Genomic DNA, 57,671 nt, shown 5'->3' with positions numbered 1-57,671 from the left:
GAGGGCGGTGACCACCAGATCTCGGCCGGTCTGTTCGAAATGGCCGTGGACGGCGGCGGGATGCTGCAGACGTACTGCGTCGACATCCACAACCCCACGCAGAAGGACGCCAAGTACTACGAGACGCCCTGGAACGGCACCTCGCTCGGCGCGAACAGGAACGCCGGGAAGATCCGCTGGATCCTGAAGCACTCCTACCCGCAGGTGAACGACCTGGCGGCACTCGCCCGCAAGGCGGGGGTCAAGAACCTCACCGAGCAGGACGCCGCGGCCGGCACCCAGGTGGCCATCTGGCGCTACTCCGACGGCGCGCACGTCGACGCCGCCGACGCCCGGGCCGAGAAGCTCGCGGACTACCTGCACAGGAGCGCGCGCGACCTGGCGGAGCCGAAGGCCTCGCTCAGCCTCGATCCGCCGGCGGTCTCCGGCCGCCCCGGTCACCGGCTGGGCCCGGTGACGGTCCACACCGACGCGAGCAGTGTGACGGTGGCCTCTCCGGCGGACACCGGCGGCGTGCGGATCGTCGGGAAGGACGGCAAGCCGGTCACCTCCGCCAAGAACGGCAGCAGGCTGTACTTCGACGTACCCAGGACCGCCGCCGACCCCGACGGCAACTCCACGGCACCGGGCGACGCGGCGGGCTCGGCGGACCTGACCGTCCAGGCGTCCACCACCGTGCCGGTCGGCCGCGCCTTCACCTCCGACAGCCGCAGCCAGACGCAGATCCTGGCCGGCTCCAGCGAGTCGACGGTCTCCGCGACCGCCGTCGCCACCTGGGCCGACAAGGGAGCGATACCGGCCCTGTCGGCACAGAAGGACTGCGACAAGGGCGCCCTGGACATCAAGGTGGTCAACAAGGGCGACAAGGCATACACGTTCGAGCTGATGGGCGCCGCCCACAGCGTCCCCGCGGCCGCGACCCGTACGATCGCGATCCCCCTCCAGGAGGACCAGGCCTACGACTTCACGATCACGGGCCCGGACGGCCTGGGACAGCGCTTCGCCGGCGTCCTCGACTGCAAGACCCAGGGCGTCGCGGTCGGCACCAAGACCCAGACGCTCGGCGAACCCGTCCCGGCCCCGGCCAAGGCGGGCGAGGTCCCCGACGGCACGAACCTCGCCGAGACGGGCGGCACCGACACCACCCCCCTGATCGCCGCGATCGGCCTCAGCCTCCTGGTCCTCGGCGCCACGGCCCTGAGCATCGTCCGCAAGAAGAAGACCACCCAGGGCTGACCCGGGCCTCCCGGCCGGGGGCGCGTCCGCGTCGCGGGCCGCGAGCCGGGCTCATCCAGACGCAAGGGCTCCGAGCCAATCGGCGAACGCGCAGAAGTCGGCTTCCACGAGTCCCCGGGCCGGGTCGACGCGGTGCAGCAGTGACGGCCCGGGGTGCTGGGCGGCGACCCAGACATGGTCCATGGCGCCGATCTCGTCGTCGGCCCAGATGAAGGGCCGGCCGCCGGCCCACTCGACCAGGGGGCGGGTCTTCCAGTGCAGACCGAGGGGGCCGTCGTGGACACCGGTGTCCGGCCACTCCACCAGGGGGAGCTTCGGCAGTCCGAGGCGTGGAGCGACGGCCTCGTTCGCATCCCGCATCCACGTCGTCGCCCACACGAGACGGCAGTCCAGGGCCATGAGGCGCGGTCCGGTCCCGGGATCGAGTCGATCGAGCAGCGGGTTCCCCCGGTCGAGGGCCGCCGAGGAGCCGGGAACGGGAGCCAGCGGTGGACCGTGAGACGCCCCGAACGGGATGAGCGGTCCGTCGACGTCGAGGAAGAGGAGGGGGCGCTCCGATGCGCTGGTCATGGCGGCACGGTAGTCCGACGCGGTGAGGACACCCACGGTTCCCGGGCCTTTTCCCTGGCCGTGTGAGGATGCCCGGAGCGAAACCCCAGGTCAGAGCCACCGAACCCTACGGGTTTCCGCCCAGGGGTGGCCGTACGGCGAGCCGAGCCCCCTCACTTGCTGCCGGGCGGGGGGCTCGGCCCTGCTCGGTCAGCAGGATGCGGGTGGGATGGGCTCAACCCTGTTCGGTCAGCAGGATGCGGGTGGGATGCTCTGGTCGTACTGGAAGACGTTGCGAGGGTCGTACTTCGCCTTGATCCTGCGCAGCCGGTCGAAGTTGGATCCCCAGTAGGCGGCCTCCCAGTCCTGCATGCCGATGTTCGGCACGTTGACGTAGGCGCCGTCCACGTAGGGGCGCAGTGCCTGGCTGAATTCGGCGATCCAGGCCTGGGCCTGCGGGGTGAGCGGGTCGCAGGCGCCCGGCTGGTCACTGCGCTTCCCCCAGCCGGCACCGGGCTCGGCGTAGAAGAGCGCGTCGCGGTGCGGGAACGCCGTGCCGCCGCGGGGAGTCTTCCTGACCGCCCCGCCGAACGCCTGGACGAAGTAGTTGCTGTCGTCCGTGGGGGCGTCCTTGACGAACGAGTGGATCACGTCGATCGCCCTGCGCGGGAAGGGCTTCTGGGCGAACTGCGAGGAGAACTTCCAGTTCGCGGGTTCGGCCTCGATCGGGGTCTGGAAGCCCGAGTACACGTCGCCCCAGTTCCCGACCTGCGTCGAGACCTGGGGGCTGCCGATCGACAGGATCGGCGCCAGCAGCTTCCTCGCCTCCGCGGGCGTTCCCTCCGCGAGGACCGCGAACAGCAGGATCTGGTTCCGGTGGACTTCGAGCTGGGTGCCGAGGCGGTCGTCGGTGTACGGCGCCGTGCGCTGGTAGGCCTCGAAGATCCTCCGCAGGTCGCCGATTCCGTCCCACGTGGCCTGCATGTACGTGACGCTCTTCAGCGGGGCCAGTTTGTAGGTGAGCGAGGTGACGATCCCGAAGTTGCCGTTGCCCGCTCCACGCAGCGCCCAGAGCAGGTCGGGGCTGTGGTTCAGATCGGCCTTGATCACCTTGGCGCACCCGTCGCCTTCCGTGACGACGATCTCGGCGCCGATCAGGCTGTCGCAGGCCATGCCGAGCCAGCGGGTGAGAAAGCCGAACCCACCGCCGAGCGTCGCCCCGGACAGACCCACGCTGCCTTCGGTCCCTGTCGTCACCGCGAAGTTCCGCTTCGCGAGGGTGGTCACCGCTTCCAGCTGGTTGAGGCCGGCACCGACCGTCGCGATGCGAGAGGAGCTGTCGATGTGGACCGACTTCAGCTCGCTGATGTCGATCACGAGGCCGCTGTCGACGTTCGACCAGCCTTCGAGGCTGTGGCGGCCGCTCCGGATCCGCAGTGCGACGTCGTTCTGGCGCGCCCACGTCAGGGCGTTGACCACGTCCTGGGTGTTCTGGGCGAAGACGATGACCAGCGGGTAGTGGGAGAAGAGCTGGTCCCAGCCGAGGCGCGCGTCCGTGTACCCGGGGTCGTCGGGGCGGACGATCCGGCCGGTCAACGCCGCCGGCGCGCACTCCTTCCCGTACACCTCGCCCCCGGGCGTCCCGGTCACGGCGGCGGCGCCGGGAGTTGCGGCGGCGACGGGAGCTGCGGCGGCCGACGCGGCGACCGCACCGGCACCGGCGACTGCCGACGCCTTGAGCAGTCCCCGACGGGAAAAGTCGTTCATGGTCCGTGTCCTCCCGACCGCCATTGGGCGTAAATCGGTCAATTGCGGGTTATTTTGGCGAAGTGGACAGTAGCAAGGGCGACGCGGCGGACCGTCTCAACACGCGCACAACCAAGGCCGAGTCGTCTGACGTCGTAGCCGCGGCCTGCCTCGCGTTCCGCCTCGCCGGGGCGCTTCCGCCGTTTCGTCGTCCGCCGGGTGGTCGTCTCCTGGGCCGTCCCCAGGCCGTGCGAGGGCGCCCGAGGCCGGCGGACGGCGACCGGCAGTGACAGGCGAGTCGTAGGCGGCGCCGGTAAAACACCAGCTCAGAGCCCTGCGACCGCACTGGTTTCCATCCAGGGGTGGCGGTCAGGCAAGATGGGGTGTATCTGCCCACTGCCAGATTCAAGCTGCCGGACGGTTTCTCTTGGCTGAGTTCATTTACACCATGCGCAAGGCGCGCAAGGCGCACGGCGACAAGGTGATCCTCGACGACGTCACCCTGAGCTTCCTTCCGGGTGCCAAGATCGGCGTCGTCGGCCCGAACGGTGCCGGTAAGTCGACCGTACTGAAGATCATGGCGGGGCTTGAGCAGCCCTCCAACGGGGACGCGTTCCTGTCGCCCGGTTACAGCGTCGGCATCCTGCTGCAGGAGCCCCCGCTGAACGAGGAGAAGACGGTCCTGGAGAACGTCCAGGAGGGCGTCGCCGAGGTCAAGGGCAAGCTCGACCGGTTCAACGAGATCGCCGAGCAGATGGCGACCGACTACTCGGACGCGCTGCTCGAAGAGATGGGCAAGCTCCAGGAGGAGCTGGACCACGCGAACGCCTGGGACCTCGACGCCCAGCTGGAGCAGGCCATGGACGCCCTGGGCTGCCCGCCCGGCGACTGGCCCGTGGTCAACCTCTCCGGTGGCGAGAAGCGCCGGGTGGCGCTGTGCAAGCTGCTGCTGGAGGCCCCCGACCTGCTGCTCCTCGACGAGCCCACCAACCACCTCGACGCCGAGTCGGTGAACTGGCTGGAGCAGCACCTCGCCAAGTACGAGGGCACCGTCGTCGCCGTCACCCACGACCGGTACTTCCTGGACAACGTCGCCGGGTGGATCTGCGAGGTCGACCGCGGCCGCCTGCACGGCTACGAGGGCAACTACTCCAAGTACCTGGAGACCAAGGCCACCCGCCTGAAGGTCGAGGGCCAGAAGGACGCCAAGCGGCAGAAGCGGCTCAAGGAAGAGCTGGAGTGGGTGCGGTCGAACGCCAAGGGGCGGCAGGCCAAGTCCAAGGCGCGTCTGGCCCGCTACGAGGAGATGGCCGCCGAGGCGGACAAGATGCGCAAGCTGGACTTCGAGGAGATCCAGATCCCGCCGGGCCCGCGCCTGGGCAACGTCGTCGTCGAGGTGAACGACCTGCACAAGGGCTTCGGCGAGAAGATCCTCGTCGACGGCCTGTCCTTCACCCTCCCGCGCAACGGCATCGTCGGCGTCATCGGCCCGAACGGCGCCGGCAAGACCACCCTGTTCAAGATGATCCAGGGCCTGGAGACGCCGGACACCGGTGACATCAAGGTCGGCGAGACCGTCAAGATCTCCTACGTCGACCAGACCCGCGCCAACATCGACCCCAAGAAGACGCTGTGGGAGGTCGTGTCCGACGGGCTCGACTACATCAACGTCGGACAGGTCGAGATGCCCTCGCGCGCGTACGTCTCGGCCTTCGGTTTCAAGGGCCCGGACCAGCAGAAGCCGGCCGGGGTCCTCTCCGGCGGTGAGCGCAACCGCCTCAACCTCGCCCTCACCCTCAAGCAGGGCGGCAACCTGCTGCTCCTCGACGAGCCCACCAACGACCTCGACGTCGAGACCCTCTCCAGCCTGGAGAACGCGCTGCTCGAGTTCCCCGGCTGCGCCGTCGTCGTCTCCCACGACCGCTGGTTCCTCGACCGCGTGGCGACGCACATCCTCGCCTACGAGGGCGACTCCAAGTGGTTCTGGTTCGAGGGCAACTTCGAGTCGTACGAGAAGAACAAGATCGAGCGGCTCGGCCCGGACGCCGCCCGCCCGCACCGGGCCACCTACAAGAAGCTGACCCGGGGCTGATCGGTCTTGCGGCACATCTACCGCTGCCCGCTGCGCTGGGCGGACATGGACGCGTACGGCCACGTCAACAACGTGGTCTTCCTCCGCTACCTGGAGGAGGCCCGTATCGACTTCCTGTTCCGCCCGGACAAGCAGTTCAAGCAGGGGTCCGTGGTGGCGCGCCACGAGATCGACTACAAGAGGCAGCTCGTCCACCGGCACGCGCCGGTGGACATCGAGCTGTGGGTGACCGAGATCAGGGCCGCCTCCTTCACCCTCGGCTACGAGGTGAAGGACGGGGACCAGATCTACGTCCGGGCCTCCACGGTGATCGTGCCGTTCGACTTCGAGGCACAGCGGCCCCGCCGGCTCACCGCGGAGGAGCGCGAGTTCCTGCGCGAGTACCGGGACGCGGACGAGGAGGAGGCCGTCGCCGCATGACGGTGCTCCACCTCGCCGACGAGACGGAGGCGGCCGATCTCGCCGCCTTCCTCTCCCGGCTGCTCCACTACGACCGTGCCGCCGCCGTCCGCCTCCAGGCGGCGGGGACGGCGCTGGCGGTGTTCGGGCGGCCGGCGTCCTTCGAGGTGCTGGCGGTGCGCGCGGTCGCTCTGGCCAAGCCCTACGAGGACGGCCTCGACGCCACCCTCGACGTGACCGTCTCCGCGGGTGAACTCCTGGAGGCCGTCGACGAGAAGGCGGCCACGACCGCCGTCCCGGCCGCGGTGACCGGGCCGCCGTGGGCGGGCGTGCTGCCCCCGCGCGGCGGCTGGCGGGCGCAGGACGGGCTCCCCCCGGCGAACTCCCTGCGCGCGCTGGTCTCCGGGGCCGTCGCCGAGTTCCGCGCCCGCACGGGGGAGCTGGCGCCCGAGCGGCGCACCCGCGGCGAACTCGACCGGATCGGCCGGGAGATCTGGTCCCGGACGGTCGCGGAGACCGGGCTTCCCGTCCGGGCCGTGCACGCGGCGCAGTCCCTCGGCTTCCTGCGGCCCGCACCGGCCGCCGGGCCGGACGGCCTCGCACTGTTCTCGTCGGGCGCCTGGCTCCGGCTGCGCACCCCGTACGGGTCGATAGCCGTACGGCGGGCCGGCCTCGGGACGCTGGGCGTCAGCGTCCGCTGAGCCGCCGCCCGCCCGCCGGCCGGACCCGTCCGCGGCCGGTTCGGACCCGTCCGTCGTAGTCCCGGCTCCCGCCGCCACCGAGCACGCCCGCGCGGACGCCGAGGTCCTCGTGCGGCCGGCTCACTCCGACCCGTTGTCGTCCCGGCGCCGTCTCAGTCCCGATCGCTGTCGTCCGGCCGGACCGCGATGTGGTCGGGTTCCAGTTCCAGGGCCACGCGGTCGCGCATGCCCAGGGCCTGGGTGTAGTCGGCCGGCAGTTGCAGGCGGCCGGCGCGGTCCAGCATCGCGTACTCGCGGCTCACCACCCGCTCGTCGCCCGTCGCCTCGTCGACCTCGCTGCGCCGCAGCACCTCCGTGGAGGTGCGGCCGTCGCGGATGGCGACCGTGCGGCGGACCTCCGTGGCCACCGCCTGATCGTGGGTGACGATGACGATGGTGGTGCCCAGGCGTTCGTTGGCGGTGCGGAAGGCGGCGAAGACCTGCTCGCCGGTCTGCGAGTCGAGTTCACCGGTGGGCTCGTCGGCGAGCAGTACCGCGGGGTTGTTGGCGAGGGCCACCGCGATCGCGACGCGCTGCTGCTGGCCGCCCGACATCTGGTGCGGGCGCCGGTCGCGGCAGTCGCCGACCTCCAGCAGTTCCAGGAGCTCCAGCGCGCGTTCGGCCTTGGCGCGGCGGGCGCGGCCCCGGGAGCCGGACAGCTGCATGGGCAGCGCGACGTTCTGCGCGGCGGTCAGGTAGGGCAGCAGGTTGCGGGAGGTCTGCTGCCAGACGAAACCGACGACCTCACGGCGGTAGCGCAGCCGGTCCTTGGCGGTCATGGCGAGCAGGTCGTGGTCCCCGACCCGGGCGGCGCCCGCCGTGGGCGTGTCCAGACCGGCGAGGATGTTCATGAGGGTGGACTTGCCGCTGCCGGACGCGCCGACCAGAGCCATCAGCTCCCCCTGGCGTACCAGCAGGTCGAGCCCCTGGAGGGCCTGCACCTCCACGCCGTCGGCGGAGAAGATGCGCACCAGCCGGTCGCAGGTGATCAGGGCGTCATGGCCGTAGGCGGGCCGGGTGCGGTCCTCGGTGGCGCGCCGGGCCAGGTCGGCGAGGGTGGGATTCGTCGTCATCGGAGGGCTCCTGCACGGCGGCTACGGCGGCTACGGCTGCTACGGAGGCTAGGGCAGCTATGGCAGCGACGGCAGTCACGGGGACCTGGGCCGCTGCCGCTGCTGCCGCTTCGGGTGCGGCGGCTGCCGGGGCCGCCGCGTTCACGGTGTCCGCGTCGGCGGCCCGGCGGCTCGTACGGGCTCATCGCGCGTCCCCCGCCCGCAGCTCGCGCACCGAGCCCCTGCGGCCCGTCCACCACGCCTGCCCGACGGCGACGGCGACCGCCAGCAGCAGGACCCCCGCGGCCGGCAGGGCCAGGGACAGCGGATCGGTGCGCAGCACGTTCTCGCCGGCCGAGACGGCGCTGGAGGGCAGCGCGATGGTCGTCAGGTCGATGCCGGGGGACAGCAGCCGGATGGTCGCCCAGCCCGTCAGCGCGCCGCCCGCCGCGGCGAGCACCGCCTGGGGGAGGGATTCCAGTACGAGCAGGAGGCGGCCCTGGGCGCGGGTGAGGCCCATGGTGCGCAGCCGGGCGAGCAGCGCGGTGCGTTCGGGCGCGGCCCGCAGCAGGGCCAGGAGCAGGGCGAGCACCGCGTAACCGGTGCCGGCCGCCACCGCCGCCGTGTAGATGTGCTCCGCGCCGGACTGGAGGGGGGAGTCGACGTACCGGGCCCGTTCGGCCGACCGCAGCTGCACGCCCACGGACGCGCCCGCCGCCCGGCGCAGCGCGCCCGCGTCCAGGTGGTCGCCGGTCAGCAGCAGCGTGCTCGTGCGGGCGGCCTGGCTGCTCAGCCCGGACCGGTCCACGACCAGGAAGCGGGTGCCGATCACGGCCGGTGTCCGGTCCCGGACGACGGCGATGCGGACGGTGACCGAGGTGCCGTCGTCGAGCCGGACCGGGAAGGGCCGGGTGCCGTACGTCTCGGCGACCGACGGGGAGGCCAGCGCCGGCAGCGGGTCCCGCCGGTCACCGGCGGGCCGCCGCAGTTCCTCCTGGGAGAACGCGCCGAGTCCGGTACGGCGGGCCAGGGCCGCGTAGTCGGCGGGGACCACGCCCGCCAGGGTCGTCTGGGTGAGGTCGTCACCCGCCTTGGCCTCGTAGTTGACGCCCACCTCGGTCACCGCGCGCACACCGGGCACCTCGCGCACCCGGTCGGGCAGCGCGGCCGGCAGCATCCCGGTGCCCTCGACGCGGCCGTCGGCGCCGACGGCGATGAGCGCGGCGTGGTCGCGGGCGTCGGCCACCCCCGCCAGCACGGAACCGCCGAACGCGGCGGTGGTGAGCGCGGTCAGCAGGGCGAGCAGGGGCAGCACCGCGGAGACGGACGTACGGCCCGCGCGGGCCAGGGAGAGATGGCCGACCGCGCCGCGCAGCCGCCCGGCGGGGCGCATCAGCCAGCGCAGCGGAAGCGGGTACAGGCGGACCAGCACGAGGGCCGCGATCACGCCCACCAGTACGGGCGCCAGCGAGACGAGTCGGTCACCGGAGGCGTCCGAGGAGCCCGAGACCCCGCGCCGCCGCAGTGCCTCCACCGCCGCCGCGGCGATCACCAGCAGCGTCAGCTCGGCGACCGTACGGCGCCGGGAGGGACGTACGGACACCGTGTCCTCGCGCGGGCCGTGCAGGCGGACCACGCGGTGCGCCGCCGCCGCGCGCAGCGGCAGCGCGAGACAGGCGACGGCCGTGACCGCGACGGCCGCGAGCAGCGCGGGCAGGCGGCGGCCCTCGGGCACGGCGAGCAGGGCCGCGCCGAGTCCGAGCGCCCCGGCGGGCACCGCGACCACCGCGGTCTCGGCCAGCAGCCGTCCGGTCAGGCCGCGCAGGGAGGCGCCGCGGGCGCGCAGCAGGGTGAGTTCGGTGCGGCGGCGGTCGGCGGCCAGGCCGCCCGCCATCATCAGGACCACGGCGGCGACGGTCGCGCTGCCGAACGCGGCGACCGCGACGAGCGGGCCGACGCCCGAGGCCAGGCGGTCGTAGGAGGCGAGGACGTCGTCGAGGTCGGTGGCGGCCTGCGCGGCCGGGTCGGTGGCCGCGCGCATCTGCCCGAGACCCGGTCCGGCCTCCAGGGTGGCGACCGCCGACTTCAGCCGGCCGAGTTCGTGGGCGTGCAGGGCGCCGCCGTCGGGGGCCACCTGCCAGTAGCGGACCGGTCTGCCGTTGGTGGCCAGCAGGGCCGGGGCCGCCTCGGGCGGGAGCAGCAGGGTGCCGAGCCAGTAGTACAAGGGGTCGTTGCTGCCCGGTACCCGCATCAGGGCCGGGGAGCGCAGCAGCGGCTCGGTCGCCCAGTAGGCGCCCTCGGGCGCGCGGGGCGTGACGATGCCGGTGACGCGGACGGCGAGCGGAGGGCGGGAGACGGCGGGCACGTGGATGACCGAACCCACCTTGATGTGCAGGCTCCTGGCCGTCTCGGCGGTGACCGCGGCCTCCACCCCGGCCGTCTCGGCGGTGACCCGGCCGGCCGCGCGGGGCAGCCGTCCGGCGGTCAGGGAGGAGTGCGCGGCGAGTCCGTTCTGCGCGGCGAGGCGGATCTGCGGGGGGACGCCGCTGGGCCGTGGGATCCACGGGTCCGGCACCGTCAGGTCGGCGGTGTTCTGCACCCCGTACGAGGACTGGTCGCGGTCGACGACGAGCGGCCGGGGGACGGCGCCGACGACCCTGCCGAACTGGCGGCCCAGCGCCTGCGGCAGCAGCGCCTGTTCCCGCTCGGCCGCCGAGAGCTGGAGGCCGGGCTGGGGGGCGCTCACCGTCAGGGTGGTGCGTTTCGGGGTCGCCTGCTCGACGGCCCGGCCCAGGCCGGCGTCCTCGTAGTGGTCCAGGGCGCGCGGGAACGCGGCTGCCAGGCACGCCGTCAGCGCGACCAGCAGGGCGAGGGCGGCGGCGGCACCCGGCGCGGTGCGCAGCCGTACCCGGACCCAGGCGGGAGCGACGGTGTTCACCTCACTCACCTCCGCGGTCTCGAAGGGACACCGCCGGGTCGGCCCGGCGCAGGGTCAGCACCGCCGTGACGACGAGCGGTGCGGCGGCGACGGCGGCCAGCAGCAGCGCCACCTGGCCGACCGGCAGCCGGACCAGCACCGTCGGCACCGGTTTCGTGGCCTGCCCGGTCAGCACGATCAGCGGGATCACGGCCCGGGTCAGGACCGTGCCCAGGGCCACGCCGACCACCACCGCCAGCGCGACGAGGACGCCCTGTTCGGCGGCGAGCATCCGGGCGAGCTGGCGGCGCGGTGCGCCCAGGGCGCGCAGCACCGCGAACTCGGCGTCCCGTTCGCGCAGCGCCCCGGCCGCGCTCACCGCGAAGCCGAGCGCGGCCAGCGCCGCCGCGACGATCGCGGCGGCGGTGAACGCGGCGGCCGGCCCGGCGCCGAACGGGTCGTCGCGCAGCTGGCCGGCGATCTCCTCGCGCACGACGACCTGCCCCGGATCGACGTCGGGCAGGGAGCGCAGCTCGGCGGCGACGGCGCTCGCGTGCCGGGCGTCGGCGCGCAGCCACCACTCGGTGGGTTCGGCGCTCTCGCCGTAGCGCGTCTGGAGCAGCCGGTTCACCGCCCGCAGGTCCATGAGGAGGCCTCCGCCGTCGTGTGCCGGGTCCGGGGAGGCGCTCTGGCCGGCCCCGGCCGTGGTCGGCAGCTCCCGTACCGCGCGGACGAGCCGCACCGGGAGGTTGCGGCCGGCGAACGTCACGTCCATGCGCTGTCCCGCGTGGGCGCCCGCCGCGGTCAGGAAGCGGTCGGTCGCCACGGCCGCGATCTCCCGCTGCGCGGGCTGCGTGACCTGGAGCCGGACGGTGATGACCGTCCCCACCGCCCACATGTCCTCGTGCGGCACGTAGCCGGTGCCGTAGGTGACCGTCAGCGGGCGGCCGGAGGTCACCTCGGCCGCGGCCGGGGCGTTGCTGCCGTCGGGAAGGGCGTCGGCGCCGCCGGCGGACACCGCCGTCCAGGCGGTGGGCAGCGTCAGTCTCCGGGCCGCCCCGCCGCCGTCGGCCTCGACCGCAAGGAGGGTCAGGCGGTGCTCCGCGGCCCGGTCCACGGGCTGGGGCACGCTCAGGTCGAGACCGGTGAGCGTCAGGGGCCCCGCGGTGGGCGGCAGGTCCACGTCGAGGGGGCGGGCGCGGCCGTCGGCGGGCAGCGCGGGGAGGGCTTTGCGGTACGGGACGCCGTAGCGGTCCTGGAGGGTGACCGCCAGGTCCACCGGCGTGGCCGGGTGTTCCGCCGCAGAGCTGCGCACGGCCGCCGTCAGCCGCAGCCGGGCCGTGCCCGCGGGCACCTGCACGCCCGCCGCCGCGCCCTTCGGGGCGAGTCCCGCCAGCAGCGGGCGCACCGGTTCCGGTGCCAGGTCGCCGCGCAGCAGTACGGAGCCCGCCGCGCTCGTGGTGTCCAGGGCGAGCACGGTCCCGGTGCGGTCGGCGGACATCGGCAGCGAGGTGCGTACGGCGGGGGCGGCGGCCTCGACGTGGGGGACGGCCGCGTACTGCTCGCTGCGGCCCAGGCCGCCCTCCCCGGCGCCCATCACGCGCACCGGCGCACCGGCGAGGAAGTCCGCCTGGTCGTCCTGCGAACGGTTCCAGGATGCGCCCTGCCCGATCGCCAGCATGCCCAGCGCGATGGCCAGGACGAGCAGCAGGACCGGTCCGGCGCCGCGCGTGGGGCGGCGGCTGAACTGCCAGCCGGCCAGCGCCGCGGGCAGCCCGCGCCCACCCGCCGCCCGGCGCTCGGCAAGACGTGCCACCGGCGGCAGCAGGCGTAGCGTCAGCACCGTCCCGGCCAGCAGCGCCAGCGCGGGCGCGGTGACGAGGAGCGGGTCGATGCCGAGGGCGCCGGTGCTGTCGTCGCCGACCGCGCCGGAGGACTGCTGGTTCAGCTGCCAGTACGCGACGGCGGCCACCGCCAGCAGGCCCACGTCCGCGCCCGCCCGCAGCGGCGCGGGCAGCGCGCGGGCCCGCCGGCCGGGCGCGAGGGACGAGGTCAGGGCGGGCAGCGTCACCGCCAGCGCGCAGCCCAGCGCCACGCCGGCCGCGACCAGCCACACCCCGGGGCCGCCCGTCAGCGGGACGTCCGGGTGCAGCCCGATCCGGGCCAGGGCGCCGTGCCCGGCCAGCAGCCGGGTCAGCGGGCCGGCCAGCAGGGGAGCGCAGATCACGGCCGGTACGGCGAGCAGCAGCGCCTCCGTCGCGGCCAGCGCCGCCAGCCGGGCCCGGGAACCGCCGCGGGCCCGCAGCAGCCGGGTCTCACCGGCGCGCTCGCTGCTCAGCAGCCGGGCCACCAGCAGCAGCGCGTACCCGGCGAGCAGCGCCAGCTGGAGCGCGGCGATCAGCAGTGTCGAGCGGGCCACCAGCAGGGAGCGGTCGATCCGGTCGAGGACATCGGGCAGCGAGGTCGTGACGGTCGGCGTGCCGCCGATCGCGGTCGTCTTCTTCAGGGACGCCGCGCCCGCGCGGACCGCGTCGCGCAGCGCGCCGGTCCGGCCGGTGGTCAGCGCGGAGAAGTCCGCCGACGCCTGCCACCCGGTCTGCCCCGCGCTCACCCGGCCGCCGGTGAGGACACCGGCGTCGGCGAGGAGGGGGCCGTACGTCGTGAAGTCGACCTTGCGGATGCCGCGCCCGCCCAGGTCGTCCAGTTGCCAGTACGGCGCGTCGGTCCGGGCGGGCCGGTACAGCCCGGTGATCCGTACGTGGGCCTCGTGGTCGTCGAGCCGGTCGGCGAGTGTCAGCCGGGCGCCCGGCTTCAGGCCCAGGCGCTGGGCCGCCGCCTGGGGCAGCGCGGCCTCCAGGTCCCCGGTCGCCGTCGCGTGCGGCAGGCGGCCGGAGACGAGCCGCACCTGGGCGGCATCGAGGGCGGCGAAGTACGTCAGGTCCGGGTCGCCGGAGCGCGCGGCGGGCGGCTGGAGCGAACGCGGGAGCGCGTAGGGGCCGGAGCGGGCCAGGGAGCGCACGGCCACCGGCAGGCCGTCGAAGGCGGTGCGGGCCTGCCTGCGCACGGCCGCGTCGGCGGCGGCGCGGCCGGCGGGCGGTACGTCGGCCTTGACGACGAGGGTCGTGGCGGCCGCGTTGCGCGGGTCCTTCAGCGAGTGGCGCAGCGAGGCGTCCCCGATCGCGCCGGAGTAGGCGGTGAGCGTCGCCAGCACCGCCGTGGTCAGCAGGACCGAGAGCACAGCGGCGGCCAGGAGCAAGCGGTGTGCGCGCGCCCGCGACAGGACGAATCCCGTGAATCCCCCCACGCGGCTCCCCCCGCAGTTGTCCAGACCTGCCGGTGATGCTGTCAGAGGAGCCGGGGGCGGGGTAAGCGCTTGTAGAACTAGCTTGATCGGATTGTGACCGGAATACGGCGACGAACGACCGGAATACGGGACTCCGAGCGGTCGAACCGTCCGGTACGGGCGGGCGGACCGGGCGAAGCGGGCAACCCGGGCGACGTCATCGGGCCTGCCCTGACCGGGTCTGCCCTCACCGGGCCGGGCCGGACGGGAGCGGGGCCGTACGGCCGGACGGGACGGGGCCGGGCGGGGCCCCGGCGGCTCAGTCCGGGGTGTTGACCATCGACGCCGCCGCGTACGTCAGGTAGTTCCACAGCGTGCGCTCGTGCTCCTCGGACAGGCCAAGCTCGTCCACGGCGGCGCGCATGTGCCGCAGCCACGCGTCGTGCGCCGCCCGGTCCACCGTGAAGGGCGCGTGCCGCATGCGCAGCCGCGGGTGGCCGCGCCGCTCGCTGTACGTCGTCGGGCCGCCCCAGTACTGGATCAGGAACAGCCGCAGCCGCTCCTCCGCCGGACCGAGGTCCTCCTCCGGGTACATGGCCCGCAGCTCGGGATCGCCTGCGACCCCCTCGTAGAAACGGTGGACGAGCCGGCGGAAGGTCTCCTCCCCACCGACCTGCTCGTAGAAGGTCTGCTCCTGAAGCGTGCCGCGCCGAATCTCATTCACCCGTTCATCGTCTCAGACGGCCGGACGCAGGACCGAGGACTTAGGTCCCCCCACGCCCTGACGTGGAGGCTCGCCCCGCGGCCGATCGCGCCGCACAGTGGAGCCATGGGCGCGCACCCCGTCGACACCGACGACAAGGACCGGGCCGGGCAGGCCGCCGCGGAGCGGGCCGCGCTGGTCCGGGAGATCGAGGCGAGCGGGGCCTGGGCCCGCGACCCGGTGTGGCGGGAGGCGTTCGCCGCGGTGCCAAGGCACCTGTTCGTGCCGTACTACTACGTCGCCGGCCCCGGCGGCTACGAACGGCGCTGGGGCGAGGACCCGGACCCCGCCGCGCGGGAGCGGTGGCTGCGCGGCGCCTACGAGGACGTGCCGCTGGCCACCCGGCTGCGCGACGGCGAACTCGTCTCCTCCAGCAGCCAGCCCTCGCTGATGGCGCAGATGCTCGCCGAGCTGCGGGTGCGGGACGGCGACCGGGTCCTGGAGATCGGCGCGGGCACCGGCTACAACGCGGCGCTGCTCGCCCACCGGCTCGGTGACGACGGCCTCGTCACCACCGTCGACCTGGAACCGGAGATCACCGAGTCGGCCCGGCGCCACCTGGCCGCCGCAGGCCACCACCCGGTGGTGGTCACCGCAGACGGCACCCGCGGGGTCCCCCGGCGCGCCCCCTTCGACCGGATCATCGCCACCTGCGCGCTGCCCTCCGTCCCGCCCGCCTGGCCGGCCCAGTGCGTCCCCGGTGGCCGGATCCTGTTGCCGATCGCCACCGGGCTGGTCGCCCTGACGGTGCGGGACGCCGGGCACGCGGAAGGACCGTTCCTCGACACTCCCGCCTACTTCGTGCCGCTGCGCGGCGGCGGCAGCGGACCGGCGGCACCGGTGCCGAGGCTGGAGGGCGTACCCGCGCGGGCCCGTGAGGACGAGTCCTTCCGCTTCCTGCTCGCCCTGGTCCGGGGGCGGACCGACGCACGCGAGGCGTACGACCTGTGGGAACGCGCGGGCCGGCCGGAACGGGAGCGCTACGGGGTCACCGTGAGCGGCGAGCGGGCCCGGGCGTGGCTGGACGACCCGCAGGGGCCGCACAGCTGGCCCCTGCCGGGTTGATCCGTACGCCCTCCGGTCAGCCGCGCCGGACGGTGATCGTCGTCCACGCGCCGACGTGCACCCGGTCCCCGTCCTGCAACGGCACCGGCACGAAGGGCTGGATCGGCTCCTCGGAGCCGTTGACCGTGGTGCCGTTGGTCGAGTTCTGGTCGACCACCGCCCAGTTGCCGTCGGGCTGCTGGACGAGCACCGCGTGCTGGTGCGAGACGCCCGGGTCCTCCGGCGGCACCGCCAGGTCGATGTCGGGGGTGTCCCCGGTGGAGTGCCGGCGGCGGCCGATGGTGATCTGGTCGCCGCTGAGCGTGCGCTGCTGCTCGGGCGAGTACGCGGGCAGGTTCAGGCCCGCGGCCTCGGGGCCGGAGCGGTGCATCATCGCCATGAAGTACTCGCGGTCCGGCCCGATCGTCGCCGTCCAGGTCGCCGGCTGCTGCGGCTGGTGGAGTTGCTGCGGCGGCTGGGTCTGCTGCGGCTGCTGTGCCTGGTGCGGGAACGCGGGGCCGGGCGGGGGTGGCGGCGGGGCCTGCGTGGCGCCGGGCTGCGGGTAGCCGTAGGCACCGGGGCCGCCCTGGGCGCCCGGAGGCTGTCCGGGGCCGGGTTGCGGGTAGCCGTAACCACCGGGGCCGCCCTGAGGGCCGGGGCGCTGTCCGGGGCCGGGCTGCGGGTAGCCGTAACCACCGGGACCACCGGCCGGACCACCCGGAGCGCCGGGACCACCGGCCGGACCACCAGGACCTGGGCCGCCGGGGTTCGTGGACGACGGCGGGGAGATCACCCAGTCGTCGTCGCCACCGCCGAAGGACGGACCGCCGGGCTGTGGCCTGTTCGCCTCCTGCGGGAAGGGCGGCGGCGCGGGCGGGCCGGCCCGGTGGAAGGCCTGCGGGGCGCCGCCGGGTGCGCCGGGGCCACCAGGAGCGCCGAGGCCGGCGTGCGGCGGCGGGCCGGGGGGCGGCGGGAGGGGGCGGGAAGGGTCACCGCCGAAGCCCGAGGGGCCGGGTCCTCCGGGTGCGCCCTGAGCACCGGGACCACCCGGACCACCGGACGGGCCGGTCGGCCGGGGGGCGCCGCCGAAGCCCGAGGAGCCGGGGCCGCCGGGCCCACCGGGGCCGCCCGGGCCGCCGGGACGGCCCGCGGGGTCGCCGAAGGGCGGGTTCGGCGGGATCGGCTCGGCCGGCCGGTTCACCTGGGAGGGCCGGGAGCCCTGGTAGTCGAAGGCGTCGCCGCCGCTGCCGTAGGCCGGGGCGGGCGCCTGCGGGAAGCGCGGGCCGGTACCGCCGCCGGGGCCGCCGACCGGGCCGGGGCCGGGCGCCTGCGGGCGCGGGGCGGCCGGGGTGTACGAGGTGGCGGTGTTCGTCAGGAAGTTCCACCGGCACTCCTCGCAGAACGGCGCACCGCCCTCGCGGGGCGTGCGGCACTGCGGGCAGAGTTCCGGCTGGGAGCCGGGCCCCCCGGGAGGCGGCGGGAAGCCGCCGGCCGGCCCGGGACCGCCAGGGCCGCCGGGTCCGCCCGGTCCCGGCGCGGGCGGGAAGCCGTAGCCGCCGACCGGGGGAGGCGGCGGGGGAGGTGGTGGTACGGCACCGGCCATGCGGTGACCGCAGACCTCGCACCAGTCGTCGGAACCCGACTGGTGTCCGTTCGGGCAGGTCGGCATGTCGGCGCTTCCCCCTCTCCTTTCCGGCCGCATCGGCCGGATTTCTCCCACCCCGAGGGGCCGGGCTCACTGTCTGTCGCTGTGCTGCTGGGTCGTACCGCCGGCTCGTGGAGCCGAGCCGTGCCAGGTCACTTCTTTACACGAACAGTCTTTGTCGACCGGGTCTCGAGAGTCATCTCGTCGGCCTCCTCGACCTTCGCCTTCAGTCGCACAGTACCCGTCGCGGCGTCCACCACGTCCACCACCTTGGCGAGCAGCTTCGCGGTATCGGCGTTCCCGGAGGCGTTCGCGAGCTGAACCGCCCGCCCCAGTTTGGTCGTTGCTCCATCGAAATCGCCCGCTTTGCGAAGATCGAGCCCCTGCTGGATGGCCCGGGCCAGTTCGGCCTGCCCGGTGTAGTGGGCGACCTGAGGGTTGATGGAGGTGGAAGCGGCCATGTCGTCGGTCCACACGGCCCGTACGAGACCCTGGGCGCCGAGGTTCCGGGAGCTTCCGTCCGGCTCCGGCACCACCAGGGAGACCCGTGCCGCCAGCATCTCCTGGCCGATGTTCGCGCTCGGGACCTCGACGCAGAGGTGGTAGTCCCGGGACTCGTCGCCCCAGGAGCCGGTCGGGTAGTCCCCGGCGCGCGGGCCGGCCTCGCTGCGGCGGTCGCCCAGCTCCTCGACGGTGGGGGCGACTTGCTTGACGAACTTGATCGTGGCACCGACCGGTGTCCACACCCGCAGGGCGACGTCGGCGACCTCCTTGCCCATCGCCGTCTCCATCATCCGGGTGAAGTCGGCGGCCAGGCGGGCCGGGTCGGCGACGATGTCGGCGGTGCCCAGCAGCGCGGAGGCGATCCCTGTGACTTCTTTCACTTCCCAGTCGGTGCCCACACCGCGGGCGTCACAGGTGAAGCGCCCGGCGCACGCGTCGAGCGTCGCCCTGAGGTCGTCCGGCGACTCGTGCTCGTTGCGGCCGTCGGTGAGCAGGATGCCGTGCCGGATGGCGACGTCCTGCGAGGCGAGCAGCCGGTCGGCCAGCCGCAGCCAGGTGCCGATGGCGGTGCCGCCGCCCGCGCCGAGCCGGCGCAGCGCGGTCCTGGCCTGGTCGCGGGTGGTGGCGTCGGCGACGGCGAGCCTGCCGCCGCCCGGGTAGACCTCCGTGGCCACGTGCGTCCCGGCGACCACCGCGAACCGCACGCCGTCGCGCAGCGTGTCGATCGCGGCGGCCGTGGCCTCACGGGCGCCCCGCATCTTGGTCGGCGGGTAGTCCATCGAACCTGAGCAGTCGACCATGACGACCACCGCCGCGGACGGCCCCTGGCCGGACGGGTACAGGTGCGGGGCGGTGACCGCGCTCCCGATGGTGCCCCCGCCGGTCGCCGTCACCGTGACGATGGCGTCGACCTCCCGCCCGCCCTCCGGCAGGTACTCGTTCTGGTACACGTCCATCGAGAACCGCGGCACGCTGGACTTCGAGAAATTGGCCATGCCTTCCCAGATCCCCCCTCTGGGCCCCGCGGGCGGGGCTGACGACTGTGCGGCTCTGCCGGACCGGTCCCCCCCGGCCCCCTGACGGTGCCCTCCGGTCCCCGGGAAGTCCCCGTGCGAGGGCACCCGGACCGGGCGCCCCCTCGCGCGCTCCGGCCGTGTCCCTCAGGCCGATCCTGCCCCCTGCGGCGGTGCCGGGAACGGCAGGACGGCCACTGTTACGTTGTCGTGGCCCCCGCCGTCGAGCGCGTGGCCGACCAGGACCCGGGCGCTGTGCAGCGGGCGCACGGCCGCGTCCAGGGGCAGGGCCTCGGCCATCTCCTGCGCCGACTCGGCGTAGTTCCACAGGCCGTCCGTGCAGACCACGACCACTCCGGGCCGGTCCGGCTTGAACGAGGCGGTGTGCGGCTCCAGTTCGTAGGCGTCCGCGCCGAGCCAGCCGGTGATCGCGTGGGCGCGCTCGTCGGCGTAGGCCTGCGCCTCGCTCATCAGGCCCGCCGCGACCATCTGCGCGGCCCACGAGTCGTCCTCGGTGAGCCGGGCCGGCGGCGCCGCGCGGTCCACCGGCACCCAGTAGACGCGGCTGTCGCCGACCCAGCCGACGATCAGCAGCCCGGCGGTGACCACCGCGCCGACGAGCGTGCAGGCGGGGGAGTTCTGCTGGGGGGCGTGCTCACGGGCCCCGGCGGGCTCCTCGGCGAGCGCGTCGACCGCCCGCGCGGCGGCGACGATCGCGTCGTGCATGGCCTGCTGCGGGTGCGTGCCCCGGGGCAGGGCGGCCAGCAGGGACTCGGAGGCGGCCCGGGAGGCGGCGAGGGAGGCCTCGTCGGGGCGGGTCGCGGAGGAGACGCCGTCGCAGACGACGGCCACCGTCGCGGGAGAGCCGTCGGGCAGGACGGCGTTGCCGACGGCGAACGCGTCCTCGTTGCGGTGGTGGCGCAGACCGCGGTCGCTGACCGCCGCGACCGGGCCCGACTGCCGTTCCATGTGGTCGCGTTCGCGGGGCTGGGCGTGACCGCAGTTCTCGCAGTAGCCGTCGCCGTCCACCCGGCCCGCCCGACAGGCCACGCACACCGCGCCGGTCTCACCGGGAACACCGGTCCCGTCCGGAACACCGGTGCTGTCCGCGACACCGGTCCCGCCGGGAACACCGCTGCCGACCGGTGCGCCGGATTCCGGGAGGGCGGCGGTGCCCTCCGTGCCGTCCGGGGCCGTGCGCGGGTCCGGGGCCTGGAGCGGGTACTCCTCGGGCTCCGCGGGACGGTCGAACCGTACGCCCGCCTCCGGCGCCGCCGCTGACGGCTCCCGCCCGTGCTGCCCCTGAGCGGGCAGCGGTGAGCCGCCCGAGTCGGTGCCCGGGAGGTCGGCGGGGCGTTGCATGCGGGCCGCGCCGGAACTGTCCGACTGCGGGGCGAGCGGCCACCCGTCGCCCTCCGTGCCGCCCTCGGGCGGTGCGGACGGGCGCGGCACCGCGCCGCCGTTCATCTGGACCGTCGGCATGTCGTGCCGGGGCGCGGCGGCGGACAGGTCGTATCCGCAGGCGCCGCAGAAACGGTCACCCGCCTCCAGCGGCTCCGCGCAGCTCGGGCAGTTCGTCAGAGCGGCCTGCTGGTGCATCTGGGACATCAACTACACCCACGTCCGGGGGCGGTAACGGTTGGCACGTTCCACCAGGTCGATCCTCTCCTCGCCGCCGGGCGCCAGCCGGGCCAGCGTGCGGTACGTACGCTCCAGGCCGAAGCGGAGTCCCCGCTCGTCCAGGTCGCTGCCGAGCAGCACCCGCCGGGAGGACGGGTCGGTGGCCCGGCCCCCGGAGAGTATCCAGTCCAGCGCGCAGCCGAGTACTTCGGCCGACAGCAGCTCGCGCCGGGCGGGGTCCAGACCGTAGGCCCGCAGCGCCTCCACCTGCCCGGCGGCGGCCGTCAGGTCCGCCAGGAACGGCGTGTCGGAGGCGGGTGCCGTACGGTGCCGCAGCCGCGCCCGTACGGCCGCCACCCGCGCCGCCGTGTAGTGGATGGAGGACTCCGGGACCGACTCCAGGGCCCGTACCGCCCCTTGCCGGTCGCCGCCCGCGAGCCGGACCCGGGCCAGTCCGAAGGCCGCGCTCACGTAACTGGGGTCGCTCGACCAGACCAGGCGGTAGTACTCGGCCGCGTTGTCGAGCTGGCCGAGGACCTCCGCGCACAGGCCGAGCGCCAGCTTCGGCGCGACCTCCCCGGGGAAGGCGTCGTAGATCGCGTCGAAGGCGAGCGCCGCCTCCTCGTGGTCGGCGGTGACCAGGGCGGTCAGGCCCCGGTACCAGACGACCCGCCAGTCGTCGGGGTGCTGCTGCTCCAGGGCGCGCAGCACGCGTACGGCGGTGTCCGCCTCGCCGGTCTCCAGGCGGGCGCGGACCTCGCGCAGCCGGGTCTCGGTCGAGGGCGCGGGCGCGGCGGTCAGGGCGTGGATCAGCTCGGCCGGCGCGGACGCCATCAGACCCGCCAGGAAGCCCGCGTCGGGGTCGCCGGGATCGACGTGCGGGGCGGGCAGGGCGAGCGCCGCCGCCGGGGCACCGGCCGGCTTCACGAGAACCGGGGCGGCGACCGGGGCGCCGGGTGCGGGCACGGCGGCAGCGCCCGGGGCGGGCGGCGCGGGGGCCGGGCCGAGCGCCAGGGCCGCGGCCGGGGCCCGGGGACCGCGCGGGGGCCGGGCGCCCAGCCGGGACACGTCGCCGTCCAGTGCCGGGAACAGCTCCGTGTCCGTGACCCTGGTCTCGGGCCCGAACAGCGTCGACAGCGCCGGACGCGCCCGGCCCGTCTGCAGCGACACGACCTCCCGGAGCACGCCCGTCAGCTGCTCGGCCATCTCCTGCGCGGAGGCGAACCGGCGGGCCGGGTCCGGGTCGGTGGCCCGCACCAGCAGCCGGTAGAAGGACTCGTAGCGCCGGAACACCTCGATGGTGTCCGGGTCGGGCAGGGAGTCCACGAAGACGTTCGTGTAGCCCTGGAAGTCGAAGGTGAGCACCGCGAGCGTGCGGGCCACCGTGTACAGGTCGCTGGCCACCGACGGGCCGGTCTCCGCGACCTCGGGCGCCTGGTAGCCGACGGTGCCGTAGATGGCCGACTCGTCGTCGTCCATGCGGCGCACCGCGCCCATGTCGATGAGCTTCAGCTCGTCCTCGGTCTGGATCGCGTTGTCGACCTTGAAGTCGCAGTACAGCAGGTTGCGGCTGTGCAGGTGGCCGAGCGCCTCCAGGGCCTCGATGCCGTACGCGCACGCCTGCTCCACCGGCAGCGGGTCGCGCCTGCCGTCCGCGGCGCGGCGGGCGTTGGCGATCTCCTTCAGCGACTTGCCGCCGACGTACTCCATCACGATGTAGCCGTCGAGGGAGCCGGTGCGCTGGTCGAGGTGTTCCACGAAGTTGTAGATCCGCACGATGTTGGCGTGCTCGATCTCCGCCAGGAAGCGCCGCTCGGAGATGGCCGCCGCCATCGCGTCCTGGTCGCCGGTGTCGAGCAGGCCCTTGAGCACGACCCACCGGTCGGACACCGCCCGGTCCACGGCGAGGTAGACCCAGCCGAGACCGCCGTGCGCCAGGCAGCCGACGACCTCGTACTGGCCGTGCACGACGTCCCCGGGCTTCAGCTTGGGCACGAACGAGTACGGATGGCCGCACTTGGTGCAGAAGCCCTCCGTGCGGCCCGGCCGCTCACCGCGCGCCCGGCCCACCGGCGCCCCGCAGTCCGAGCGCGAGCAGAACCGCTTCCGCTCGGGCACCTCAGGGTCGTCCAGCACCATCGAACGCGGGTCGGGCCGCGGCACCTGCGGCACCTGCACCAGACCCGCCCCCAGCCGGCTGCGCCCGGAGGAGCCCGCGGCCGAACCGGAACTGCGCACCGACACCGAGCGGCTGGTGGACCGGCCCGACAGGGAACGCGACAGTCGCCCCGACACCGACCGGCGCGACCTCGACGACTGCGACGACGTACCCGCGCCGCGGGCGCCGCCGGCCGTGCCGGAAGACGCGCTCCCGCTGCCCGCCGAGCCGCCCGCGCCGCCGGCGACCCCGGTGGGCGCCGAGGCGACCATGCCGGTCACCGACACCACCGGCGCCAGACCGCACGTGTCGCAGTACAGCTCGCCGCCGCCCACGTCCTCGTACGCGCCGCCGCAGTCCGGCCGCTGGCAGGTCTGCCCCGCCTGGCTCATGACTCCCCCTTACCGTCGTCGTCCCGAGGGCCGCCCTGGCGCGGCACCCGCGCCGTGCCGAGCAGTTCGGCCGCCGCCCGCTGGTAGCGCAGCACGGCCTGCTCGGCCACCCGCAGGTCGCAGGGCGCGCTCCACAGCATGCGGCGGGCCGCGTCGTACCGCTCGACCAGCAGCGGATCCTCCGCCAGACCGTGCCGGGTCACCTTCGCCCGGTACGCGTCCAGCCGGCCGCGCAGCTCGGCGCGGACCGCAAGCGGCGCGGTGACCGCCGTCAACGACTCGCGCGCCCGCAGCAGTTCGTCCTCCGCCTTCTGCTCCAGCGACTCCAGCAGCGGCGACAGGCGGTGCCACTGAGCCTGCCTGCGGTACTCGGCGGCCGTCGCCAACTGCTCCTGGAGGGCGGTCGGCGGCCCGCTGACCACCGGCACCTCCGTGGCGGCGATCTTCGCCAGCACCTCGCCGCGCGCGGTCCGCGCCTCGGCGAGCGTGCGGTCCGCGCGCGAGAGCACGTCCCGGAGCCTGATCAGCCGCTGCTCGGCGTCCTGCCGCACCCCGAGCACGGCGTCGATCTCCCGGCGCACCTCCTCCAGCGCGCGCGCCTCGCGGTCGTACACCGTGGTGTCCGGGCGGCCGCCGCCCGGCGCCGAACTGCCCTGCGCGGGCGTCCAGTAGGCGAGCGGATCGCTGACCACCTGCTCGCGCAGGCCGGTCAGGGTGCGGGTGATGCGCTCCAGGTCGTCGCCCGCCGGATGCTCGCCGGGGCGGACGCCGACCGAGTGCGCGAGCCGCCGGGTGCGCTGCAGTTCGGCGGCGAGCAGGTCGATCCGGGCGGGCAGCGCCGACCAGACCGCGTCGGCGGCGACCACCAGGTCCAGGCTGCTCGCGTACAGCTCGTTCATCCGGTCCACCAGCGCGGCCAGCGAGAAGCTGTGGCTGAGGCGGCCCGCACCGGTGAGGGCCGGGGCGTTCGCCGCGGCCGCGGCAGAACCGGGCACCGTGACGGACTCGCCGCGCAGCAGCCCGGTCAGCTCCACCAGGTCCTCGCGGCTGGACCAGCGGCGCCGGGCACGGATCTCACGGGCGCTGCGCAACGCGGCCGTGTAGGCGTCGAAGTACGCCCACAGCAGCGTGATCGACGCCTCCGCGGCCGCCCAGCGCTCCTGGGTGACGCCGGTGAGGCGGGCGCCTTCGAGGAGCCTGCGGCCCGCGTGGTCCTGGAGGGCCAGGAGCGAGGTCTCGATCGCCTCGTGCTCCGCGCCGAGCCGCGCCAGCGCACGGTCCACCTCGTCCCGGTCCAGCACCGGCCCGGCGGGGTCCGCGCCGCCCATCGATCACCTCTCGCTGCTCTTCGTGTTCCGTCGGTCCTGCGCCGCCCGGCGGCGCCCCGGCCCGCCGCCCGCGCGGGCGACGGTCACCGGGTGCTCACCGGTAGTCCGGTGTCGGCGGGGTCGCCGACTCCGAGTCCTTACCCAGCGTGCGGGACAGCCAGTTGTCGTACGCCCGCTTCCAGCCCCCGTCCTTGCGGTAGTTCTCCAGGCTCCGGTTGACCTGACGTACCAGATCGTCGGCGCCGCGCTTCATCGCCACGCCGTAGTACTCCTTGGTGAAGGTGCCGCCCTTCAGCTCCACCGCCGGGTCCTGCGCGGCCTGGCTGGCGGCGAGGGCGCCGTCGGTCACCACCGCGTCCACCTCGTTCAGTTGCAGCCGCACCAGGCAGTCCAGCTGGTTGGGGACGGTGGTGGAGATGTCGGTGGAGCCGGGCAGGGTGCCGCTCTTCTTGTCGGCGGCCAGGTGGTCGTAGGCCGTCGAACCGGTCGCGGAACAGATCTTCTTCCCGGCGAGGGACTTGTCGTAGCCGGTGATCGACGACGTGCGCGGGGCGAGGACCTGCTGGCCGGTCAGGAAGTACGGCGCGGAGAACGCCACCTTCTCCAGGCGCTTGCAGGTGATCGTCATGGTGCGCACCACGAGGTCCACCCGGTCGTCCGCGATCGCCTTCTCCCGCTCGTTGGTCGGGATGGCCTTGAACGCGACCTTGTCCCGGTCGCCGAGGAGGTCCTGGGCGATCTGGTGGGCGAGGGCGATGTCGAAGCCGTCCAGGTCGTCGGAGGCGCTGTTCGGGTTGCGGTAGCCCCAGCCGTAGCTGTTCTGGTCGACGCCGACCCGGAGGTAGCCGCGCTTCCTGATCGCCGCGACGGCGGGCCCCTCGGCGTCCGCCGGTGCCAGGCTCAGGTTCTGCACGTCGCCGTCCTGGCAGTCGCCGGCCTTGGCCTGCACGCCCTGCGTGGTCCGTGCGCCGGCGGCGACCGGGGTGCGCCCGCCGTGCGAGCGGGTGCCCGGCAGCACCAGGACGAACGCCAGCGCCAGGACGCAGACGACCGCCATCGCGCCCACGCCGCCCCAGCCCCGCAGACCGGACCGCCGCCGCACCCGCATGCGCACGCCTCCTTCCACCCCTGTCACGCTCCCTCTCACCGGTACTCCGACAGCCTGCGCCCGATGCCCAGCAGGGCGCCGGCGGCGCCGAGGAGGGCCAGGGCCGCGGAGCCCTCCGGCAGGTGGCCCATCGCGTCCAGCCCGTCCCGCGTGGCGTCGTCGACCTTTTGCGTGGCGTGGTCGAGCGCCGTCACGAGCGAGGCGTCGACGTCGTCGAAGCACCTGCCCGTCGACTGGTCCTTCGCGCCGGTACCGATGACCCGGTCCCGGGCCGCCTTGTAGTCGCCGAGGTCGTTGGCCTGGCGGGCCAGCGCGTGGCGGGACTTCCACACCTTCACCGACTCGCTCGCGGCCCGCACCGGCGCCCGGCCCGCCGCGTCGCCGGTGAGCGACTCGGCCTCGGCCAGGGTCCGGGCGAGGCCGCCGATCTCCTGGTCGTAGTTCCAGTCGTAGGCGTCCATGTCCGTGCCGTCCGGCAGGCGCTTGGTCTCCGCGCCGCGGCTCACCAGGGTGAGGTTCTCGTCGCCGCGGGCCTTGAGGGAGGCGATCCGCGCGTCGTGCAGCACGTCCAGCGCGTCCACGCCGCGCCGCGAGTCGTGGAGGCCCGCGCGGGCGACGCTGTGGCCGACGACCAGCCACAGCAGGACCACGGTGGTGGCCGCCGCGGCGGCCACCAGGCCGTGGTTCAGCACCCGGTTGGTCCGCCGGTAGTCGCGGTGCTGGGCGAAGGCGAGGGCGGCCAGGGCGAGCACGCCGAGCGCGATCGCGGCCCACGGGTACGGGGTCGCGTCGCCGTAGTCCGCGTCGCGCCGCCCGTTCTCGTTCGTGTACAGCTTCTCGGCCGCCGGGAGCATCCGGTTCTGCATCAGGGTGTTGGCGGCGCGCAGATAGGCGCCGCCCACCGGGAAGCCCTGCCGGTTGTTGGCGCGGGCGGTCTCGACCAGGCCCTTGTAGCGCGGCAGCAGTTCGTTGAGGTCGCTGATGGCCTTGGTGGCCGGGGAACCGGGCGTGGAGTTGGCGGCGGCCGTCACCAGGCTCTCGGCGGCGGCGGCGATGTCCGACTCGTAGCGCGTGCGGGTCGCGCGCGACTCCTGGAGGCCCGCCAGATAGCCGCTGCTCGCCATGGTGTTGGCGTCGGCGAGGGAGCGGAAGATCCCGGCGGCCTCGGAGCTGAGGGGCTGGCTGTGGCGCAGGACGTCGTCGGCGGCCGACTGCCGGTGCCCGCTCTGCCAGGCGGCGACGGCACCGAACGCGACGACGAGCAGCGCCAGGAGCGCACCGATCAGGCGCAGCCGCCCCGGCTCGGTGACGGCGGCGGCGCGCAGCCGGTCGACGCCCTCGGCGAACGCCGTACGGCGCGGCGGCGCGGGGGCCGCCGCCGGGGCCGCGGGCACCGGTGGGCGCGGCGGGGCAGGCGCCCCGGGCTGCGGCGGCACGGCGGGCGGCGCGGGCGCGCCGGGGCCCGGCGGTGCCGCGCTGCTGTTCGGCGAGTGTGTCACTGCTGACCCCCCGTGGTCATCCGTCGCCGCAAGTATCCCTGCCGGAACCGACATCCGCACCGGCCTTCACCGGATCTTGGTCAGGCCGCGACGAGGTCACCAGGGGGCGCACACGGCGCACGCCCCGCACCACCCCCTGCCCATGAATACGCAGGACGGATCGGTTCGGTTCCCCCGCGGGGCGGGCGTGCCCCGTTCGCCGCCGCGCGGGGCACGCGAGGGGCCGTCCACCGCGGGGGCCGCGGCCCGTTCCCGTCAGCGCTCGAAGCGGGTCCGCACCCGGTCCCCGGCCGCCGCGGGTGCCCCCGTGCGGTCCAGTCCCAGCAGCGCCGCGCCGAGGACCGGACGGGCCGTGACCACCTGGGGGACCGCCTTGGGCGCCCGCGCGGACAGGCGTTCGCGCAGGGACGTGTCGAGCTGCGGGTGGCGGGCGGCCAGGACGCTGCCGCCCAGCAGGACCGGAGTCTCCTCGCCGAGCAGGTCGAGACGGGACAGCGCGACCACGGCCATGCACACCACCTCCTCCGCCAGACGTTCCACGATCGAACGTGCGATCGGATCGCCTTCCGTGGCCGTGGCGAACAGCACGGGCGCCAGTTCGTGCCGCCGCTCCGGCTCGATGTGTTCCAGGTGCAGCGCCTCGATGAGGGCGTACATGGAGGCCAGCCCGAAGTGCCCCGGCAGCGTGCGCGCCAGCGCGGTCGGCTCGCCGCGGCCGTCCTCCGCGCGGGCGGCGAACCACAGCGCCTCCTCCGCCAGGCCCGAGCCGCCGCCCCAGTCGCCGGAGATGCGGCCTATCGCGGGGAAGCGGGCCGTGCGGCCGTCCAGGCGCATGCCGACGCAGTTGATGCCCGCGCCGCAGACCACCGCCACCCCGCGCGGCTCGGCCACGCCCGCGCGCAGGACGGCGAACGTGTCGTTGCGGACCTCCACCGTCGTGCCCCACGCGCGCGCGTGCAGGGCCGACGCCAGCCGTTCCTCCTCCACGGGCAGGTCGGCGTTGGCCAGACACGCCGAGACGTGCGCGACCGAGGTCACCCCGGCCTCGGCGTAGGCGCGCGCGACGGCGTCCGCGAGCACGTCCACCGCCGTCTCCACGCCCACGGCCGGCGGCCGGAACCCGCCGCCGCGGGCCGTGGCGAGGACGCTCCCGTCGGCCGCCACGACCGCGACGTCGGTCTTGCTGTTGCCCGCGTCGATGGCGAGGACGCTTGCGGTCAGGCCCACGCGAGGTGCTCCCGGTTGTGCGCGATCAGCTGGTCGGTGAGGGTCTCGGCGTACGCGTACTGGCCGACCAGGGGGTGGGCGAGGAGGGCGCGGAAGACGCGGTCCCGGCCGCCGTGCAGCGCCGCCCGGAGGGCCAGGTCCTCGTACGCCGTCACGTTCGCGACCAGGCCCGCGTACAGCGGGTCCACGGGGGCCACGGGCAGCGGGGTCGCGCCCTTGGGGCCGACCGCCGCCTGCACCTCGATCACCGCGTCGTCCGGCAGGAACGGCAGCGTGCCCCGGTTGTAGGTGTTCACCACCTGGTACGGGCTTCCCGCCCGTCGCCCGCCACCACCCTCGGACGAGGGCCCCGCGGGCCCGCTGCCCTGATCGCCCAGGAGCGCGGCGGCCAGGTCCACCGCGGCCTCCGAGTAGTAGGCGCCGCCGCGCCTGGCGAGCAGGGCCGGCTTCTCGTCCAGGGCCGGGTCGCCGTACATCGCCAGCAGTTCGCGCTCCATGGCGGCCACCTCGGCGGCCCGGGACGGCTTGGTGCGCAGCTCCTCCACCACCTGGTCGTGCGCGTAGTAGTAGCGCAGGTAGTACGAGGGGACCACGCCGAGGCGGTCCAGGAGGGGGCGGGGCAGGCGCAGGTCGGCGGCGACGGCGTCGCCGTGCTCGGCCAGCAGCCGGGGCAGGACGTCCTCGCCCTCCGGGCCGCCCAGACGCACGCCGGTCTCCCAGGTGAGGTGGTTCAGGCCCACGTGGTCCAGGTGGACGTCGTGGGGTGCCACGTCCAGCAGCGCGGCGAACTTCCGCTGGAGGCCGATCGCCACGTTGCACAGGCCGACCGCCCGGTGCCCGGCCTCCAGCAGGGCGCGGGTGACGATCCCGACCGGGTTGGTGAAGTCGATGATCCAGGCGTCCGGGTTCGTGCGCCGCACCCGTTCGGCGATGTCCAGGACCACCGGGACCGTGCGCAGCGCCTTGGCGAGGCCGCCCGCGCCGGTCGTCTCCTGGCCGACGCAGCCGCACTCCAGCGGCCAGGTCTCGTCCTGCTGCCGGGCGGCCTGTCCGCCGACGCGCAGCTGGAGCAGGACGGCGTCGGCGCCGTCCACGCCCGCGTCCAGGTCACAGGTGGTGACGATCCGGCCGGGGTGGCCCTGCTTGGCGAAGATGCGGCGGGCCAGGCCGCCCACCAGCTCAAGGCGGTCGGCCGCCGGGTCGACCAGGACCAGTTCCTCCACCGGGAGGGTGTCCCTGAGCCGGGCGAACCCGTCGATGAGTTCGGGCGTGTAGGTCGAGCCGCCGCCGACCACGGTGAGTTTCATGTCTGTCAACCCTTTACTCCGGTGAGCGTGACACCCTCGACGAACGCCTTCTGGGCGAAGAAGAACACGAGGATCACGGGGGCCATGACCAGCACGGTGGCGGCCATGGTGAGGTTCCAGTCGGTGTGGCGGGCGCCCTTGAAGGACTCCAGGCCGTAGGACAGGGTCCAGGCGGCGGGGTTCTCCGAGGCGTAGATCTGCGGGCCGAAGTAGTCGTTCCAGGCGTAGAAGAACTGGAAGAGGGCCACGGCCGCGATGCCCGGCTTCGCCATGGGCAGCACCACCCGCACCAGGGTGCGCAGGTCTCCGCAGCCGTCGACCTTCGCCGCGTCCAGGTACTCGTTCGGGACGGTCGTCAGGAACTGCCGCAGCAGGAAGACGGAGAACGCGTCGCCGAACGCCATGGGGACGATCAGCGGCCACAGCGTGCCGGACAGGTCCAGCTGCTTCGCCCAGAACAGGTACATCGGGATGATGATCACCTGCGGGGGCAGCATCATCATCGAGATCACCAGCATGAGTGACAGGTCGCGGCCCCGGAAGCGGAACTTGGCCAGCGCGTAGGCCACCGGGATCGAGGACACGACCGTGAGGACGGTGCCGGCGCCGGCGTACAGGAGCGTGTTCTTCCACCAGGTGAGGAAGCCCGGGGTGTCGAAGACCTTCTTGTAGTTGCCCCACTCCCAGGTGTGCGGGATCAGGTCACGGCTGAGGGCCTGGCTGTCGCTCATGAGCGAGGTCAGGAACACGAACACGAAGGGCAGGACGAAGAAGAGGGCGGTGGCCACGCCGAGCGCGTGGACGGCGATCCACTGCAGGAGCGCCTTGCGGCGGGCGGTGCGTTCGGCGGGCGAGGCGGGGGCCCTCAGCGCGGCCGGCTGGTCCAGGACCTGGGTCATCGTCAGTCACCTGCCTGCATGAGACCGCCGCGGCGCCGCATCAGGAGCGCGGTGAACGCCATCGACAGGGCGAACAGCACCAGCGCCACCACGCAGGCCGAGCCGTAGTCGAAACGCTGGAAGCCGAGGTTGTACACGAGCTGGGGGAGGGTCAGCGTGGACTTGTCCGGGTAGCCGGGCTCGAACATCGTGCCCGCGCCCTGGATCACGCCGGAGGCGACCTTTCCGGCGATCAGTGGCTGGGTGTAGTACTGCATCGTCTGGATCACGCCGGTGACCACGGCGAACATCACGATCGGCGAGATGTTCGGCAGAGTGACGTACCGGAAGCGCTGCCAGGGCGAGGCGCCGTCCAGCTCGGCGGCCTCGTACTGCTCGGTGGGCACGTCCAGGAGCGCGGCCATGAAGATGACCATCAGATCGCCCACGCCCCACAGGGCGAGCAGGGTCAGGGCCGGCTTGGACCAGGTGGGGTCGCCGAACCAGCCGGGCGCCGGGATGCCCGTCTTCTCCAGCAGGGAGTCGACCGGGCCCGTACCGGGGTTGAGCAGGAAGGCGAAGGCCATGGTCGCCGCGACCGGCGGGGCCAGGTAGGGCAGGTAGAACAGGGTACGGAAGACGCCCGTGCCCGTCTTGATCCTGGTGATCAGCAGGCCGACGCCCAGGCCGAAGGCGACCCGCAGGGTGACCATGACCACCACCAGCCACAGGGTGTTGCGCAGGGCCGGCCAGAACAGCGGGTAGTTCTCGAAGACGTACGTCCAGTTCTTCGCGCCGCTGAACGTCGGCGCGTTGAACCCGTCGTAGTGCGTGAACGAGAAATAGACGGTGGAGATCAGCGGATACGCGAAGAAGACGGTGAATCCGATCAGCCAGGGCGACATGAAGGCGAGGGTCTTCAGTGCCGCGCGGCGGCGTTTCGACGCCAGGGTGAGGGTGGTCATCGCTCTTCTACTCCGCCTGCGCGATGTCCGTGTCGATCTGGTGCGCCGCCTTCTCCAGGCCGGCCTTCAGGTCCTTCTGCTTGCCGCTCTCGTAGTCGTAGCCGAGCTGCTGGATCGTCACCAGGTACTGACCGCCGTTGATCGAGGCGGGCGTGGTGGTCGAGTCCGTGTCGCCCGCGATGTCCAGGAACGTCTTGAAGCGCGGGTCGTACTTCAGCTTCGGGGACTTCAGGGCGGCGAGCGTGGAGGGCACGTTGTGGATGTCGTTGGCGAATCCGACCACCGCGTCGGTGTCCGTGGAGATGTACTTCACGAATTCCCAGGCCGCGTTCTGCCTGTGGCTGGTGGCGGCGATACCGGTGACGGTGCCGGTGATGTAGCCCTTGCCGTACTGGCCCACCTGGTCGTCCGGGACGGGCAGCGGCGCCACGCCGATCTCGAACTTCGGCTTGGCCTCCTCGGCCATGCCCAGCCGCCACTCGCCGTCGAGCTGCATGGCCACCTGACCGGTGTGGAAGGGGTGCTTGGGGCCCCACTCGTCACCGAGGGTGGCCCGGAATTTCTCCAGCTTCTGGAATCCGCCGAGTTCGTCGACGAGTTTCTTCTGGTACGTGTAACCCTTCGCGAAGGCGGGGTCCTTGGCGACGTTCGACTTGCCGTCCGCGTCGAAGTACCGCGGTGAGAACTGCGCGAAGAGGTGCTCGGTCGTGGATTCCCAGCCGTGGTAGGTCGGCATGAAACCGAGCTGCTTGTAGCCGTCCCCGTCGGGAACCGTCAGCTTCTTGGCGTCCGCCTCGAACTCGGACCAGGTCTTCGGCGCCCGCTCGATCCCCGCCTTCTCGAACGCCGTCTTGTTGTAGTAGAGCCCGTACGCGTCGCCGAGCAGCGGCGCCGCGCACCGCTTCCCGTCGAACTGCGTGTACTCGTTCATCGCCTTCGGGAACGTCTTCTCCGGGTCGATCGCCGCCTTCTCGAAGAAGGGGTCGAGGTCGACCAGCGCGCCCGAGGAGCAGAACTTGCCCACGTTGTTGGTGGTGAAGGAGGAGATCACGTCCGGCGCCTTGGCGCCGCCGGTGCGCAGCGCCTGGTTCATCTTGTCGTCGGTCATGTTGCCGACGACCTTGACGTGGATGTTGGGGTGCGCCTTCTCGAAGCCGGCGATCAGCGACTGGACGGCCTTCACCTCGTTCGGCGCGCTCCAGGCGTGCCAGAAGTTGATCGTCGTGTCTTTCGAGGCGTCATCGTTCGCGCCTGGGTCCGGCTGGCCGGTACAGGCGGTGGCACAGAGCACGACGGAGACGGAGGCGGCGAGCGCGAGAGCCGCTTTCCTGGACACTTCGGGCATGGCGGGATCTCCCTGGGGCGGGCGGTGCGGGAAGGGGAGGGCGGGGAACGACAGGCGACGAAGACGAGGGGTGGTGCGGGCTGCGGGCTCAGCGTGAGGTGTCGAAGACCTCGTCGCGGGTGGCCGCGAGCGCGCTCTCCAGCGCGCCGCGCAGCACGGGCCGCTCCCGTACGCCGCCCATCACCAGGCGCGGCCGGGAGGCGGCCAGTTCCTCCAGTTCGGCCTGGACCAGGGCGCGCAGCACCTCGCCGCCGGCGGTGAGAGCGCTGCCGCTGAGCACCACCAGCTCGGGGTCGAGGACGGACACCAGGGAGGCCAGGCCGGTGGCCAGCCGGGTCGCGTACGCCGTCAGCAGCTCCCGGTGGGGGCCGCCCGCGTGGTCGGCGGCGCGGGCGACGAGCGCGGCGGCGGCCTCGGTGTACGGGCCGGAGGGCAGGTCCTCGATGCCGAGCCGGCGGGCGAGCTTCGGCACCACCTGCGCGCCGGCCAGTTCCTGGAAGCCGCCGCTGTTGGCCCTGGTCACCTGGCGGACCAGGGGGGCGCCGGGCACCGGAAGGAAGCCGACCTCGCCGGCCCCGCCGGTCCAGCCGCGGTGCAGCCGGCCGCCCAGGACCAGGGCGGCGCCGAGGCCCTCCTGGTTCCACAGCAGTACGAAGTCCTGGTGACCGCGGGCCGAGCCGAGGCGCTGCTCGGCGATGGCGACCAGGTTGACGTCGTTCTCGTACTCCACCGGCATCGGCAGGGCCGCGGCCAGCTCGTCGAGAATCGCGGGGGAGTGCCAGCCGGGCAGGTGGGAGGCGTAGCGCAGGCGGCCGGTGTTGGGGTCGAAGGCGCCGGGGGTGCCGATGACGAGGCGGTGGACGTCGGCGCGGGCCAGGCCCGCCGCCTTCACCGCGCCGTCGAGCGCGTCGGTGACCTGCCGTACGACCGGCTGGGAAGGATGCCGGCCGGGGGTCGGCAGGCGGAACTCGCCGACCGTGCGGCCGGTGACGTCGGCGACCGCGGCGCGGATGCGGTACGGGTTGACGTCGAGCCCGGCGGCGTACGCGGCGGCCGGATCGACCGAGTACAGCTGTGCGTTCGGGCCCGGCCGGCCCTCGCTGGTCCCGGTGGCGCGGACCAGCCCGGCGGCCTCCAGCCGGGCCAGCAGCTGGGAGGCGGTCGGCTTGGACAGCCCGGTGAGCTTGCCGATCCGGGTCCGCGACAGCGGCCCGTGCTCCAGCAGCAGATCGAGGGCGGCCCGGTCGTTCATGGCGCGCAGGACCCGCGGGGTGCCCGGTGTGCCCGGCGGACCCGGCGTGCCGTTCGTCCCTGCCATGTCTCTCGCCCCCTGCCCTCGAAGATCACTGTTAGGAAAGTTTCCTGTTCGGGTGGCAGGAACCTAAGCCCGCGACGAAGGGGGCGTCAAGGGTGGACGGACGGGAGGCAACGGAGTCGTTATCTGCGGTGCAGGCGCAGGCGCAGGGCAGTGGCAGGCGCAGGCGCAGGGGCGGGCGGGGGGCGGGAGCGGGGGAGGGGCGGCCCACGGCTTCCGCGCCGCCCGCCCGCAACCCCCGCCCGCGCCCCCTACTTACCGGTCGGCTGCTGCGGCGGTATCGGTGTCGCCGCCCTGGTTTCCGAAGAGCCCGGGTCGGAGTGCACCGACGGGGCGGCGACCGCGGCCATCGGGTCGGCGGCCGACTCCTCCTCCGGCAGGGCCGTCGCGCCGCCCACGATGCGGATGTCGGCCTCGTCGAAGGCGCGCTTGATGCGCCAGCGCAGCTCGCGCTCGACGGCCGTCGACTTGCCCGGCATCGTCTTGGCCGAGACCCGCACCACCATCGAGTCGATCAGCACGCTGTCCAGGCCCAGCACCTCGATCGGGCTCCAGAGCAGCTCGTTCCAGGGCTCCTCCTTGCCCATCTTCTCCGCGACAGCGGTCAGCGTCTCCTTGAGCCGGTCCAGGTCCTCGCCCGCCTTGACGGTCACGTCCACGCCCGCCGTCGCCCAGCCCTGGGACAGGTTGCCGATGCGCTTGACCTCGCCGTTGCGGACGTACCAGATCTCACCGTTGTCGCCGCGCAGCTTGGTCACGCGCAGACCGACCTCGATCACCTCGCCGGAGGCGACGCCCGCGTCGATCGTGTCCCCGACGCCGTACTGGTCCTCCAGGATCATGAAGACACCGGAGAGGAAGTCCGTGACCAGGTTCCGGGCGCCGAAACCGACCGCCACACCGGCCACACCGGCGGACGCCAGCAGCGGGGCCAGGTTGATCTGGAACGCGGACAGCACCATCAGGGCGGCCGTACCCATGATCAGGAAGCTCGCCACCGAACGCAGCACCGAGCCGATCGCCGCTGAACGCTGCCTGCGCCGCTCCGCGTTGACCAGCAGCCCGCCGAGGGTCGTGCCGGCCCCCTGCTGCGCGGTGCGGTTCATCCGTTCGATCAGCTTGGTGATCGCCCGCCGGACCACCACGCGCAGCACACTCGCTATGACGAGGATCAGCACGACCCGCATGCCGATCGCCAGCCACGTGGACCAGTTCTGCTCGACCCAGCTCGCCGCCTGGTTCGCGCTCTCCTGGGCATCCTGGAGCGTGGGGACCGAAACGGACGGCGTCTCCGTGGGCGACGGCGACGGACCGGCGGCGGCCGACAGGACGGCGGACAAGGACACGGCAGGTACCTCCAGGTGCGTCCGCCCGTCGGCGCCGCGATCCGAACGCGGCGGTGGACATCGTCTGGTCGATATCGTCTGGGTCACGAAGAGGTCACCGGACGGGCAGGGCAACCACACTAACGGGGCACGGTGTGCGGGTTCCCGGGAAGTTCCGGGGAGGGCTCCGCGCGCAACGCGCGCATCCCGCTCTGAGCAGGCCGTGTGGGCCGGCCCGGAACCGGGGGATGTATGAGGTGTGGTCGAAAACACTCCCAGCCCGTTACCGGGACATGGTGGCGCGTCCACCAGGCCTGAGGGGAGACTGACTGCAGATCGTCCCGGCGCGAGCCACGCGCCGCCGGCGTACAAGGAGGCCCCCGTGCCGCATGTCCTGGTCCTCAACGCGTCGTACGAGCCCCTCGGCGTCGTACCGCTCCGCCGCGCGCTCGTCCTCGTGCTGGAGAACAAGGCGGTCTGCCTGGAGGAGTCCGGCGCCCATCTGCACAGCGCGACCGTCACCGTCCCCGCACCCAGCGTGGTCCGGCTCAAGCGATTCGTACGGGTTCCCTACCGGGGGCCCGTTCCACTGACCCGAAGGGCGCTGTTCGCGCGGGACGGGGGCCGGTGCATGTACTGCGGCGGCGTCGCCACCAGCGTCGACCACGTCGTCCCGCGCTCCCGCGGCGGCCAGCACGCCTGGGACAACGTGGTGGCCTCCTGCCGCCGCTGCAACCACGTCAAGGCCGACCGGCACCTCGTCGAACTGGGCTGGCGGCTGCACCACAAGCCGGCTCCGCCCACCGGTCTGGCCTGGCGCATCATCGGCACCGGACACAGGGACCCGCGCTGGCTGCCCTACTTGCAGCCGTACGGCGCGGACGACGCCCTGGCCCGGATCGACGGCATCTCCGCCTGACGGTCCGGGCCTTCGCACAGGCGGAGGACGGGTGGGCCGGGGTCCGCCTCGGCGGCCGGTCCCGCCCCGGCCGTCCTCCGAACGGTCGGGGGGTCCCGCCTCGCCGTCCTCCGAATGCCGGGGCGGAAGTGGCCGCCGGTCCCTGCGTAGCGCAACCTGGAGAGAGCGGAAAGTGACCAGGAGCACGTAGTTCGTTCCCGTGCGTCTGCCGTCGCGCGCACTGGGTAGGGCTGCGGTAATCCGCTCGATGCCGCACCCGACAAGGAGACCCCCGTGACCGCACCGGCGCACCTTCTGCTCTCGGCCCTGACCGACACGGCCCTGTCCGACACAGCGCTCTCCGACGCAGCTCTCTCCGACGCAGCGCTCTCCGATACGGAAGGGCCGGAGACCGCCCTGCCCAAACCCGGGGCGGGCCCGGCCCTGGAACACCGGCCGCCCGCCGACCCCCGCCCGGACGCACCCCACCTGGACGACCTCCCCTTCGACGTCCCGCACACGCCCGACGCCGCGCACACCGACGTCTTCACCTCCGAGGCCCCCTACGCGGAGGCGCCGCTGACCAGCGAGCCGCCGCTGCCCGACGCCGAACCGCTGACCAGCGAACCGCCCTTCGCCGAGGCCGCGCCGCTGACCAGCGAGTCCACCGCCGACCCCGACCCCTGCGGCGCGGAGCGGTAGATGACCGCGCCACGGCCGGCCGAGCCCCCCGGGGAAGACGACCTCACCCGGCTCGCGGCGCTGCACGGCGTCGCCACCTCCTACAGCCCCTCACCAGGGCGGACGGTGGCCGCCTCGGCCGCCGCCGTCGTCGCGGCCCTGGCCGCCCTGGACGTCGACGCAGACACCGCCGGGGCGACCCGCGCCGCGCTCACCGCCCGCGAGCGCGAACTGCGGGAACGGCTGCTGCCCCCCACCGTCGTCCACTGGAGCGACGCCGGCCCCCCGCAAGCCCTGGCGGCGCTGCCGCCCGGCACCCGGCTCCGCGTCGAGACCGAGGCGGGCGAGACGCGCGCCACCGCCGAAGGCCTCCCGCCCGGCGTGCACCGCCTGACCGCCACCGCCCCCGACGGCCGCAGCGGCGAAGCCCACCTGATCGTCGCCCCGCCCCGCCTCCCCACCCCGCCCGGACGCTCGTACGGGCTCCTCGTCCAGCTCTACTCCCTGCTCTCCCACCGCTCCTGGGGCATGGGCGACCTGGGCGACCTCACCGAGCTGAGCGGCTGGGCCGGGCGAACCCTGGGAGCCGGGTTCGTGCAGGTCAACCCGTTGCACGCGGCCGTGCCCGGCGCCCCCACCGACCCCTCGCCCTACCGCCCCTCGTCCCGCCGCTTCCCCGACCCCGTGCACCTGCGGGTGGAGGACGTCCCCGAGTTCCCCTACGCCGCCGAAGACGCGGGCCGGGAACGGCTGCGGGCCCTGCGGGAACGGGCCGCGCGGCTGCGCGCCGACGTCCTCGACAAGGGCGCCCTGATCGACCGGGACGCCGTGTGGGACCTCAAACGCCAGGCGCTGGAAGTGCTGCACCGGGTGCCGCTCGGCCCCGGCCGCACCGCCGCCTACGCCGCCTTCCGCGACCGCGAGGGCCAGGCACTGGAGGACCACGCCACCTGGTGCGCGCTGGCCGAGGTGCACGGCCCGGACTGGAGCCGGTGGCCCGAGGGGCTCAGGGACCCGCGTTCGGCCGAGACCGCCCGCGCCCGCGCCGAACTGTCCGACCGCGTCGACTTCCACGCCCGCCTCGCCTGGCTCACCGACGAGCAGCTCACCGCCGCCCAGCGCACCGCCCGCGAGGCGGGCATGCCGGTCGGCATCGTGCACGACCTCGCCGTCGGCGTGCACCCCGGCGGCGCCGACGCCTGGGCCCAGCAGGACCACTTCGCCGCCGGCATGTCCATCGGCGCGCCACCGGACGCCTTCAACGCCCGCGGCCAGGACTGGGGCCTCCCGCCATGGCGCCCCGACCGCCTCGCCGCCTCCGGGTACGCCCCGTTCCGCCGCCTGCTGCGCGCCCTGTTCCGCTCCGCGGGCGCCCTGCGCATCGACCACGTCATGGGCCTGTTCCGGCTGTGGTGGGTTCCGCAGGGCCGCCCGCCCACGGAGGGCACGTACGTCCGCTACGACGCCGAGGCCATGCTCGCGGTCCTGGTGCTGGAGGCCTCCCGGGCGGGCGCCGCGGTGATCGGGGAGGACCTCGGCACCGTCGAGCCCGGGGTGCGCGAGACCCTGGACCGGCGCGGCGTGCTCGGCACGTCGGTGCTCTGGTTCGAACGGGACTGGGACGGTGACGGCCGCCCCCTGCCGCCCGAACGGTGGCGCGCCGACTGCCTGGCCACCGCCACCACCCACGACCTGCCGCCCACCGCGGCCCGCCTCACCGGCGAGCACGTCGCACTGCGCCACCGCCTCGGTCTGCTCACCCGCCCGCTGGCGGAGGAGCGCGCGGAGGCCGCCGCCGACGCGGAGGAGTGGCTGACGCTGCTGGGCACCCTGGGCCTGCTCCAGGAGCCCGGCGAGGACGGGGAGCAGGCCGGGGGCGGGGAGCAGGCCGGTGACGGGGCGGGCGTCCGAGCGGGCGAGGCGGCCGGTGACGGGGCCGGGGACCAGGGCGGTGCCGGCGCCGGTTCGGAGGCCGGTGACGGCGCCGGTGTGGAGGCCGGCGACGGGGTCGGCGCTGAGGCCCGTATCGAGGCCGGGATCCGGGCCGTCCACCGTTTCCTGCTGCGCACACCCGCCCGCATGGTCGGTCTCTGGCTTCCCGACGCCGTCGGCGACCGTCGCCCGCAGAACCTCCCCGGCACCTGGTACGAGTACCCGAACTGGCGACTGCCCGTCGCCGACGCCGCGGGCCGGCCCGTGTCGCTGGAGGACCTGGCCGCCGCGCCCCGCCTGCACGCGCTGACGGACGTGCTGCGCGCCGGGACGACACGCGGGGCAGCGCCCGGTACGGCGGGGACGGAGGGATGAGCGCGGGGGCGTGCGGACGGCGCATGCGCCTCATACGGCACCCCGGACGCGCGCCTCGTTCCGGCGTTCGCTACTTTTGCACCGTGGACAAGAAGAACGCCCTGCGCGCCGGCAGCCTGGCGGCCGGTACGACGCTGATGATGCTGCTCATGTCGTCCCCCGCGCTCGCGGTGACCCGCGACGACGGTGACGACCCCGGCAAGGGTATCGGCGTCGCCGAGACGCTGGGGCTCTTCGTCGGCATCCCGCTCGCCCTGTTCGTGATCATCGCGGGTCTGGTCATGGTCCTGGACAAGTCCCACAAGCAGCAGAGCACCAGCCGGAACGTGGACGTCAAGGCCTGACGCCCCGCCCGGCCACGGTCCGTCCGTCCGGAGAACTCCCCCGGAGGGCGCCCGTCCTGCCCGCGCACGCATCGCCGTACGCGGGCAGGACGGGCGCCCTCCGTGCGTTGTCCGCCGCAGGCCTCGGCGGCTTCGGTGGCTTCGTCGAGCCCAACGGCTTCGTCGGGCTTCGTCGGGCTCGGCGGCCTCGGCGCCCCGGTGGCCGTCAGGGGCTGGGCGCCGTCAGGTACCGCTGCACGGTGGGCGCCAGCCAGGCCAGCACCTCCTCGCGTGCCAGGGCGACGGCCGCCGGAAGCCGCAGGACGTACCGGGTGAGGGCCAGGCCGAGCAACTGCGACGCGCACAGGGCGGCCCGCGCGGGCACCTGTTCCGGGTCCGGGCACACCGCCCGCGCGACCGGCAGCAACTGTTCCCGGAACACCCGCTGCATCCGCTCGGCCCCGGCGGCGTTGGTGACCCCGACCCGCAGGATCGCCGTCAGTTCGCCGTTCTCCTCCCACAACGCCAGGAAGTGGGAGACGAGCGCGCGGCCGACCTCGTCGCGGGGCAGCGCGGAGGCGTCCGGGAGCCGCAGGTCGATGGAGACGGCCGCCGCGAACAGGCTCTCCTTGTTGCCGTAGTAGCGCATGACCATCGACGGGTCGATCCGCGCGTCCTTGGCGATCGCCCGGATGGTCGCCCGTTCGTACCCGTCCGTCGCGAACCGCGTCCGCGCGGCGGTGAGGATGGCGGCGCGGGTGGCGTCGGAACGGCGGCCGGGCGCGGGCGCGGCGGCGGGGGAGCGGGCGGGCGCGCCGGTGGAGGCGCCGACGGGCGCGCCGGTGGTGTCGGGCGAGGCTTGGCGTGGCATGCCAACAAGCGTAGGTCAACGACTGTGGGCCAACAATCATGTGCCTACGGGCGTGGGCCTACGGGCGTGGACGAAACCGGGCTGACGAGGGCCGTGGCGGGCCAACGAACGTGTGCCAACGCACGTGTGCCAACGGGTGTTGGGCCAACGGGTGTGGGCCAACGAGTATGGGCCAACGGCCGTGGGGCGACGGAGGTGCGCCCACAGGTGTTGCCCACGCGCGTTGGCCACGCACGTTGCCCACGCGCGTTGGCCACCGCCTGTGGGCCACCGCCTGTGGGCCACCGCCTGTGGGTCACCGCCTGTGGGTCACCGCCTGTGGGTCACCGCCTGTGGGCTAACGCCCACAGGTCAACGGTGGCGCCCAGCCGCCGCAGCTGCGCCAACAGGTGTATGCCAACGCTCGTGGGCCAACAACCGTTGACGCGCTCCCGCCGTCGGGTCTACGTTGGCAGTGGGGCGTTGGCCAACAACTGTTGGCCCGCGCGCAGCCTTCGAGGAGGCCCTCATGACCACCACCCCCGTGATCGTCGTCGGCGCCGGCCCCACCGGGCTCCTGCTCGCCGGTGACCTCGCCGCCGCCGGTGTCCCCGTCACCCTCGTCGAGAAGCGTCCGCACCGGATCAGCAACCTCTCCCGCGCCTTCGTCCTGCACGCCCGGACCCTCGAACAGTTCGACGCGCGCGGTCTCGCCGACGGCCTGGAGGCCCTCGGCCGCCCCCTGGACCGGCTGGAACTCTTCGGACGGCTCGCCATCGACCTCACCCGCCTGCCCTCCCGCTTCCGGCACGTCCTCGTCCTGCCGCAGTACGAGGTGGAGAAGGTGCTGGAGCGGCGTGCGGCCGACAACGGCGTGGACTTCCGCCACGAGACCGAGGTGACCGGGCTGTCCCAGGACGCGGACGGCGTGACGGTGGACGTGCGGGGCGCCGACGGGCGGGCCGAGGCGCTGCGGGCGGCGTACGTGGTCGGGGCGGACGGGATGCGCAGCGCGGTGCGGGCGGCGGTCGGGCTGCCGTTCCCGGGGCGGTCGGTGATCCGTTCCCTCATCCTGGCGGACGTACGGCTGGCCGAGCCACCCGAGACGCTGCTGACCGTCAACGCGGTCGGGGACGCGTTCGCCTTCCTCGCGCCGTTCGGCGACGGCTACCACCGGGTCATCTGCTGGCGCCGCGACCGTGACGTGCCCGAGGACACACCCGTCGGGCTCGACGAGGTCAAGGAGATCACCCGGCTCGCCCTGGGCCGCGACTTCGGCATGCACGACGCCCGCTGGACGTCCCGCTTCCACAGCGACGAACGCCAGGCGCCCGCCTACCGCGTCGGCCGGGTCCTCCTCGCCGGGGACGCCGCCCACGTGCACAGCCCCGCCGGCGGCCAGGGCATGAACACCGGCCTGCAGGACGCGGCCAACCTGAGCTGGAAGCTCGCCCAGGTCGTCACCGGCCACGCCCCCGAATCGCTCCTGGACACCTACCAGGCCGAACGCCATCCGGTGGGCAGGGCCGTGCTGCGCAGCAGCGGTGGCATCGTGCGCCTCGCCATGGCCGGGCGCCCCTGGACCCTGGCGCTGCGCGCCGCGCTCGTCACCGTTCTCGGTGCCGTCGCCCCCGCCCGCCGCCTGGTCGCGGGTCAGGTCACCGGGATCGCCTTCCGGTACCGCGCGCCGCGCGGCTCCCACCGCCTCGTCGGACTCCGGGTCCCGGACGTGTCGCTCGCCGGGGGCGGCCGGCTCCACGAGGCCCTGCGCGGCGGCCGGTTCGTCCTCCTCACGCCGGACGCCCACCAGGTGGGGGAGGACCGCGCCGGCCGGCTGACCGCCGCCCGCTGGGCGAGCGGACGCCGTACGGCCCTGCTGGTACGGCCCGACGGCTACGTGGCCTGGGCGGCGGACACGGCCGACCCGGCCGCGATCGAGGCGGCGCTCGCCGCCCACGTGGGCTGACCGGCAGAGACCGGCAAGAACCCCCGAGCCTTCTTTCAGCCCTCCCCCTCCTTCCCGACCTCCTTTCAGTCCTCCTTTCAGCCCTCCTTCCCGACCTCCTTTCAGATCTGCTGAAAGGAATGCTCGAAAAGATTCGATGGACCTGACAGGTGGCCGCTGTCACGGTGGGGTCGTCCCTGCCCCCGCACAGCGAGAGGACCCACGTGGCCCGAGCCCTGAGCCAGACCACACCCACACCCACACCCACACCCACACCCACACCTACAGCGGCCCCCGACCTCCGGGCCCCGAGGCCCGCCGTTCTCGGGCTCGCCCTCGCCGCCCTCGCCACCGTGGTCTGGGCGGGCAGCTTCGTCACCTCCCGCGCGCTGCACGACAGCGTGCCGCCGGTGCAGCACGCTTTCTGGCGCTGGGTGGTGGCGCTCGTCGCCGTGGCCCCCTTCGGCGCCCGCGCGGCCTGGCGGCAGCGGGAGCTGATCCGCCGCCACCTGCGCTACGTGCTGCTGGCTTCGCTGCTCGGTGTCGCCGTCTACAACACGCTGGTCAACCAGGCCGGACTGACGACCCCGGCCGCCAACATGGGCATGATCATGGCCGCCTCCCCGGTGCTGATGGCGGTCCTCGAACGGGCGGGCGGCGTACGCCTCGGCGCGCGCCGGGTCACGGGCCTGCTGATCGCCTGCGCGGGCGTGGTGCTGCTCATCGGCGGCGCGGGGGCGGCGTCGTTCTCCTCCGGCGACCTGTGGATGATCGCCGCGGCCTGCTCCTTCGGTTCCTACAGCGCCCTGCTGCGCCGCCGCCCCGCCGAACTGGAGGGCACCGCCTTCCTGTTCACCACGTTCCTGTTCGGCACCGTCATGCTGCTGCCCGCCCAGGGGATCAGCCTCGCCGTCCAGGGCGGCTTCGACCCCAGGCCCGGCACGGTCCTGCCCCTGCTCTACGTCGGTGTGCTGTCCTCCGCCGTCGCCTTCTTCGCCTGGAACAAGGCGATCTCCCTCGTCGGACCGACCCGCGCCGGAGTCGTCTACTACCTCCAGCCGGTCTGCGTCGCCCTGCTCTCCTGGGCGCTGCTCGGCGAGGCGGTCGGCCCGCTGCAGGCGCTGTGCATGGCACTGATCCTGGGCGGGGTGGCGTTCGGCGCCACGGTCCGGCGGTAGTGCGCCGGCGGCGCCGTATAGGTTGCCGCCATGGCCGAGTGGGAGATCCGGAAGCTGCGCATCCTGCGGACGCTGGGGGAGCGGGGGACCGTGACCGCGACGGCCGAGGCGCTGCACATGACCCCGTCCGCCGTCTCCCAGCAGCTGACCAACCTCGCCGCACAGCTCGGGGTCCCGCTGCTGGAGGCGCAGGGGCGGCGGGTGCGGCTCACGGACGCGGCCCGGCTCGTGCTCCGTCACGCGGAGGCGGTCTTCGAACAGTTGGAGCGCGCGGACGCCGAGCTGTCGGCGTACGCGCGCGGCGAGGCCGGCGAGGTGCGCGTCGGGGCCTTCTCGACCGCCGTGCCCGCCCTGGTCGTACCGGCGGCGCGGGCGCTGCGCGCAACGCATCCGGGGGTGACCGTGCGGGTGCGGGAGACGGAGGCGGGCGAGGCGTACGACCTGCTGGCCGCCGGCGAGGTAGACCTCGCGCTGTCGCTGGCCGCGCACGCGCCGACCGCGGTGGACCCGCGCTTCACCCGGGTGCCGCTGCTCGCCGACCCGCTCGACCTCGCCCTCCCGCCGGACCACCGGCTGGCCCCGGCGCGGGAGGTGCGCCTCGCCGACCTCGCGGCGGAGCCGTGGATCTTCGGCGGCAGCGGCCCCTGGTCGGACATCACGCGTACGGCGTGCGAGGCGGCCGGGTTCAGCCCGTACCAGGGGCACTCGGCGGCCGGGTGGACGGCGATCCTGGCGATGGTGGAAGCGGGGATGGGCGTGGCGCTCGTGCCGCGCATGGCGGCCGTGCGCCGGGACGGCGTGGTGATGCGTGCCCTGGGCACGGACCGCCCGCACCGGCACGTGGTCGCGGCCGTACGCAAGGGAGCGCGGGACGCGCCCGCGCCGAAGAGGGTCCTGGCGGCCCTGCGCACGGTGGCCGCCGACCTGTCCCACTTGTCCGACGTGCCCGACCTGTCCGGCCAGGAGCGGTTCACCTGACCACACCCGTACGACCACGGGGGCGCCCAGCCGAAACCAGGCGCCCCCGAGAGGCCGTACCGCGCGTACCGCTCCTGTCGCGCGCAGCGCCCCGACCGCGCTGCCGCTACTTCGCCGCCGCGTCCGCCGCCTGGGCCTTCAGGGAGCGTTCGACGCCCGCCCGCGACTCGGAGACCAGCCGGCGCAGGGCCGCGCCCGGCGCGGCGGAGGCCAGCCACTCGTCGGTGCGGCGCAGCGTGTCCTCGGTGACCTGGACCGCCGGGTACAGGCCGACCGCGATCTGCTGGGCCATCTCGTGGGAGCGGGAGTCCCAGGTGTCCTTGAGCACCTCGAAGTACCGCTCGGTGTACGGCGCCAGCAGCTCGCGCTGGTCGGTCTGGACGAAGCCCGCGATGACCGCCTCCTGGACGGCGTTCGGGAGCTTGTCGGAGTCGACGACCGACGCCCAGGCCTCCGCCTTGGCCTCCTCGGTCGGCCGGGCGGCGCGGGCGGTGGCCGCGTGCCGCTCACCGGCGGCGGTCTTGTCCCGCTCGTACTCGCCGGCGATCTCCGCCTCGTCGAACCGGCCCACCGCCGCGAGCCGCTGCACGAACGCCCAGCGCAGCTCCGTGTCGACAGCCAGGCCCTCGATCGTCTGCGTGCCCTCCAGCAGGGCGTTCAGCAGGTCGAGCTGCTCGGGGGTGCGGGCCGTCGCCGCGAAGGCGCGCGCCCACGCCAGCTGGTGGTCGCTGCCGGCCTCGGCGGCGCGCAGGTGCGCCAGCGTGGCGTCGGTCCACCGGGTGAGCAGGGCGTCGCGGGCGGACGGGTCGGCGTACAGGTCGACGGCGAGCTTCACCTGGCGGTGCAGCGACTGCACCACGCCGATGTCGGACTCCTTGCCGATCCCGGACAGCACCAGCGACAGGTAGTCGCGGGTGGCCAGTTCGCCGTCGCGGGTCATGTCCCAGGCCGACGCCCAGCACAGGGCGCGCGGCAGCGAGGACGCGAAGTCGCCCAGGTGCTCGGTGACGAACGCCAGCGACTGCTCGTCCAGGCGGACCTTGGCGTAGGAGAGGTCGTCGTCGTTGAGCAGCACGACCGCCGGGCGGTGCCGGCCGGCCAGCTGCGGTACGGCGGTCAGCTCGCCGTCCACGTCCAGCTCGATCCGGCCGTCCTCGGCGCGCACCAGCTTGCCGCTCGCCTCGTCGAGGTCGTACAGGCCGATCGCGATGCGGTGCGGGCGCAGCACCGGCTCGCCCTTGGCGCCCGCCGGGAGGGCGGGGGCCTCCTGGCGGACCGCGAAGGAGGTGATGACACCCGCGGCGTCCGTCTCGATCTCGGGCCGCAGGATGTTGATGCCGGCCGTCTCCAGCCACTTCTTCGACCAGGTCTTCAGATCGCGCCCGGAGGTCTCCTCCAGCGCCCCGAGCAGGTCGGACAGGCGCGTGTTGCCGTAGGCGTGCCGCTTGAAGTACGCCTGCACGCCCCGGAAGAACTCGTCCATGCCGACGTAGGCCACCAGCTGCTTGAGGACGCTGGCGCCCTTGGCGTAGGTGATGCCGTCGAAGTTGACGAGGACGTCGTCCAGGTCGTTGATCTCCGCCATGATCGGGTGGGTGGAGGGCAGCTGGTCCTGCCGGTAGGCCCACGTCTTCATGGAGTTGGCGAAGGTCGTCCACGAGTGCGGCCAGCGCGAGCCGGGGGCGTGCGCCTGGCAGGCGATGGAGGTGTAGGTGGCGAACGACTCGTTCAGCCACAGGTCGTTCCACCACTCCATGGTGACCAGGTCGCCGAACCACATGTGGGCCAGCTCGTGCAGGATCGTCTCCGCGCGCACCTCGTACGCCGCGTCGGTCACCTTGGACCGGAAGACGTACTGGTCGCGGATGGTCACCGCGCCCGCGTTCTCCATCGCGCCCGCGTTGAACTCGGGCACGAACAGCTGGTCGTACTTGGCGAACGGGTAGGCGTAGTCGAACTTCTCCTGGAACCAGTCGAAGCCCTGCCGGGTGACCTCGAAGATCGCGTCCGCGTCGAGGAACTCGGCGAGCGAGGGCCGGCAGTAGATGCCGAGCGGCACCGACTGCCCGTCCTTCTCGTACACGCTGTGCACGGCGTGGTACGGGCCGACGATCAGCGCGGTGATGTACGTCGAGATGCGCGGCGTCGGCTCGAACACCCAGACGTCGTCCTGGGGTTCGGGGGTGGGCGAGTTGGACACGACGGTCCAGCCCTCGGGCGCCTTCACGGTGAACTGGAAGGTGGCCTTCAGGTCCGGCTGCTCGAAGGAGGCGAAGACCCGGCGGGCGTCCGGCACCTCGAACTGCGTGTACAGGTAGACCTGGTCGTCGACCGGGTCGACGAAGCGGTGCAGGCCCTCGCCGGTGTTGGTGTAGGCGCAGTCGGCGACGACGCGCAGGACGTTGCGGCCCTTGAGCAGGCCGGGGAGCGCGATCCGGGAGTCCGCGAAGACCTCCGCCGGCTCCAGCGCGTCGCCGTTGAGGGTCACCTCGTGCACGGCCGGGGCGATCAGGTCGATGAAGGACTCGGCGCCGTCCTCGGCGACGTCGAAGCGCACCGTGGTCACGGACCGGTAGGTACCTCCGCCGCTCTCGACTTCGTCCGAGCGGGAGGTACCCCCACCCTGAGCGCCGGAGAGGTCGAGATCGATCTCGTACGAGTCAACGGTGAGCAGCTTCGCCCGCTGCTGCGCCTCTTCGCGAGTCAGGTTTGTGCCAGGCACGCGGTCATCTCCTCGTGATGTGTGGATTGCGTCATCCTTCCATGCGACCCGCGCCCGACGCGACGACCGATTTCCGCCGGTGGACGGCGTTCGAACACGCGAGCCTTGAGCCATGACGACAGCGGAGGAAACGCGAGAGAAGACGGGCCTCGGCGCCCGCGCCATCGACCCCGCCGTGCTGGCGGACCTGCGGGAGCGGGACGACGCCGGACGCCCGGCGGAGCCGTTCACCGACGAGGAGGGCGGCGCGCCGCTGCGCTGCTGCCTGCGCAAGAGTGAGCCCGGCGAGCAGATCGCGCTGGTCTCCTACGCGCCGCTGCGGCGCTGGGCGGCCGGGACGGGCGCCGCGCCCGGGGCGTACGACGAGCAGGGGCCCGTCTTCGTCCACGCGCGGGAGTGCGCGGGACCGCAGGGCGCGGGCCTCGCCTTCACCGGCGCCCACCGCGTGGTGCGGCGCTATTCGGCCGGGGGGCACATCCTGGGCGGGCGGCTGGTGGAGGCCGGCGCCGCGCACTTCGACGCCGCCCTCGCGGAAGCGTTCGACGACCCGGCCGTGGCACTGGTCCACGTCCGGGCCGTCGAGTACGGCTGCTTCCTCTACGAGGTGCGCAGGCCCTGATACGAGGTGCGCAGGCCCTGACCGCCGGGGCGAGCGGCGGTCGGCGGGCGGTCAGCCCTTCAGCTCGGCCGCCACCAGTTCCGCGATCTGCACCGCGTTCAGGGCCGCGCCCTTGCGCAGGTTGTCGTTGGAGACGAACAGGGCCAGGCCGTTGTCCGCCGTCTCGTCGCGGCGGATGCGGCCGACGTAGGACGGGTCCTGCCCGGCGGCCTGGAGGGGGGTCGGGATGTCGGAGAGGACGACGCCCGGGGCGGCGGCCAGCAGCTCCGTGGCGCGCTCCACGCTGAGCGGACGCGCGAAACGGGCGTTGATCTGGAGGGAGTGCCCGGAGAAGACCGGGACGCGCACGCAGGTGCCGGAGACCTTCAGCCCGGGGATCTCCAGGATCTTGCGGGACTCGTTGCGGAGCTTGTGCTCCTCGTCGGTCTCGTTCAGGCCGTCGTCGACGAGGTTGCCGGCGAAGGGGAGCACGTTGAAGGCGATGGGGCGCTTGTAGACGGCCGGCTCGGGGAAGTCCACGGCCGCGCCGTCGTGGGTGAGCCGGTCGGCGTCCGCGACGACCTTCTGGGTCTGGCCGTGCAGCTCGGCGACGCCCGCGAGACCGGAGCCGGACACCGCCTGGTAGGTGGCGACGACCAGCGCTTCGAGGCCCGCCTCCGCGTGCAGCGGCTTGAGGACCGGCATCGCGGCCATCGTCGTGCAGTTCGGGTTGGCGATGATGCCCTTGGGGCGGTCGAGGATCGCGTGCGGGTTCACCTCGGACACCACCAGCGGCACGTCCGGGTCGCGGCGCCAGGCCGAGGAGTTGTCGATCACCACGGCGCCCTGCGAGGCGACCTTTTCGGCCAGCGCCTTCGAGGTCGCGCCGCCCGCCGAGAACAGCACGATGTCCAGGCCGGCGTAGTCGGCCGTCGCCGCGTCCTCCACCGTGACGCCGTCCAGGACCGTCCCGGCCGAGCGGGCCGAGGCGAACAGGCGCAGTGCGGTGACGGGGAAGTCGCGTTCCGTGAGGATCCTGCGCATGACCGTGCCGACCTGACCGGTGGCTCCGACGATTCCGACCCTCACGGTGTCTCCCTTGGCGTCTGCTGTACGTGCGTGTGCCGTGCGTGTCGCCCGGCCGCGGCCTTTCCATCATGCGGCCGACCCCGGCCCAGGTGTCCAGTTCTTTGCGCCGCGTGCCGGGGAACGTCCCGCCGAAAGGGACGGGTCCGGCCGCCGCGCGGTTGCGGTTCTGCGGCGCGCACCCCGGGTGAGCTGCAGAAATTCGCCCGTCCTGGGGTGCGGACCGCAAGCTGTGCTGATCCGTGCCTGCCCGGCCGCCCCGGTCGTATACGACGATGTGACATACGCAACGGCACGGGCGCCGACGCGCCGCACAGCGGCACGGCCCGGCACGGCCCGGCACGGCCCGGCACGGCCCGGGCGGCCTGGGACGGCCGGGGACGGCGAAGGGCGGGCGCCCGCACGCACGGACGCCCGCCCTGTGACCGGTGCCGGTGGGCTACGGCAGCCTCCGGCCGGTGCCGCCGGCTACGGCAGGACCTTGCCGATCTTCACGCTGCCGGTGCCCGCGACGGTGCCCCGCGCGTTCACCAACTGCACCTGCCCGAAGAACTCACGTCCCTGCGGTGCCTGGGCCGCGGCGGTGACCTGGCCGGTCACCGTCGCCGAGGCGCCCGTGCCCAGCTTCACCGGGGCCGACCCGTCCACCGCCACCGTGCCGAGCGCGGCGGAGAAGAACACGTCCCGGTAGTCGTAGGCCGTCGAACCGGACGGCACCGAGTACGCGGCGACCTCCACGGTGTACGTGCCGGCGGCCGGCGACGTGATCGACACCGACTCCTCGGAGTCGCCGTCCGCGGACTTCGCGACCTCCTTGCCGCTCGCGTCGTAGACGACCAGGTCCAGGTCGGCGGACTTGTCGGAGACACCGCCGATGGCGACGTCGAGCGACTGGGCGCCCTCGGGGACGGTCACGGTCGTGGTCTGCTTCTCCCCGCCCTTCACGGTGGGGCGGTCCGACTTGGCGGAGCCGAGGGGGCCGCCGGTCAGCCGGCCGTCCAGGGCGGCGTGGGTGTTCGTGACCTTCCAGGAGGCGGCGACCGGCGTGCCGGCCTTCGCCTCGGGCACGGTCACGGTCTGCGGGTCGAAGGCCGCGCCCAGCACGGAGACGTCCAGCCGGTACGGGTTGTCGAGCAGCGGCGAGGTGCGGCGCGCCTCGACCTCGACCTCCCACACGCCCGGCTGCGGGTCGGCGTAGGAGCGGACGTCGGGCTTGCAGCCGTTGCCGTCGAGGTAGTTGCTGTAGCAGTACGGGGTCGAGGTGTTGTCGACCGGGACGCCGTAGGGGTGGACGGCGATGAAGCGGGTCTGGCTCTTGTCCTTCAGCCCGCCGATCGCCACCTCCAGCGACTTCGCGCCCTCGGGCACGGTCAGGAAGTAGGAGCGCGTGCTGTTGCGCTCCACCGAGGACGTGTCGGAGTAGGTGTACCGGACCGGGTCCGCGACCACGACGGTGGTGAGGATCTGCCGGTCGACGCCGGTGGTGAAGGGGTCGTCGACCTCCAGGATCGCGCTCTTCAGACCCGCCGAACGGGGAGCGGCCTGCACCTTGACGGTCACCGGCTCGTTCAGCGGCAGCCGCACGAGGGGCGAGCCGACGATCCGGAAGGTGTGCTCGGCGTTGTTCGCGATGCGCAGCGTGTGCCACACCGCCCGGTCCGGGCCGGAGGTACGCGTGACGGTGACGTCGTAGGTCTTCTTCTGGCCGGCCTTCAGACCGCCCTCGCGGTCGTAGAGGCCGGTGCCGGAGCCGGGGGTCTTCAGGGCGTAGTCGATCGCCGTGTCGACCGGGGCCCGGACCGTGTACTCGTGGGCGTCGGCACCGTGGCGGATCGCCTTCCAGGCGTCCACGACGTCGATGCGGCCGGCGCCCTCCTCGTAGGCCTGGGCGCCCGGGATGTGGTGGGCGGTCGAGGTGAGCGCGGTGCGCAGCTTCGCCGGGGTGAGGTCGATGTGCCGCTGCTTGGCGGCGCTCAGCAGCAGGGCGGAGGCGCCGGTGGCCTGCGGGGAGGCCATCGAGGTGCCCTGGAGCATCGAGTAGCCGGCCGGCAGGGAGTAGCCCGCCTCGGCGACCGGGGAGCCCGGCAGCCAGGTCTGGGTGGTGTTGATCGCCGCGCCGGGCGCGACCAGCGTGGGCGTGAAGCCGCCGTCCTCACGTGGGCCGCGCGAGGAGAACGGCATCATCGCGTACCGGGCCCGCACGCCGGAGCCGTAGTTCGCGGCCCAGGTCTCCTTGGAGATGCCGGCGCCGACCGAGATGACCTTGTCGGCCAGGCCGGGGTCGCCGATGGTGTTGGCGCCGGGGCCGGAGTTGCCCGCGGAGATGACGAGCTGGACGCCGTAGGTGTCGATCAGACGGGTGTACAGCTCGGCGCGCGCGTTGTTGCCGTCGTTGAGGGCCGGCAGGCCGCCGATGGACATGTTGACGATGTCGACGCCGCGGTCGGCGACGAGGTCGATCATGCCCTCGGTGAGCGCCACGTTGGTGCAGCCGCCGCTCCAGGTGCAGGCACGCGAGGAGACGATCTTGGCGCCGGGGGCCGCGCCGTTCATCTTCCCGCCGAACAGGCCGTTGGCGGCGGTGATGCCGGCGACGTGCGTGCCGTGCTCGGACTCGATGACGCCGATGTTGACGAAGTCGGCCTTCTTGCCCATCCAGGACCCGCCGTAGGGGTCCATCGGCACGTCCTTGCGGATCTGCACGACGAAGGGCTGCCGCTCGACCACGTCCGTCTTCGGGTCGTCGGTGCCGAACCAGCCGACCTGGAAGCCGTCCTTGTACGGCTTCATCGGCGTGTCGTCGGTGAAGTCGTTGTTGTTGTTCAGGTCGACGCGGACCGTGCCGGCCGCCGGGTCGTACAGCAGGCCCCAGGAGTCGGTGGTGTCGCCGTCGCGGTTCGCGTCGCCCTTGGCGTCGCCGCCCGCGGTCGCGGACTCCTTGAAGGTGCTGATCTGGTACGAGCCCGCCGGGGCCTTCCAGCTCTGGCCGCCGTAGCTGAAGGTGGGCCCGGAGACCGCGTTCACCATCGGGCGCCAGGTGGCGTCGCCGTCGATGATCGGGTCGGTCGCGGTCACCCAGTCGACGATCTTGCGCTCGCCGGTGGTGGTGCGCTGCAGGGCCGGGTGGCCGAGGTCCACGCCGGAGTCGAGGATGCCGATGGTGACGCCCCGGCCGTCCGCCTTCGCGTCGCCGCGCACGAAGTCGACGGCGCCCGTCTCGAAGGACGGGTTGTACGGGTTCGCGGCGGGCGTGTTCTTGCCGGGCGCGGGGTAGGAGGCGCTGTCGCTCTTGCCGTTCTTGCCCTGCGCGTCCTTGGCGGTGCCCGGGGCCGGGTCGTCGAGCGGTATCTCCTGGCGCAGGTCGATGGCGTGCACCGTGGACAGCTTCTCGGCCGCGGCGATCACCGAGTCGGCCGCGGCGGTCGGCACGGTGGCGCGGACGTAGCCGAGCTTGTCGTGGGTGCGGCCGACCGAGCCGCCCCTGACCGCGTCCAGCTGCCGGGTGACCTGCTCGGTCTGGCCCGGCGCGGTCGCGATCATCATCGTGACGTTCTTGGCGCCGTCGGCCTTGGCCGTGGCGAGCAGGTCGGCGTCGTCCGCGCCGAGTTTGGCGCTCGCCGACCTGACGGACGGGTCGGCGGGGGCGGGGCCGTCCTGGGCGGCGGCCAGGGGCAGCGGTCCGGCCGCGCAGAGCGCGGCCACCACGCCGGTGGCCGCGGCGATGCGGGCCAGGCGTCTCGCGCCCGGGGCGCGGGGGGAATCAGAGGTCATCGGCATCCCTTGTCGGTGGAGAACCAGGCGGGGTGCGACCGAAAGTGATCGCAGTCGTCCGGAATTCGGAGCCGGACGATCGCTCAGCTTTACTCAAGAGGACAAAGTTTGGGAGGAGTTGACCGAGGCGGGATGGACGCATGGCGTGATCCCGCCATGCGCCACGGGGCACACATGACCCCGAACCCCCACTATTGGGCGCATGTCGCGAAGGGGTGAACGCGCCTGGTGGCGACCCGCGTTCGAAGGGTGCCCGCCGCCGGCCGGCCACATGCCCGTCGGCGTACCTCCTCTTGACGGTCCGCGGAGGCACGGCCGCCGCCCCCGCGCGCGCCCGAAGCGCCCCCGGCCGCCCCCGCGCTGCCGTAACGTCTCTCCATGCGTGAGGAGTTGCGGGTGGCGGCCTACGCCGTGTGTGTGCGGGACGGGCGGATGCTGCTGGCCCGCTGGGTCGCGCGGGACGGCGCACGCCGGTGGACGCTGCCCGGCGGCGGCATGGAACACGGCGAGGACCCCTACGACACCGTGATCCGCGAGGCCGAGGAGGAGACCGGCTACGCCGTCGAGCCGGTCGCCCTGCTCGGCGTCGACTCCATCCGGCGCACCTACCCGAGGCCGCTGGGCAGCCACGCCGACTTCCACGGGCTGCGCATCGTCTACGAGGCGCAGGTCACCGGCGGCGACCTGCGCCACGAGACCGGCGGTTCGACGGACATGGCCGCCTGGCACGACCTGGACGCGGTGCCGGAACTCCAGCGGGTCGGCCTGGTCGACGTGGGACTGCGGCTGTGGCGGGAGCGGCCCGCCGCGGGGCGCGTGCCCCCGGACGCGGCTGCCGGGGCCTAGCTTGGTCGTGTCCGGGGTCATGGCAGCCGAAGCCGTAGGCCGGCGAGGGCGACCAGGGCTTGGTGGTGGGGGGCTCGTTCGTCGTACCGGGTTCCTGGTCGGAGCCGGGTGAGGGGGTGCGCGTCAGGGACGGGTGTGAATGCCGATGCCGCCGGAGACGGTGAGGTTGTCGCCGGTGATGTAGCCGGCGGCGTCCGAGGCGAGGAAGGCCACGGCTTCGGCGATGTCGGCGGCAGCGCCGACGCGTCCGAGCGGGATGCCCTGCCCCCAGGAGTCGATCGTTTCCCGGGAGATGCCCATCCTGCTGTAGGCGGGGGTGTCGATCACTCCTGGGCTGATGGCGTTGACACGGATGCGACGGGGGGCGAGTTCGAGCGCGAGGGACCGCACGAGAGGCAGCAGGGCGCCCTTGGCGGCTGTCATGGCGGCCCCCATCCCTTCGCCGGCGCCCACGGTGAACACGATGGAGGCGCCCTCGCTGAGGAGCGGGAGGGCCTTTTGCAGGGTGAAGAAGTTGCCCTTGACGTTGACGTCGAACAAGGCGTCGAAGGCGTCTTCGTCGGTTGCTTCGATCGGGCCGGGGCGTGAGATGCCCGCGTTGAGGAAGAGCAAATCGAGGGAGCCGAACTGGCGGCGTGCCCGGTCCATTGCCTGGTCGATGTCCGGCAGGGACCGTGCGTCGGCCCGCACGACTGTGATGTCTTCGGGAAGCCCGGTGGGGGCGAGAGTGTCGAGGCCGGTGACCATGACGCGGTATCCGCGGGTGTGGAGCAGTTCAGCGGTCGCTTTGCCGATGCCGCTGGTTCCGCCGGTGATCAGAGCTGCAGGTGCGGACATGATGCGTTCCTTTGCGTGTTCCCGGGAAGCGAAGGGGGATGGCCCAGCGGTCCAGGCCGTGGGGCGGAGGAGTGTGCTGCAACGACCACTCGGATGTGCGGGAGATCTGCTCGCGTCGCTGCGCGCAGATCCGTTCCTCCACGTGGGCGGGTGTGCCGTGTGGAGTGGCTCGGGGCCGGCTCGTGCGGTCGCACAGGCCCGCATCGCCCTCGGCTCGCCGGTGCCGAAACCCACTTGTGGGCCGTAGCCCGGGAGATGCCCGTCTCGTCAGCGATGTGGGCGACGGAACGTCCGGCCCGGAGACGGTCGAGCAGGAGCCGGCGGCCGTGAACGGTCGGCCGGGCATGGGGAGGTGACGCCTGGGGAGGTGACGCCGATGCCCCTGCGGTTATTCGGTCGTGATGACGAGCTTGCCGCCCTTGGGCGTGCCGTTGCGTTCGAGCTCTGTGAGTGCCGCGATCGCTTCCGCGAGTGGCACCGTGCGGGCGATCGGCACCCGCAGTGTGCCGCGTCCTGCGGCGCGCGCGACCTCCCCGAGGTCCTCCGTGACGGGTCTGGTGATCAGGACGTTGTACGGGCCCGGCAGTGCGCTCTTTGCGAGGTTCGCGGGGGTGGGGTGGATGCTGACGATGCGTCCGCCTGGCTTCAGCATCTTCTTCGCTGCGTCGGCCCGGAGCGTGTCGGCAGTGTCGACGACGAGGTCGAATCGGCCGCTGAGCGTCGTCGGGTCGAAGTCGAATTCGACGATCGGATCGAGGCCGAGGTCGCGCGCGTCTCGCGTGGCGGTGGCGCGGCAGCTGCCTCCCACCGAGGCGCCGTGCGCCAGCGCGATCTGGGCGCCGGCTCGGCCGACTCCACCGAGGCAGCCGTTGATGAAGACCGATTGCCCGGGCTGCAGCTTGCCCTTCTTGACCACGGCTTGGAGTGCGGTGAGGCCAACGGTCGGGATGGCGGCGGCCTCCTCGAAGGAGAGCTCCGCGGGCTTCTTCACAACCCCTTTTTCCGCGGCCAGGACCATCTCGGCGAAAGCTCCCGATGCCTTGATCGACGCCCCGCCGAGCACTTCGTCGCCGACGGCGAGCCGAGTGACGCCCTCGCCGACCGCCTCGATGACGCCCGCGAAGTCGTAGCCCAGGGCGCGCGGGAACTTCCGCCCGGTCACCATCTTCATGGCGCCGCTGCGGATACCCCAGTCCATCGGATTGGCCGCGGCTGCCCGCACGCGGACCAGAACCTCGCCGGAACCAGGACGAGTCGGCTCGAAATCCTCCAGACGCATGACTTCGGGTCCGCCGTACTGGTGGTACTGGATGCGCTTCATCGATGCCTCCACGAGTGATGTCATCAGCTGACATGACTCTACCACGGCGATGTCACCGAGTGACATCACGGCGGGCGGAGCGGGGTGTCACGAGGTGTCATCACCTACACTCTCGGCATGGGACGGTGGAAGCCTGGGGCCGGTGACCGGCTGCGCGAGGCCGCGCTGTCGCTCTATCTGGAGCGCGGCTTCGAGCAGACGATGGTGGCGGACATCGCTGAGCGGGCGGGCGTCACCGCTCGCACGTTCTTCCGGTATTTCGCCGACAAACGCGAGGTCCTCTTCGACGGTTCCTCAGCCCTGGAAGAGAAGTCGCTGGCTGCTCTTGAGGAGTTGCCGACCACGACGTCGGCGCTGGATGCTGTCGCGGCCGTACTCGAAACCGTGGCCCGGACGGTGGGTGGCGACCGTGAGCTCGCCCGGAAGCGACAGGCCGTGATCATGGCCAACGCCGATCTCCGCGAACGCGAGTTGATCAAGCTCACCTCCCTGTCGGCCGCCCTGGCCGACAGGTTGCGACAGCGAGGCATCGGCGACATCGAGGCCGGCCTGGCCGCCGAGACCGGCATCGCGGTGTTCCGCGTCGCCTTCTCGCGATGGGTCACCGCTACCGAGGATCACGACTTGCAAGACGTCATTCGCGAGACGTTGGACCGACTGCGGGCCCTGGCCGCCGGCGGCTGAACCGCATTCCGGCTCGCCCGCCCACGCCCGTCGATCCCCGAGCGCGGGGCAGATGCCCTCAGGGCTCAGACGGGTACCGGGGCACCGGCCGTTCCAGTGGTCAGCGCGAGCGGCGCCGGCCCGTGAGGCGCACCCGCCCCGGCAGGATCAGCAGCAGAAGGCTCCAGTACTGCAGCACCGGTACGGCGAGGGCGATGGCGAACGCGACGACCACGGCGATGACGTTGATGTAACTGTCGGTGTACAGGTGCGCGGTCCTCCGGCGGGTCTCTTCGCCGTCCCCCTCGACCATGGCCGGGTTGCCCTTGAGGATCTTCAACATGGCCAGTCGGCACACCATGCCGACCAGGAGCACCGCGTAGTAGAACGCCGCCACGAACCGGTCGCGGCCGAAGGCGCCGATCATCTCCGTCGGGAGCGGGAGCACGACGACCGACAGCAGCCACCCCATGTTCCACACCGTCAGGGAGCGGGTGGCCTTGATGACCGTCGAGAAGGCCCGGTGGTGCTCCCGCCAGATGTTCGCGACGACCGCGAAGCTGAGCAGGAAGCTCCAGACCTGGTCGAGGTGACCGGTGATCACCTCGCTGGCGCCCTCGTGGGCGGACGCGGCTTCTGGGACGAGGTCCACCAGCGGCAGGATCAGCAGGGTGATGGAGATCGCGGTCACCGCGTCGGTGAACAGCACCAGCCGCTCCCCCGAGACACCCCCCTCGATCCTGTCCGGCGCGGGAACCGACGGCTCTTCGGGACCGACCCGTCCTGTTCCGGTCTCGTCGATGACGCCTCTGGCACTCACGTGTTTGCACCTCTCCGTTGTCATGCCCGCCGCACCTGCCGTCGCTCCCGGGCCCTGCTGGTCATGGACGTTCCGACGAACTGCGCGGACTCCACCCATGGCGACAGCGAGAAGTCGACGGAGCCCGCAGCCGCTGCCCCCCTGCGCACAGGGTCGTCGTGTCGAGGCGCGGGTGATCGGAGCGTTCGGATTGTCTATTGGTTGTTCAGGTTCGATCTTCGGTGAGCCCTTGAGGAGCCCGACTCACCGACTGAGACTACGTCTTAGCCGGGAAGACGGGTGAACTCATTGCGCAGGTCGGCGATGAGGCCGTTGCCGTCGAGCTGGGCGTGCTCCACCCCGGCCACTGTCATGAGTCGGCCGTCCGCCATGCGGGACGCGGCTGCCCACTCGGCCC

General features: G+C 73.4%; 42 protein-coding genes and 1 pseudogene (1 of these 43 running past the window's edge). 15 read left to right on the top strand and 28 right to left on the bottom strand.

All coding sequences use genetic code 11. From position 1 onward, the window contains the following. Positions 1-1,236, top strand: the 3' portion of a protein-coding gene (locus AB0G56_RS30425) for a Cys-Gln thioester bond-forming surface protein (RefSeq protein WP_360975430.1). It extends 204 nt beyond the left edge of the window; 1,236 of the gene's 1,440 nt are visible here — the last part of the coding sequence; the start codon falls outside the window, past its left edge; its stop codon occupies positions 1,234-1,236. 51 nt (positions 1,237-1,287) lie between these two features. On the opposite strand, the gene AB0G56_RS30420 is transcribed toward AB0G56_RS30425, so the two are convergent. Both AB0G56_RS30420 and AB0G56_RS30415 read right to left on the bottom strand, forming a co-directional pair. After that, entirely contained in the window at positions 1,288-1,806 is a 519-nt protein-coding gene (locus AB0G56_RS30420; RefSeq protein ID WP_360975427.1) for a hypothetical protein, read from the bottom strand. A 228-nt stretch (positions 1,807-2,034) separates the two neighbouring features. Then, complete coding sequence (locus tag AB0G56_RS30415) at positions 2,035-3,552, bottom strand: FAD-binding oxidoreductase (RefSeq protein WP_360975424.1); 1,518 nt, start codon at positions 3,550-3,552, stop codon at positions 2,035-2,037. A 406-nt stretch (positions 3,553-3,958) separates the two neighbouring features. Here AB0G56_RS30415 and ettA point away from each other — a divergent pair, with 406 nt between their 5' ends. Genes ettA through AB0G56_RS30400 form a run of 3 tightly spaced genes read left to right on the top strand, consistent with a single transcriptional unit; the run spans position 3,959 to position 6,723 of the window. Next, a complete protein-coding gene (ettA, locus tag AB0G56_RS30410; RefSeq protein WP_360975421.1) occupies positions 3,959-5,623 on the top strand; it encodes an energy-dependent translational throttle protein EttA in 1,665 nt (554 codons plus the stop codon). 6 nt (positions 5,624-5,629) lie between these two features. Beyond that, positions 5,630-6,043, top strand: a complete 414-nt coding sequence (locus AB0G56_RS30405; protein ID WP_360975419.1) for a thioesterase family protein — start codon at positions 5,630-5,632, stop codon at positions 6,041-6,043. Then, on the top strand, positions 6,040-6,723 hold the full coding sequence (locus tag AB0G56_RS30400) for a hypothetical protein (RefSeq protein WP_360975416.1): 684 nt from the start codon (positions 6,040-6,042) through the stop codon (positions 6,721-6,723). Before AB0G56_RS30405 ends, AB0G56_RS30400 begins: the two co-directional genes overlap by 4 nt. A gap of 152 nt (positions 6,724-6,875) precedes the next feature. On the opposite strand, the gene AB0G56_RS30395 is transcribed toward AB0G56_RS30400, so the two are convergent. The 4 genes from AB0G56_RS30395 to AB0G56_RS30380 all read right to left on the bottom strand — a co-directional run bounded on the left by AB0G56_RS30395 (position 6,876) and on the right by AB0G56_RS30380 (position 14,738). Next, positions 6,876-7,835 (bottom strand): ABC transporter ATP-binding protein, encoded by a 960-nt coding sequence (locus AB0G56_RS30395; RefSeq protein ID WP_360975413.1) that lies wholly within the window; start codon positions 7,833-7,835, stop codon positions 6,876-6,878. A gap of 181 nt (positions 7,836-8,016) precedes the next feature. Next, positions 8,017-10,752 (bottom strand): FtsX-like permease family protein, encoded by a 2,736-nt coding sequence (locus tag AB0G56_RS30390; protein ID WP_360975410.1) that lies wholly within the window; start codon positions 10,750-10,752, stop codon positions 8,017-8,019. Between the two features lies 1 nt (position 10,753). After that, a complete protein-coding gene (locus AB0G56_RS30385; protein ID WP_360975407.1) occupies positions 10,754-14,035 on the bottom strand; it encodes an FtsX-like permease family protein in 3,282 nt (1,093 codons plus the stop codon). A gap of 298 nt (positions 14,036-14,333) precedes the next feature. Next, a complete protein-coding gene (locus AB0G56_RS30380; RefSeq protein WP_360975404.1) occupies positions 14,334-14,738 on the bottom strand; it encodes a globin in 405 nt (134 codons plus the stop codon). A 105-nt stretch (positions 14,739-14,843) separates the two neighbouring features. On the opposite strand from AB0G56_RS30380, the gene AB0G56_RS30375 reads away from it, so the two are divergent. Beyond that, a complete protein-coding gene (locus AB0G56_RS30375) occupies positions 14,844-15,842 on the top strand; it encodes a methyltransferase domain-containing protein (protein WP_360975401.1) in 999 nt (332 codons plus the stop codon). Between the two features lie 16 nt (positions 15,843-15,858). On the opposite strand, the gene AB0G56_RS30370 is transcribed toward AB0G56_RS30375, so the two are convergent. The 14 genes from AB0G56_RS30370 to AB0G56_RS30305 all read right to left on the bottom strand — a co-directional run bounded on the left by AB0G56_RS30370 (position 15,859) and on the right by AB0G56_RS30305 (position 35,471). Next, positions 15,859-17,490 carry an FHA domain-containing protein gene (locus AB0G56_RS30370; protein ID WP_360975398.1) on the bottom strand — a complete coding sequence of 544 codons (1,632 nt, stop codon included), beginning with the start codon at positions 17,488-17,490 and terminating at the stop codon, positions 15,859-15,861. A 128-nt stretch (positions 17,491-17,618) separates the two neighbouring features. Beyond that, the gene (locus tag AB0G56_RS30365; RefSeq protein ID WP_360975395.1) at positions 17,619-18,965 is read right to left on the bottom strand and encodes a VWA domain-containing protein; all 1,347 of its coding nucleotides are present in this window, start codon (positions 18,963-18,965) and stop codon (positions 17,619-17,621) included. Between the two features lie 165 nt (positions 18,966-19,130). Further along, on the bottom strand, positions 19,131-20,591 hold the full coding sequence (locus tag AB0G56_RS30360) for a protein phosphatase 2C domain-containing protein (protein ID WP_360975392.1): 1,461 nt from the start codon (positions 20,589-20,591) through the stop codon (positions 19,131-19,133). A 3-nt stretch (positions 20,592-20,594) separates the two neighbouring features. Next, entirely contained in the window at positions 20,595-23,153 is a 2,559-nt protein-coding gene (locus AB0G56_RS30355; RefSeq protein WP_360975389.1) for a tetratricopeptide repeat protein, read from the bottom strand. Then, positions 23,150-24,481: a hypothetical protein gene (locus tag AB0G56_RS30350; RefSeq protein ID WP_360975386.1), complete on the bottom strand. Its 1,332-nt coding sequence runs from the start codon at positions 24,479-24,481 to the stop codon at positions 23,150-23,152. The genes AB0G56_RS30355 and AB0G56_RS30350 overlap by 4 nt, the downstream gene beginning before the upstream one ends. A 94-nt stretch (positions 24,482-24,575) precedes the next feature. Next, a complete protein-coding gene (locus AB0G56_RS30345) occupies positions 24,576-25,589 on the bottom strand; it encodes a glutamate ABC transporter substrate-binding protein (protein WP_360975384.1) in 1,014 nt (337 codons plus the stop codon). 35 nt (positions 25,590-25,624) lie between these two features. Then, entirely contained in the window at positions 25,625-27,088 is a 1,464-nt protein-coding gene (locus AB0G56_RS30340) for a hypothetical protein (protein ID WP_360975381.1), read from the bottom strand. A gap of 255 nt (positions 27,089-27,343) precedes the next feature. Then, entirely contained in the window at positions 27,344-28,315 is a 972-nt protein-coding gene (locus AB0G56_RS30335; protein ID WP_360975378.1) for a BadF/BadG/BcrA/BcrD ATPase family protein, read from the bottom strand. Next, positions 28,306-29,622 (bottom strand): 6-phospho-beta-glucosidase, encoded by a 1,317-nt coding sequence (locus AB0G56_RS30330; protein WP_360975375.1) that lies wholly within the window; start codon positions 29,620-29,622, stop codon positions 28,306-28,308. Before AB0G56_RS30330 ends, AB0G56_RS30335 begins: the two co-directional genes overlap by 10 nt. A gap of 5 nt (positions 29,623-29,627) precedes the next feature. Further along, positions 29,628-30,521: a carbohydrate ABC transporter permease gene (locus AB0G56_RS30325; RefSeq protein ID WP_360975372.1), complete on the bottom strand. Its 894-nt coding sequence runs from the start codon at positions 30,519-30,521 to the stop codon at positions 29,628-29,630. A gap of 2 nt (positions 30,522-30,523) precedes the next feature. After that, complete coding sequence (locus AB0G56_RS30320; RefSeq protein WP_360975369.1) at positions 30,524-31,465, bottom strand: sugar ABC transporter permease; 942 nt, start codon at positions 31,463-31,465, stop codon at positions 30,524-30,526. Positions 31,466-31,472: 7 nt separating this feature from the next. Further along, complete coding sequence (locus AB0G56_RS30315; RefSeq protein ID WP_360975367.1) at positions 31,473-32,810, bottom strand: ABC transporter substrate-binding protein; 1,338 nt, start codon at positions 32,808-32,810, stop codon at positions 31,473-31,475. Between the two features lie 88 nt (positions 32,811-32,898). Further along, entirely contained in the window at positions 32,899-34,128 is a 1,230-nt protein-coding gene (locus tag AB0G56_RS30310; protein ID WP_360975364.1) for an ROK family transcriptional regulator, read from the bottom strand. A 248-nt stretch (positions 34,129-34,376) separates the two neighbouring features. After that, positions 34,377-35,471 (bottom strand): mechanosensitive ion channel family protein, encoded by a 1,095-nt coding sequence (locus AB0G56_RS30305; protein WP_360975361.1) that lies wholly within the window; start codon positions 35,469-35,471, stop codon positions 34,377-34,379. Positions 35,472-35,832: 361 nt separating this feature from the next. Between AB0G56_RS30305 and AB0G56_RS30300 the strand changes: the two genes are divergently transcribed. The 4 genes from AB0G56_RS30300 to AB0G56_RS30285 all read left to right on the top strand — a co-directional run bounded on the left by AB0G56_RS30300 (position 35,833) and on the right by AB0G56_RS30285 (position 39,680). Beyond that, entirely contained in the window at positions 35,833-36,369 is a 537-nt protein-coding gene (locus AB0G56_RS30300) for an HNH endonuclease (RefSeq protein ID WP_360975357.1), read from the top strand. Between the two features lie 468 nt (positions 36,370-36,837). Next, positions 36,838-37,050, top strand: coding sequence for a hypothetical protein (locus AB0G56_RS30295; RefSeq protein ID WP_360975551.1), 213 nt, complete (start codon positions 36,838-36,840; stop codon positions 37,048-37,050). Beyond that, positions 37,051-39,336, top strand: a complete 2,286-nt coding sequence (gene malQ / locus AB0G56_RS30290) for a 4-alpha-glucanotransferase (RefSeq protein WP_360975354.1) — start codon at positions 37,051-37,053, stop codon at positions 39,334-39,336. Positions 39,337-39,419: 83 nt separating this feature from the next. Next, complete coding sequence (locus AB0G56_RS30285) at positions 39,420-39,680, top strand: hypothetical protein (protein ID WP_360975351.1); 261 nt, start codon at positions 39,420-39,422, stop codon at positions 39,678-39,680. Between the two features lie 205 nt (positions 39,681-39,885). Here the strand turns inward: AB0G56_RS30285 and AB0G56_RS30280 are convergent, their stop codons facing one another. Beyond that, complete coding sequence (locus tag AB0G56_RS30280; RefSeq protein WP_360975349.1) at positions 39,886-40,530, bottom strand: TetR family transcriptional regulator; 645 nt, start codon at positions 40,528-40,530, stop codon at positions 39,886-39,888. A 508-nt stretch (positions 40,531-41,038) separates the two neighbouring features. Here AB0G56_RS30280 and AB0G56_RS30275 point away from each other — a divergent pair. The 3 genes from AB0G56_RS30275 to AB0G56_RS30265 all read left to right on the top strand — a co-directional run bounded on the left by AB0G56_RS30275 (position 41,039) and on the right by AB0G56_RS30265 (position 44,610). Next, positions 41,039-42,475, top strand: a complete 1,437-nt coding sequence (locus tag AB0G56_RS30275; protein ID WP_360975346.1) for an FAD-dependent monooxygenase — start codon at positions 41,039-41,041, stop codon at positions 42,473-42,475. A 149-nt stretch (positions 42,476-42,624) separates the two neighbouring features. After that, on the top strand, positions 42,625-43,632 hold the full coding sequence (locus AB0G56_RS30270) for a DMT family transporter (RefSeq protein WP_360975343.1): 1,008 nt from the start codon (positions 42,625-42,627) through the stop codon (positions 43,630-43,632). Positions 43,633-43,662: 30 nt separating this feature from the next. Then, positions 43,663-44,610 carry a LysR substrate-binding domain-containing protein gene (locus AB0G56_RS30265; protein ID WP_360975340.1) on the top strand — a complete coding sequence of 316 codons (948 nt, stop codon included), beginning with the start codon at positions 43,663-43,665 and terminating at the stop codon, positions 44,608-44,610. Between the two features lie 106 nt (positions 44,611-44,716). Here the strand turns inward: AB0G56_RS30265 and pepN are convergent, their stop codons facing one another. Further along, positions 44,717-47,332 (bottom strand): aminopeptidase N, encoded by a 2,616-nt coding sequence (gene pepN, locus AB0G56_RS30260; protein ID WP_360975337.1) that lies wholly within the window; start codon positions 47,330-47,332, stop codon positions 44,717-44,719. Between the two features lie 112 nt (positions 47,333-47,444). Between pepN and AB0G56_RS30255 the strand changes: the two genes are divergently transcribed. Then, the gene (locus tag AB0G56_RS30255; RefSeq protein ID WP_360975334.1) at positions 47,445-47,951 is read left to right on the top strand and encodes a DUF1203 domain-containing protein; all 507 of its coding nucleotides are present in this window, start codon (positions 47,445-47,447) and stop codon (positions 47,949-47,951) included. 51 nt (positions 47,952-48,002) lie between these two features. Here AB0G56_RS30255 and AB0G56_RS30250 read toward each other — a convergent pair whose 3' ends face one another. Further along, positions 48,003-49,019 carry an aspartate-semialdehyde dehydrogenase gene (locus AB0G56_RS30250; protein WP_360975331.1) on the bottom strand — a complete coding sequence of 339 codons (1,017 nt, stop codon included), beginning with the start codon at positions 49,017-49,019 and terminating at the stop codon, positions 48,003-48,005. A gap of 465 nt (positions 49,020-49,484) precedes the next feature. After that, positions 49,485-52,787: a S8 family serine peptidase gene (locus tag AB0G56_RS30245; protein ID WP_360975328.1), complete on the bottom strand. Its 3,303-nt coding sequence runs from the start codon at positions 52,785-52,787 to the stop codon at positions 49,485-49,487. 378 nt (positions 52,788-53,165) lie between these two features. On the opposite strand from AB0G56_RS30245, the gene AB0G56_RS30240 reads away from it, so the two are divergent. Continuing rightward, positions 53,166-53,633: an NUDIX hydrolase gene (locus AB0G56_RS30240; RefSeq protein ID WP_360975325.1), complete on the top strand. Its 468-nt coding sequence runs from the start codon at positions 53,166-53,168 to the stop codon at positions 53,631-53,633. Between the two features lie 123 nt (positions 53,634-53,756). Here AB0G56_RS30240 and AB0G56_RS30235 read toward each other — a convergent pair whose 3' ends face one another. The 3 genes and pseudogenes from AB0G56_RS30235 to AB0G56_RS30225 all read right to left on the bottom strand — a co-directional run bounded on the left by AB0G56_RS30235 (position 53,757) and on the right by AB0G56_RS30225 (position 55,791). After that, positions 53,757-54,470 (bottom strand): SDR family oxidoreductase, encoded by a 714-nt coding sequence (locus AB0G56_RS30235; protein WP_360975322.1) that lies wholly within the window; start codon positions 54,468-54,470, stop codon positions 53,757-53,759. Positions 54,471-54,576: 106 nt separating this feature from the next. Then, positions 54,577-54,862: pseudogene (locus AB0G56_RS30230) on the bottom strand (leucine zipper domain-containing protein); the annotation flags it as partial. Continuing rightward, positions 54,859-55,791 carry an NADP-dependent oxidoreductase gene (locus tag AB0G56_RS30225; RefSeq protein WP_360975319.1) on the bottom strand — a complete coding sequence of 311 codons (933 nt, stop codon included), beginning with the start codon at positions 55,789-55,791 and terminating at the stop codon, positions 54,859-54,861. The gene AB0G56_RS30225 and the pseudogene AB0G56_RS30230, both read right to left, overlap by 4 nt. Positions 55,792-55,908: 117 nt before the next feature. Between AB0G56_RS30225 and AB0G56_RS30220 the strand changes: the two genes are divergently transcribed. Further along, positions 55,909-56,475 (top strand): TetR family transcriptional regulator, encoded by a 567-nt coding sequence (locus AB0G56_RS30220; protein WP_360975316.1) that lies wholly within the window; start codon positions 55,909-55,911, stop codon positions 56,473-56,475. Between the two features lie 100 nt (positions 56,476-56,575). Here AB0G56_RS30220 and AB0G56_RS30215 read toward each other — a convergent pair whose 3' ends face one another. Next, on the bottom strand, positions 56,576-57,274 hold the full coding sequence (locus AB0G56_RS30215) for a TMEM175 family protein (protein ID WP_360975313.1): 699 nt from the start codon (positions 57,272-57,274) through the stop codon (positions 56,576-56,578). Positions 57,275-57,671 lie beyond the last annotated feature (397 nt).

It is taken from the genome of Streptomyces sp. NPDC021356 (genome assembly GCF_040641015.1).
Classification (GTDB): domain Bacteria; phylum Actinomycetota; class Actinomycetes; order Streptomycetales; family Streptomycetaceae; genus Streptomyces.
The sequence above is the reverse complement of the archived record's forward strand: the minus strand, read 5'-3'. Positions and strand labels throughout refer to the sequence as shown.

Bases quoted from the DNA above. Each gene is read 5' to 3' on its own strand.
- AB0G56_RS30280 (WP_360975349.1), bottom strand. From the start codon at position 40,530: ATGCCACGCCAAGCCTCGCCCGACACCACCGGCGCGCCCGTCGGCGCC.
- AB0G56_RS30400 (WP_360975416.1), top strand. From the start codon at position 6,040: ATGACGGTGCTCCACCTCGCCGACGAGACGGAGGCGGCCGATCTCGCC.
- AB0G56_RS30245 (WP_360975328.1), bottom strand. From the start codon at position 52,787: ATGACCTCTGATTCCCCCCGCGCCCCGGGCGCGAGACGCCTGGCCCGC.
- AB0G56_RS30225 (WP_360975319.1), bottom strand. From the start codon at position 55,791: ATGAAGCGCATCCAGTACCACCAGTACGGCGGACCCGAAGTCATGCGT.
- AB0G56_RS30255 (WP_360975334.1), top strand. From the start codon at position 47,445: ATGACGACAGCGGAGGAAACGCGAGAGAAGACGGGCCTCGGCGCCCGC.
- AB0G56_RS30365 (WP_360975395.1), bottom strand. From the start codon at position 18,965: ATGGCCAATTTCTCGAAGTCCAGCGTGCCGCGGTTCTCGATGGACGTG.
- malQ (WP_360975354.1), top strand. From the start codon at position 37,051: ATGACCGCGCCACGGCCGGCCGAGCCCCCCGGGGAAGACGACCTCACC.
- AB0G56_RS30240 (WP_360975325.1), top strand. From the start codon at position 53,166: ATGCGTGAGGAGTTGCGGGTGGCGGCCTACGCCGTGTGTGTGCGGGAC.
- AB0G56_RS30375 (WP_360975401.1), top strand. From the start codon at position 14,844: ATGGGCGCGCACCCCGTCGACACCGACGACAAGGACCGGGCCGGGCAG.
- AB0G56_RS30235 (WP_360975322.1), bottom strand. From the start codon at position 54,470: ATGTCCGCACCTGCAGCTCTGATCACCGGCGGAACCAGCGGCATCGGC.
- AB0G56_RS30360 (WP_360975392.1), bottom strand. From the start codon at position 20,591: ATGTCCCAGATGCACCAGCAGGCCGCTCTGACGAACTGCCCGAGCTGC.
- AB0G56_RS30370 (WP_360975398.1), bottom strand. From the start codon at position 17,490: ATGCCGACCTGCCCGAACGGACACCAGTCGGGTTCCGACGACTGGTGC.
- AB0G56_RS30220 (WP_360975316.1), top strand. From the start codon at position 55,909: ATGGGACGGTGGAAGCCTGGGGCCGGTGACCGGCTGCGCGAGGCCGCG.
- AB0G56_RS30355 (WP_360975389.1), bottom strand. From the start codon at position 23,153: ATGAGCCAGGCGGGGCAGACCTGCCAGCGGCCGGACTGCGGCGGCGCG.
- AB0G56_RS30345 (WP_360975384.1), bottom strand. From the start codon at position 25,589: ATGCGGGTGCGGCGGCGGTCCGGTCTGCGGGGCTGGGGCGGCGTGGGC.
- AB0G56_RS30395 (WP_360975413.1), bottom strand. From the start codon at position 7,835: ATGACGACGAATCCCACCCTCGCCGACCTGGCCCGGCGCGCCACCGAG.
- AB0G56_RS30330 (WP_360975375.1), bottom strand. From the start codon at position 29,622: ATGAAACTCACCGTGGTCGGCGGCGGCTCGACCTACACGCCCGAACTC.
- AB0G56_RS30265 (WP_360975340.1), top strand. From the start codon at position 43,663: ATGGCCGAGTGGGAGATCCGGAAGCTGCGCATCCTGCGGACGCTGGGG.
- AB0G56_RS30420 (WP_360975427.1), bottom strand. From the start codon at position 1,806: ATGACCAGCGCATCGGAGCGCCCCCTCCTCTTCCTCGACGTCGACGGA.
- AB0G56_RS30325 (WP_360975372.1), bottom strand. From the start codon at position 30,521: ATGACCCAGGTCCTGGACCAGCCGGCCGCGCTGAGGGCCCCCGCCTCG.
- AB0G56_RS30315 (WP_360975367.1), bottom strand. From the start codon at position 32,810: ATGCCCGAAGTGTCCAGGAAAGCGGCTCTCGCGCTCGCCGCCTCCGTC.
- AB0G56_RS30275 (WP_360975346.1), top strand. From the start codon at position 41,039: ATGACCACCACCCCCGTGATCGTCGTCGGCGCCGGCCCCACCGGGCTC.
- AB0G56_RS30310 (WP_360975364.1), bottom strand. From the start codon at position 34,128: ATGGCAGGGACGAACGGCACGCCGGGTCCGCCGGGCACACCGGGCACC.
- AB0G56_RS30320 (WP_360975369.1), bottom strand. From the start codon at position 31,465: ATGACCACCCTCACCCTGGCGTCGAAACGCCGCCGCGCGGCACTGAAG.
- AB0G56_RS30350 (WP_360975386.1), bottom strand. From the start codon at position 24,481: ATGGGCGGCGCGGACCCCGCCGGGCCGGTGCTGGACCGGGACGAGGTG.
- AB0G56_RS30415 (WP_360975424.1), bottom strand. From the start codon at position 3,552: ATGAACGACTTTTCCCGTCGGGGACTGCTCAAGGCGTCGGCAGTCGCC.